Origin of the sequence: Kordiimonas sp. (assembly GCF_048264555.1) — a bacterium.
Taxonomy (GTDB): domain Bacteria; phylum Pseudomonadota; class Alphaproteobacteria; order Sphingomonadales; family Kordiimonadaceae; genus Kordiimonas.
On record NZ_JBLXCX010000005.1, the window covers coordinates 1 to 57,671 of the forward strand.

Consider the following 57,671-nt stretch of genomic DNA (forward strand, 5'->3'; position numbering starts at 1 on the left):
CTGACGCTACATCTCTCGATGTAGCTGGATACATAAGAGGCCGTAAAACCTCCGGAGTATCCTTGAGATCCAAACAATGGTCACCAGACCACCGTCCACATCTCCCTTCCATATCAACTATGTCAAAGAACAAAAACCTGCCCGACCGGAAAATCCAGTCACCTGAAACATTCATCTGTCAGGCAGTTTGTCGGACCGGACGTTTCGTCAGCGTGCGACAGGGCGATCTGTATATGGTGACCAGGGCCACCGTGTCAAGGCCGTTTTTAAGGCCTTCAGATCGTGATGACGTTGCGGCATTCCTTCCGAACCTTCGAGCCAGTTTGGCTCGTGTCCGGTAGAGCAGCGCGCCCCGTCGGTGGAGCGGTTTCTAGGGGGATCGGCTCTCGAACGCAAGGGCTTTTTTGCTTCTTTTGCACTTTTTTTACAGCTTCTCGCTATAAGGCGCAGAAACATGCGCTTTTCAACAGAAGTGGCCTCTGATAGGTATCTGGAAAGCGCTTGGGGTACGACAGGCATGTTGCCCTATATATATAAAGACTGTATTTTACTTCGAACAGGTCCGGCCACGGGGAATCGCATACCACTCCCTCGCCGGACCGAGTTGAATCAGAAGGGAAAGAAATGTTTCGCTTTCACGAGATTCGTGACCGTATTTTGGCAGCTCGACTGCCCGCTGACAGCAAAGCCCGTATCGGGCAGTTAATCCGGGCGAGCGAGTCGCCGCTTGGCTTCACTCTGATTGCCGGTTTTGGATTGGCATTGCTGATGATGGGACATCTTCTTTTAAGTGGCCCTGAAACAGGTCCGGAAACCGAAGCTGCGTCGCAAAGCATCACCTCGGCGATTCCTCCGCAGCTTGATGAGCAGATAAGCGTAGAGAAAGACGCACCACCACCTGCCCCAGCCGAAAAACAATATAGCCTGAAGCGCAACGAAACATTGATCGGGCTACTACAACGCGCGGACATCCCATCGGTTACAGCACACCGTATGGTGGCAAGCCTGCGCGAGGTCACGAATCTAAGAAAGCTGCAACGCGGGCAAGAAGTACGCATCACGTCTGACACGGACGGCAATGTGCAGGAACTGCGCATGCGCGACAGCTTTGATGCGGAAGCTGTTGTGTTCGCGGCCGGAGACGGCTTCAAAGCAGAGCGTCAGGACATTGGAACTATCTCCCTTACTCACCTAGTGGAAGGCGAGATAACAGACAGCCTTTATCTATCAGCGCAGCGTGCGGGTCTACCGACCAAGGTAATCGTCGACCTGATTCGGCTAATGAGCTTCGACGTCGACTTTGAACGTGAAATTCGAACAGGCGACACTTTTCAGGTTTACTTTGAGCGGCAATATGCTCCCGATTTTGGTGACATGCAGGACGGCCAGCTTCTTCAGGTCAAACTGGGTCTGCGCAAACGTGACCTTGAGGCCAATTATTTTATCGATGCCGCGGGTGACGCTGACTATTTTGACGGTGACGGCAAAAGCACTCGCAAAGCCCTGATGAAAACACCGCTGGATGTTACCGTGGTGACGTCCAACTACGGCCGCCGCAAACACCCTGTTCTCGGGTACACGCGCATGCACAAGGGCGTGGACTTCCGGGCACGGACCGGCACCCCCATCATGGCAGCAGGTGACGGTGTTGTGGAGCGCGCCAGCCGCTATGGCTCATATGGCAATTACATTCGCATTCGCCACAATGGCACCTATAAGACGGCTTATGCACACTTGAGCAAGTACGGCAAAGGTATCAAGGCTGGTGCTCGTGTAAAACAGGGACAGGTCATCGGCTATGCCGGGGCTACCGGCCGGGTGAGCGCCGCTCACCTGCATTATGAAGTGATGATGAATGATAAACAGGTCAACCCGCTCACACTCGACCTTCCAACCGGGCGTGAACTGAAGGGCGCGGATCTCGAAACATTCGCTGCACAACGAACGCAGTTGTTGGCCGACATTCAGCAAATACAGACACAGCGCTCTTATATAATGCAAGCTGGCGCAACCGGTCCGGCAGTACCAACGCTGGACGAGGTATCCGCGCAAGTGCAGGGGACGGACCGCTAGGGGAGTGCCCGACGGTTCATCCCGCAGTCATTTTCAACCATAATACTGGCATCCTATCTGAGACACCTCAGAGGGTTTAAGATCAGGGGACATGAGACAAATGAAAACAATTATTAAAGCGCTGCTTTTGCTAGGCGCGGGCTTGGCATACACGATGCCTGCCGTATCCGCACAGGGCGAAAAAGCTGACCTCAATCAATTTAAGGCCTGTGCACAAATAGAAAATGACAGCAAGCGGCTGACTTGTTTTGACGAAGCCGCCGCAGTGTTTGATTTTGCCAAAGCGAAAGAAAACCTCAAAGAAGCGGCGACATTGAAAGCCGAAGCCGCAAAACTCCGCGAAGAAAACAAGCAGCGGCGGCTTGCAGAAGAAGCACGGATTGAAGCGGAAAAACAGCGCGAGGCGGACCTTGCCGCACTCGCGCTTGAAGAGTTCGGGCAGCGCGGCGCCACCGAGGGTGATTTTAAAGAGTTCAAGAGCACCGTTGTCGCAACCAAGAAACCGCAGTTTGGCGGCGTTTATATCAAGCTGGACAATGGGCATATCTGGCAGAATATAGACAAAACCTCTGCGGGCAGTCTTCCACCGGGCTCCGCCGTGACGATCAAGGAAACCAACTTCGGCGGCTTTTTTATGATTGTTGAAAGTTCTGGAAAATCTGTTCGGATCAAACGAGTAAACTGACACTTTCAGTCAGGTTGAGTACAGCAAAAGGCGCTCGGGTTTCCAGGCGCCTTTTCTTATGCGCAGTAAAAGTATTAAACTAAAGAATGTTAAGCATAATACTTCAAACCAAAAATATATATAAGTTCATGATTTTATAACTTTTACATGAAGTTTATTAAGCACACACAAATAAATGTTATGATTAATTCACAATTAAAACTGTAATCGCCTGTTTATTTCCCTGACTTGATCAGCATTCATTGTCCTCTCTTTTTGACTAACAACTCTCTTTGGGAGGAGAACAGAATGACCCAAAAACAGGGTAGAACAATAAAAGCTGGCCTGCTGGCAGGCACAGCGACATTTGCAACCATGATGGCAATGGCCCTCAGCACCAGTGCCTATGCTCAGGAAAGCATGGAGACAGACGGTGAACTGGAAGAAGTTGTCGTAACCGGCTCCCGCATTCCGCGGAAAGACCTCGTTGCCAACAGCCCGGTGAACGTTATCTCTGCAGAAGAAATCAGCATCGGCGCTGTTGTGGAGATTGACCGCGTGCTTGATGGCATGCCGCAAACAGCGTCCTCAAACGGTCCCACCACAAACAACCCAGGCAACGGCCAGGCAAACGTAAACCTGCGTAACCTTGGCACAGCTCGCACGCTCGTGCTGATGAACGGTCGTCGGTTTGTGGGTTCAGCCGCCAACGGCGTGGTTGACCTCAACAACATCCCGCCTGCCCTTATCAAGCAGGTTGAGGTAGTAACCGGTGGTGCCTCAGCGGTTTACGGCTCTGACGCCATGGCCGGTGTGGTGAACTTCATCCTCAAGGATGACTTCGAAGGCGTTCAGGTGAATGGCCAGTATGGTCTCAGCCAGGAAGGCGATTCGGAGCGGTACAACGTTGACTTCACCCTTGGCGGCAACTTCGCCGATGGTCGCGGTAACGTGGTAATTTATGGTAACTACCTGAAGCGTAACCAAACCCTTGCTGGTGATCGGGACTTTGCAGCTGTACAGCTCGGCGAATCAACAGATGACCAAGGCAATCCGATCTTTATCCCAGGTGGTAGCGCAGGTGTTCCACAAGGTCGCTTTACTGGTAGCGGGCTCGGTCACATCATCCTGGATGACGGTACACCCGTTCGCTATGACAGCACCAAACACGCCTATAACTTCGCGCCGGTAAACAACCTTCAGCTGCCGCTTGTACGTCACGCCATCACCGGTATCGGTAATTATCAGCTGACAGATGACATCAACCTGTTCGCTGAAATGACCTATGCGCATAACCGGATCGAAAGCCAGCTTGCACCAACACCATTTGGTGAAACAATGGATATTGACCTGCGCAACCCCTACATGCCCGAAGCAACCCGAGCTCTGTTCTCAACCATTGATACAGACGGCGACAACCTTGTCAGGCTCAATATCTCGCGCCGCATGCTGGAAGCTGGCCCTCGCCTGCAGGACGATGACAACAAACTGTTCCGCTATGTCATTGGCTTGAATGGTGAAGTTGGCAATGGCCTGAACTGGGAAGTCTTCTATAACTACGGCAAGACAAACCAGGCTCAACGCCAGGACGGTAACATCGTTGTTTCCCGCTTCATTCAGGGCATGCTGGTTAACCCAGACAACCCGAATGAATGTCTGAATCCATCAAATGGCTGCGTGGTTCTGAACCCATTTGGTGAAGGCAAAATGACCGAGGAAATGATCAATTACCTCAAAATTGCCGCAACCAACCTGACAGCCGTTACACAACAACAGGTAGGTGCCAATATTGCGGGCAACCTGTTCGAGCTGCCTGGCGGTGAAGTAGGTTTCGCAGCCGGTGTTGAATACCGCAAAGACAAGGCGGAAACCAACCCTGACACCTTCCTTGCGACGGGCGATATCGATGGCTTTAACGCAGGCGCCCCAACAAAAGGTGACTTCGATGTCAAGGAAATGTACCTGGAAACGATCGTACCACTGCTCTCAGGTGTTACTGGCGCCCAGTATCTCGGCCTTGAAGCTGGTATTCGTTTCTCCGACTACTCCACAGTTGGCGGGGTGACGAGCTACAAGATCGGTGGTGAATGGCGTCCGGTAGATGACGTTAAGTTCCGTGGTCTTTACCAGCAGGCCGTACGCGCACCAAACGTGAACGAGCTGTTCCTCGGTTTCTCAAACGGCTTCCCTGGTGCGCAGGACTTCTGTAACGACACACCAAGCCGCACAGCGGCTGAACGGGCATTCTGTCTTGAGCTTGGTGTACCCGAGTCTCTGATCGATGGCTTCAACCAAGAGAATACCCAAATCCAAGGCTTGTTCGGCGGAAACGCCGGTCTCGGTGAAGAGACATCAACAACTTGGTCGATTGGCGCTGTTTATACACCAGCTATGGTTCCGGGTCTCACACTCACCGCAGACCTCTATAGCATCACCGTGGACAATGCCATCTCATCTCTTGGTGGTGGCCTTCAGAGCATGATAGATGCCTGTGCTCAGGTGCTCGACCTTGGCAACCAATATTGTCAGGCACTTACCGCACGGCGCGAAGACGGCCAACTGGAGAACGTTCCACAATATAACGAGAACATCGCCAAGTTTACCGCCAAGGGCGTGGACTTCTCGGTTGCATATAACTTCGATGCTTTCGGTGGCAACTTTGACCTCAAGCTTCTTGGCACTCGTCTTCTGGAAGCTGAAACTCAAGCCAGCCCGATCTCTGAGGTCAACGACTGTACTGGTTTGATTGGTGTTCGTGGCATCTGTGGTCGCGCCAACCCGAAATGGGCAACAACCACACGCCTGACCTACTCGGTTGAGGACTTCTCGGCATCGCTGCGTCACCGCTATATCGGCGGCGTAACAGATGAGCGTGTAGCGTTCGGCACCCGTCGTCGTGAGGACACGCTGGTTCCAGATATTCCAGCAGTTCACTACTTCGACCTCGGCCTTCGTTATACCGTGAACGAGAACCTGTCTGTCTTCACCAACGTGGACAACCTGTTCAACAAAAAGGCGCCGATCATGGGTGCTGGTGTAGCTGGTCAGCTCAACACAGACGCAGGCACATACGACGTGGTGGGCCGCCGGTTCACCTTCGGTTTCCGCGCTACATTCTAGGTAACGCTGAAATACCAACTACTGTACGCCGGGCTCCTGCCCGGCGTATTTCATGATGCCACATTGAAGTGATTGCGCGCTATGTACACTACCCCTCAGCATCTACTCTCCCTCACCATCCGCGCAGAAGCCGGAGACCCCGCTGCCATGCTGGAACTGGCGCAGGCGCTAGACCTTCAGAACGACACAAAAGCTTGGGATTGGGCACAAAAAGCTACGTCACTGGACTACACCCCTGCTCAAACACAAGTGGCTGCGTGGCAAATCGCCGGTCGGCATACAGACAGGGAAACCGAACAGGGCTTCAAATTGATGTTGAGTGCCGCAAAAGCAGGCGACTTAGCCGCACAGCAACTTGTGTCTGTGCTTTATTCTTCTAGCTATATTGGTGAGGCTGACTGGGACGCCGCTCTCACTTGGCTTATCCGCGCCGCCAAATCAGGCTGCATTTCTGCCCTCAGGCAAATTGCCTTCCTGATGCGGCCGCTGCCTCACCTTCGTCCGCTTCGTCATACACTCTATTATGCAGCAGCATCCGCCGGAGATTCTCTCGCGGCCTATTTGCTCGGCGAAGATCTATGCACGAGCGGTGATTCAACTGAGAATGCGTTAGGCGTCGGATGGATACTTCACGCTGCTGAGAACGGTAATGCGGCAGCCAACCTGCATGCGAGCACGCTGGTGGGACGAAAGATGCGTCAGCCAGCTGCGCCACCCCAAGTTAAGCGTATTCCGTGGGGCGATATAAAGCGTCTCATTGCCCTTCCTCACACTCAAAAACTGGCTAAAGCAGAGACCTTGAGCGAAAGCCCCAACATTGCGGTAAGGCGAGGCATGCTAGGCTCCACACTATGCGACTATATGATCAGCGTTGGCGCGGGACATCTAAGCGGCGCCACCGTGCACGATGCAGCGGCGGGTGAGATTGCGGACGATAGCCGCACAAACAGTTTCGCCAACTTCCGCCTGCTTGAAAGCGATGTGGTGGTCCAGTCTATCAACACCCTCATCATGAAGGCTATGGATCACCCGGTCAGCCATGCCGACCCGCTCTCGCTGCTGCATTACAGGCCAGGCCAGAGTTACAGGCCCCACTATGATTTTTTTGATCCCGACTTCCCGGCCCACCAACAACATCTTGCATGCAGCGGCCAAAGAACGAAGACCGGTCTTGTTTATCTGAATGAAAACTATAGCGGCGGAGCAACCCGCTTCTGCAACCTTAACATCGACTTCAAAGGCGGATTGGGGGACCTTCTGTGCTTTTACAATCTGTTACCGGACGGATCACCCAACCGCAAAACTTTGCACTCTGGAGAGCCCCCAATCGTTAACGAAAAGTGGCTCTTATCCAAGTGGGCACGTGCGTCACATGTGCCACTCTGACACTAAACCTTCCGCCTCCAACTAAACTAATCGCCAATCACTAAAAGTATGGTTTTGCACCATAAATAGGCAATATATCGCCTAAATAATCTATCGTTTATATCTGTGGCTCAAATAACACACCATTCGTTTAATGCATAAGCAAAACCATGCCGAACGTTAAACTTTTGTGTCGCCCCGGGACAGAATCTGGCTAGACCTTATGTGCGGTTAAAATTTTCCGCGAATTCCGAGTGCTTGGAAAGTAATAAAAGAGAAGAGGAAACGCAGAGTGTCTAAGGAACTCAAGAAAATGCGTCGTACTGCCCTTCTGGGTAGCGCCGCAACCCTCCTCGCCAGCTTCGCGCTGGGTGCAGGTGTAACAGGTGCTTCCGCTCAAGAGGCGGACACCATGGAAGACTTCGACCTTGAAGAGGTTGTGGTTACCGGTTCACGTATTATCCGCCGTGATGTGGAAAGCGTGAGCCCGCTGTCAGTAACGTCAGCACAAGATATCAAGCTCAGCGGCTTCACCCGCATCGAGGACCTGATGAACAGCCTGCCACAAATCGAGGCTGGCCAAACTTCGTTCATCGCTAACGGTGCTTCCGGTACTGCTAACCTTGACCTTCGCGGCATGGGCGCAACCCGTACTCTCGTACTGGTAAACGGTCGTCGTCTGCAGCCAGGTGGTATCTACTCACAATCACCTGACATCAACCAGATCCCGCCTGCTCTTGTTAAGCGCGCTGAAGTGATGACCGGTGGTGGTGCTTCCACATATGGTGCTGACGCTGTTGCTGGTGTTGTTAACTTCGTGATGGACAATGACTTTGAAGGTCTTGAAATCACTGCAGGTATCTCTGGTTACCAGCACAATAACGACAACGAATACATGCAAGGCCTGATGGATGCTCGCGGCTTTGACTACCCAACAGGTAGCAGCGGCATCGGCGGTAAGACATACAATGTCGACATCGCGTTCGGTTCAGACTTCGCTGACGACAAAGGTCACGTAACTGTTTACGCTACATGGCGTAAAAACGAAGAGATGCGCCAAGGTGAGCGTGACTACTCTTCATGTGCCCTCAACAACGCAGGTACATCATGCGGTGGTTCGGCTAACGCTGTTATCCCGAACTTCGACATGTATCCAATCGACCCTGCGACCGGCAACACCATCTACAGCTACCACACTTCTGGTGGCGAGCTGGTTCTTAGCGACAACGGTTACGTTCAGGCGCTTGATGACGATGGCAACCCATACGAACTGCCATGGGCGAATGCTGATGCGATCAACAACTCGATCGGCGACGTATACGGCGGCGGCGCAAACAAATTCTGGTCTCTTGACCCGAATGGCGGCTTCACTGGCGCAAGCGGCAACCTCTACAACTACGCACCTGTAAACCACTTCATGCGCCCTGATGAGCGCTGGACTGGTGGCGCGTTCGTTAACTACGAAATCAACGAACACGTTCGTCCTTACATGGAAATCTCCTTCATGCGTGACCGCACCGAAGCTCAGATCGCTGAGTCCGGTACTTTCTTCGCTGAAGAATACACGATTTCTTGTGGTGCTGACTTCCTTACAGCCCAGCAAATTGCACAAGCTTGTACAGACTGGGGTCTTGGCCCAGATGACAGCTTCGCTGCATATGTTGGTAAGCGTAACGTAGAAGGTGGTCCACGTATCGATAAGCTGGAGCACAACTCCTTCCGCATCGTATTTGGTACTGAAGGCGCTATCACTGACAACTGGCACTATGATGCATCGGTACAGTATGGCTCAACGTCATCTTCAACCGCATACATCAACGACTTCTTCTCAACGGCTCTGCGCCCTGCAGTTGAAGGCGGCTCATACCCAGTATTTGGCTATCAGGCAATTACGCCTGAAATCGCTGCTGGCATGACTGGCGTTGGTGTCATGAACGGTATCACCAAACAGTATATCGCTAACGCATACGTAACTGGTGACCTTGGCTTCTCAATGCCAACGGCTGAATCACCTGTTGCTGTGGTTCTCGGTACTGAATACCGTAAAGAAGTATTTGCTCGTGATGCTGACGAAGTATTCGCGCAAGGCCTTCTCCTCGGTCAAGGTGGTACAACAGAATCCATCAAAGGTTCATACGCAGTGAAAGAACTCTTTGCTGAGGCAAGCATTCCACTTGTGGAAGACGCTTCCTTCGCAAAAGACCTGACACTCGAGCTTGGTGGTCGTCTGTCTGACTACAACACATCCGGCACCAACGAGACCTACAAAGTAGGCCTGAACTGGACCGTGATGGACGAAGTGAAGCTCCGTGCTTCCTACAACCGTGCAGTACGTGCTCCTAACGTAGCTGAGCTCTTCGCTCCACAGTCAACCGGTCTCTGGAACGGTACTGACCCATGTGGTGGTGACAACCCATCGCTGACACAAGCACAGTGTGCGAACACTGGCCTGTCTGCTGGCGCTTACGGTTCACCTAGCTTGATCTCACCTGCGTCACAGTACAATGGTCTGTTTGGTGGTAACCCAGATCTCGATCCTGAGATTGCTGACACATGGTCATTCGGTATCGTTGCGAACCCACTTGAGGGCTTCCGCTTCAGCGTTGACTACTGGGATATCCAGCTTGACCAGGTTATCGGTACTGTACCTGCTGAACTGACTGTTGAGCAGTGTGGTCTGACAGGTCTTGACGTATTCTGTGACAACGTAAACCGTGCGCCTAACGGCTCACTGTGGCTCGGTCAGGGTAACTACGTACAAGCTACCAACATCAACCTTGCTAGCCGTCACTTCCGTGGTATCGACGTAACCGCCGACTACGAGATGGAGCTGTTCACTGGTACGCTGACAACCAAGCTGACCGGTACATACATGCTGAAGAAAGAGTTTACTCCTCTTCCAGGTGTTGACAGCGCGACGTATGACTGCGTAGGCGTGACAAGCACTGACTGTTTCGCACAGCCAGAATGGCGTCACACTCTGCGGACGACCTATACGTCTGACAGCTTCTGGTCTGCGTCTGTTCACTGGCGTTACTTCGGTAAAGTTGGTTACGACGGCACAGTTGACGCGCTCGCTGCTGATGGCATCAGCGCTGTTAGCTACTTCGACCTGAAAGGTACATTCGAGATCAACGAAAACGTTGGCCTGCTCGTTGGTGTGAACAACATCTTCGACAAAGAGCCACCACTCGTTGGCGGTACGCTTTCAACCAACGCTAACACCGTTGCTGGTTTCTACGACACACTTGGTCGTTACCTGCACGCTAGCGTGACAGTATCCTTCTAATTCCGCTTAGGAATTAGAGTGAATGCCGGAAGCGGCGGGGAAACCCGCCGCTTCTTTTTTATTTCAGTCAAGAAAATGACGCACACATGGCTAAGCCGCCGCCAGAACATCCGGCGCATGAAAGCCTGTGGGTAGGGAAGACGCTAAACCTCGCGCGCAGGTACCACGTCAAAGGCGACGGTCATGCGGGGGTGAGAGGATGAAAACGGCACCGTCCCGTGCCACATATAGGACGGAAAAAGTGCCAGCTTGCCAACCTCAGGCCTGATCGTGCGTTTGGCAGTTAGATCGAGCCCGAGCTCTGCCACCGGCTCCCCAAACTGGATATGGCCCGCTGTTGTTGCGCTGTCCACCTCAGGCGGCAGGCTGATATAAAGCGCTGAACTGAGCCACCCCTCCGGATGGAAATGGTTGGTATGATATCCTTGGCTCTTGAGCTTGACGGACCAAGCCCCCTTAAACGCCACACGCTCAGACTTTCTACCCCAGAAAGGATGATCAGGTATATCAGGGTACCCCTGCACCGTACGCTCAATCGCCTCCCGGATCGCTTGTTCAAGCTGCCTGAGAACCGGGTTTTTCATGCGGAACAAGAAGCCGTTCGTCTGCGTGCCGCCCCGCAAGGTCTGATCAATGGGATGCGCTTGCGTGCGGTGAAGAAGGTCAAGCTCATGCGCAACCTCTGCAAAAAACTCTTCAGAACTACTGTATCCTTGGGGTGATTGCACCTCAACCGTGCGGACCATATTCTCAAAATCAAAGATCCAGTCTGCACGGTCATCACCCATCAATTGCCATGCCGTGCCCCTGTAAGCCCAAGCCTGCTGGTCATGGAAGTTTCTGGCGATAGCTTCCGCGCATAAGGCTTCCGCACGCTCGGGATCACCTGACTTCAGAAGATGTTCAGCAAAACTGATCTTCGGCGGAATACCAACGGGGTCTTCCTCAAGAAGGCGTTCATATATCTTGGTCGCATCCACCGCATCTCCGGTAACCGAGGTTGCTGCCGCTTCCGCGAGCGTAAGCCTCGGAGCACGCACACCCACCCGGTAAGCCTCACTGAGACCTTTCAGAATATCCTCATGCCGCCCCTGATGCGCGAGCAAGTCAAAATAACTGCCCCAAAGGCCCATATTGTTTGGCTGTGTGGGAATGGTAGCTTTCAGCGCCTTCAGGTGGTCCTCCTCGGGCTTCACCTGCCACAGAAACTTGGCGTGCGCCGTATGCAGCACCGCGTCACCAGGGAAACGAGCCAATCCGCGCCCATATGTTTCAAGCGCCCTGTCTGGCGCCTGATCTTCGTAATACACTTCCGCGAGATTGAGGAACAGCTCCGGCGTTGCCACACCAAACTGGAGCGCTTTTTCATATGCCGCAGCAGATTCGGAAAATGCCGCCTGTGCCCGCAATAGATTAGCCAGCACATAGTGATGGTTGCCAACCTTCGGCTCTCGCGCAACCAAAGCTTCAATCAGCGCCCGCGCACCCTCTTCATCCCCCGCCTTTTGCTTGATAGACGCTGCGGCCTCAACGCTACGGGCCTTCCCTGGCGTGAGGCTCATCAGTTTATCGGACGCTTTCAACGCGTCATCAAACTGCCCTGCTTTCGCGAGCGTCAACGCCAGATTATACCAGCCATTTACAAACCCTGGCTCAATCTCCACTGCTTGCCTGTAGTGTTTGATCGCCTCCGATATTTTGCTCCTGCCCACCAACAGGTTCGCGAAATTCGCGTGCACAGCAGCCTGCCTCGGCGCAGCCTTGAGGCTGGCCTTAAAGTATTGCTCGGCCGCGTCAATCGACCCCTTCTGTTTCGCTGCCATAGCAAGGAGATGCAGCACGTCCGGATGGTTTGGATGTCGCATATTCAGAGGGACAAGCACACTTTCCGCCGCCACAACATTGCCCTGTTGTAGCTGGGCCATCGCCTGCTGCAATGATGATGAAATAGATGCGTTCACGCCCAAACCACTCCCCTTTTCACAGCCATGAGTTTTAGCCCAGAAGCAAGAATGGGTCCAGCATCACGCGAGGCTCGTTAGGGTGTGCCACCTTCTTCATAAAAGCGATCTTTCTGGCGGGCATGCACATAGTCACCCGCGTCATCAATTGCCTTCCGAAGCGCAAAATCCCCCAAGGGTTTTACCAGGAGGTGCACAAGCCCATTTTCGGTTTTGATGGTGGTATCTTCCGCCCCTTCGCGAGGGCTAAGCATCAAAACGCACGCGGGTGCCTCTTCCTGGTCTTGCGTAACCTGAATGAGATCAAGACCAACACCGCCTTCTATGCGTTCATCCACAATCAACACGTCCACCCTATCCTTCTTGAGGATCTCGAGCGCTTGGCCAAATGTTTCCACCTGATGAAAATTATAGAGCTTACCCAGCTTACTGGCCTGCCCCGCAAATTCTGCAGGATTTGCTACAGCCAATACTTTTGCCAACGATGCCTTGCGCGCCGCATAGGCCGCGTCACCCCCCATAGCTGTCGTGCTGCGGGGGACCGAGACACCGTCCACACTCATGCTGGCGCCCATGGCGTCAAGCACTGCCCAGCTTTGGCGGCTCAGCTGGTCAAACTGCACCCCTTTGCCGAGCGAAAGATAGTCCTGTGCAATGATACGCTCCACAAGGTCAGACCCTGTCGCCAGCGCATCCATCGCGTCATGCTCTACAAAAGTCGCAGACATGCCCACAAGCACGACCCGGTCACCGATCGCATCGCGTGCGGGCAGCAAAAGCCACTCAATGTCCTTATGTCTGTGACCGAACGAGAAACGAGAGAAACGGTCCAGCCCCACCTGTTGATCAAAACAGATGTTTGCGCTTTCAAGCTGCAGGGCTTTAAACTTTTCCGGGTAGCAGAAGGTCATGGATTGGCCGAGAATGTCGGCACCAAGTGCCGCCATCACCTCATCGCCACAAAAATCATAGAAGATATCGCCAGCCTCGCGCACGATAATCACACCGGCTTTACGGAAGTTCAAATCAGCTTCGTCGAAAAATTCTCTGAGCTCCGGCAGCTTGCCTTCAGCGGCGCGTTGCCGCCAAAACTTGAACAGTCGCTTACAGAGCTTATGACGCATATCGAACCTTCAGCACACGAGGGGTCGGTCCAATATGCGCCCCGGTCAGGTTTTGTGTCAATTCTTGATAGAGCATTAAAACCATACAGAGAAAAGGCCGCCAATGGCGGCCTTTTGAGTGAGCTTTATGTCTGTGCTCTAGGCGGCAACTGAAGCGTTTGCCCGCGCTTCAAAACTTAGCTGACCGTCCATTACGGAAACCGAAACTGTATCACCGGGCTTCACATCACCACGCAGTATTTTTTCAGCCAGCGGGTCCTGCACATTTTTCTGCACAGCGCGCTTCAGCGGCCGCGCCCCATACACGGGGTCATAGCCTGCATCCGCGAGCCAGTTGCGTGCGTCATCATCCAGCTCCAGCGCGATCTTACGGTCCGTAAGCAGCTTGCGAAGCCGCCCAAGCTGGATATCCACAATGCCTGCCATATGCGCCCGCGCCAAACGGTGGAAGAGGATTATCTCATCCAACCGGTTGATGAACTCCGGCCGGAACGAACTTTTCACCACGTCCATCACACCATCACGCACCTTCTCGACCGGATCATCTTCACCGAGCTCGGCAATCAGGTGCGAGCCAAGATTGGAGGTCAGGATGATCATGGTGTTGGTGAAATCTACTGTGCGTCCTTGGCCATCAGTCAGCCGACCATCGTCAAGCACCTGCAACAGCACGTTGAAGACATCTGGGTGTGCCTTCTCGATCTCGTCAAACAAGACCACTTGATAAGGCCGCCTGCGAACCGCTTCGGTCAGCACACCACCTTCCTCATAACCCACATAACCGGGAGGAGCGCCAATAAGCCGCGCCACCGAATGTTTCTCCATGAACTCTGACATATCGATACGCACAAGCGCGGTGTCATCATTAAAGAGAAACGCAGCCAGCGCTTTGGTCAGCTCTGTTTTGCCCACACCGGTTGGCCCGAGGAAAAGGAAACTGCCAAGTGGCCGGTTCGGGTCCTGGAGGCCCGCACGAGCACGCCGCACGGACGAAGATACAGCCTCAAGCGCTTCCGCCTGGCCGATGACCCGCTTGCCGAGCTCCTCTTCCATACGCAGAAGTTTCTCGCGCTCACCTTCCAGCATCTTTTCAACCGGCACACCGGTCCAGCGCGCCACCACACCCGCGATATCTTGATCCGTTACCTCTTCCCGCAGCAGGTTGCTTTCGCTTGCGTTCGCGGCGCTTTCGATGCGGCGTTCAAGTCCTGGGATTGTGCTGTGCTGCAGTTGGCCCGCGCGCTCATAATCGCCGCGACGCTGAGCCTGCTCCAACTCTACACGTGCCTGATCAAGATGTTCCTTAAGCTGCTTCTCACCCGCAATCTTGTCCTTCTCCGCCTGCCAGCGCGCGGTAAGTTCCGCGGAACGCTCTTCTAGCGCGGCAAGCTCCTTCGCAAGCTCTTTGAGGCGTGCTTTGGCACCATCATCCTTTTCTTTTTTCATCGCTTCCCGTTCGATCTTGAGCTGGATGATCTTGCGGTCCAGTTCGTCAATCTCTTCGGGTTTGGATTCGGTTTCCATGCGCAGGCGAGACGCCGCCTCGTCCATCAAATCGATGGCTTTGTCGGGCAGGAAACGGTCTGTGATATAACGATTGGACAGCGTTGCGGCAGCAACAAGCGCGCCGTCAGTGATCCGCACGCCGTGGTGAAGCTCATATTTTTCCTTGAGCCCGCGCAGGATGGAAATCGTGTCTTCCACCGTAGGTTCAAGCACCATTACAGGCTGGAACCGGCGCTCAAGCGCGGCATCCTTCTCCACATATTTTTTATATTCATTCAGGGTCGTTGCGCCAATGCAGTGCAACTCACCACGTGCAAGCGCTGGTTTCAACAAGTTGGAAGCATCCATGGCACCATCGGTTTTACCGGCACCCACAAGCGTGTGCATCTCGTCAATGAACAAGATAATGTCGCCTTCACCGGCGGAAACCTCCTGCAGCACACCTTTGAGCCGTTCTTCAAACTCACCACGGTATTTGGCGCCTGCAATCAACGCGCCCATATCGAGCGCCATGATGCGCTTGTTTTTAAGGCTGTCAGGCACGTCACCATTGGCGATCCTGAGGGCAAGACCCTCCGCAATCGCCGTTTTACCAACACCAGGTTCACCAATGAGGACGGGGTTGTTTTTGGTGCGCCGCGCCAGCACCTGCACTGTACGGCGTATTTCTTCGTCTCGCCCAATCACGGGGTCAAGCTTGCCCGCGCGGGCGCGTTCAGTCAGGTCTTGCGCAAAACGCTTGAGCGCATCATAGGCATCCTCAGCCGAAGCGGTGTCGGCTGTGCGGCCTTTCCGGATATCATTGATGGCTTTATTGAGCCCTTCAGGCGTTACACCCGCCTGCATCAAGACCTTCCCGCCCTCACATTTGGGCGTCAGCAAGAAAGCAAGCAACAGCCGTTCAGCAGTGACATACTTGTCGCTTGCTTTATTGGCTACCTCTTCAGCTTTGGCAAAAAGTTGTGCGGTAAGAGGGTCCAGATGCAGTTGCCCGGCGCCAGCACCTTCCACCTTGGGGAGTTTGCCAAGCAGCCCTTCAACGCCTTCTTTGGCTTGGGTCGGACGACCACCGGCGGCGCGAATAAGGTTCGCGGCCAGGCCTTCAGGATCGTCCAGAAGGACCTTGAGAATATGTTCTGGTGTAAAACGCTGATGCCCTTCACGGAGCGCGAGGCCCTGGGCACTTTGGATGAAACCGCGGGTACGGTCGGTATAGTTTTCAATATTCATGTGTCTTCAACCCCATGATTAGTATCGCCCTTCTTTGAAGCAGCGACTGTTACACTGATTACAAGCCCGTGCCTCTCATGAGCGCACCGGACATTATACATGTGGGGATGATATCAAATTCAGGCAAGATGCAGAGTTATAAAAAGCCTTCCACTGATAGCCACCACCTGCACCTCTGGTCTCATTTCCATTGAACCCCACCATGGTCACCGAGATAGGAAGGATTATTCAAGACTACAAAACCTTGGTGTTTATGGCGATCTGCCTCGCGTTCTCATCGGAGCCTGTATGAAAGAAATTCACCTCAATAGCAGCCTGGACGCCTCCGCGTTCGCACAAACCTACAAGCAAAAGAACCGACTGCAGATACCCAACATTTTCAACGATGACGTGGCGCGAGATATATTTACGTGCCTTACTCAGGAAGTGCCGTGGGGTTATGCCTATCATGACCATGAGGGCAAGTTTATACCCGCGCGCCAGTTCGCGGAGATGGGCATGGCGGAACGCCAGACCATGATGGCCAAGATTTTTGGCGAAGCCCAGAGGGGCTTTCAGTATTCTTATCTCTGTTATCCCATGCTTGATGCCTATATGCAGCAATGGAACCCGGACCTGCTTCTCGACCGGGTGCTCGAGTTTCTCAATAGCGAAGAGATGCTTACATTCATGCGCGAGGTAACGGGCATTTCTACCCTCCTGAAAGCGGATGCCCAGGCCACCTGTTATGGCCCCAACAATTTTCTCAACCTGCACACGGATTCTAACATGGGGGAAGCCTGGCGAGTAGCTTATGTGTTGAACTTCACCCCCAATTGGGCGCCGGATTGGGGCGGGTATTTGCAGTTTTTCGCGGATAATAACGATATCGAGGATGCCTTCATCCCACGTTTCAATGCCCTTAATCTGTTTACCATCCCACAGCGCCACGCCGTAAGCTATGTGCCAAGCTTTGTGTCTGCTTACCGTTATTCAATCACCGGCTGGTTTCGCGACAAATAAAAGATACTCGCGATTGCCAGCCACAAAAAAGGCCGCCCACGGGCAGCCTTTTCTTTAAACCTGATATCACCCAGCTTTACGCTGCAGCGTTATCTTCGGGCGCTTTAGGTGCATCAGCACTTTCCCCGCCCTCAGCTTCAGCCGCCTTGCGGGGTGCGCGTTTACGCTGTACCGGCGCGCGGCGGCGCTTGGGTTTTTCTTCTGCGTCCCCTGTTGCGTCCCCTGTAGCGGGCGCTGCGAGAGACCCATCAAGGTCAAGTTCCGGATGCACTTCAACCGGCTGTTCCTGCTGTGAAGGGTCCGCCGGGCGACCTGCGTCCCCTGCGGCACCATTCTCATGCTGGCCTTCACCGCGTGGCCTACGACCGCCACGACCACGGCGCTGCTGACGACCTTCCCCGTCGTCACCGCGCTCGCCTCTATCGTTGCGGTTACCCCGGTTGTTACCCCGACCGCCCTCGCGGTTGCCGCCACTTGTGTCACGGTTGCCAATATCATCGCCATCCGTTTCACCGGTCTCGTCAGTGGTATCAACATGCGCACCGGGCCCACGCATATCATTCAGAACCCGCTGATAGTGATCTGCGAACTGATAATAATATTCTGCCATCACACGGTCGCCCGACTGACGAGCCTCTCGTGCCTGGTTTTTGTATTTTTCCAAAAGCTGCTTTGGATTACCGCGAACCTTAGGTTCTGAACGTGTATTCCCCGGGCCGCTCGACTTCCCCCCGCCCTTACGAGACGGAGAGCGACCGCGCTGTTTGTTGCGCGCGTTTTGTGCTTGTTTCATTCGAAATCAATACCAACAGTGATCAGAAATCATGAATTAAAGACAGGCTGGGCCTGTCGCTTTTCCGACATCGACATTCGACCTTTTTCGGAATTAGTCCCGGAAAACCGGCCATCGCCGTACATCTATCGCCAAGGACTGAAATCACCCTAGCGGCCTTTTTGGCCTATTCCAAGGATAAATCGGGCCGATATTAACTTTTTTTGCCGATTATCACGCGGTTTATGCCCGCGAGGTCCTTGCGGGCTGTTACATCTTCGAAGCCCGCCGCCACAAAAAGCCGGGAAACGTCCTCTGACTGGGCAATACCGATCTCAACCGCCAGATACCCGCCTGGTTCCATAAAGCCCTGTGCTGATTCTGTGATCAGGCGATAGGCGGTAAGGCCGTCATCGCCACCATCAAGCGCCGACATGGGCTCATAATCCCGCACATCCTGCATGAGCCCCTCGATATCCGCCGCCGGTATATAGGGTGGGTTTGAGGTGATAAGATCGAACTGGCCAGTCGGCACATGCTCGAACCAGTTGCTTTCAATAACCTGCGCACGGCCTGACAAGCCAAGCTTCTGGGCATTGTTTTGCGCGAGTGTAACCGCACCAGCATTCACGTCCACGCCCACACCGGAGGCATCAGCCCGTTCATGGAGCAGGCTCAGCAGGATACAGCCGGTGCCTGTTCCCAAGTCCAGAATTCTGGGGCTGCTTTTTTCCTTAAGCGCCGTGAGAGAAACCTCAACCAGCGTTTCCGTATCCGCCCGCGGGATAAGCGTCTCGGAGCTCACATCAAACTCAAGGCTCCAGAACTCCTGAACACCAAGAATATACGCCACAGGTTCGCCGCACATACGCCGCATATACGCCTCAGAAAGCGCCACACTTTCGCGGTATGGGAGTATAAATTCCCGCTCCGCGTACACACGCATGCGCGGCCATCCGAGAGTATGCGAGAGCAAAAGCTCCGCATCAATCAAGGCGCAATCACCGCTGATATCTTTCAGTCCTGCCTCCATAAAACGCAGGCAGGCGTATGCCGTCGTGGGCAGTTCAACCGTCAAAAGCCAGCTTCCATGGCGGAAAGTTTTGCGGCCTGATCTTCCGAGATCAGCGCATCAATCACCTCAACAAGGCCATCACCAGCCAGAATCTGGTCGAGTTTATGGAGAGTTAGCCCAATGCGGTGATCTGTCACCCGCCCTTGCGGGAAGTTATAGGTGCGGATGCGCTCAGACCTGTCGCCCGAACCTACCTGTGCTTTTCGGTCCGAGGCACGTTCATTCGCAGCCTTCTCACGCTCAAGGTCATAAAGCCGGGCCCGCAGGATCTTCATCGCCTTGTCCCGGTTCTTGTGCTGGGACTTTTCAGACTGCACAACCATGATACCCGTAGGCAGATGGGTAATACGAACCGCGGAATCCGTGGTGTTCACGTGCTGGCCGCCCGAACCGGACGACCGCATGGTATCGATGCGGATATCTTCAGCGCGGATCTCGATATCCACCTCTTCCGCTTCCGGCAGCACCGCAACCGTCGCAGCACTTGTATGGATACGTCCGCCAGATTCGGTTGCAGGCACACGCTGCACCCGGTGTACGCCAGATTCGAACTTCAGTTTCGCGAACACGCCTTTACCCGCGATATTGGCCATCACTTCCTTGAAGCCGCCAACCTCCGCCGGTGACGCGGAAATCATCTCGATCTTCCAGCCCTGACTGTCAGCATAGCGCTCGTACATGCGGTACAGGTCGCCCGCAAACAGTGCCGCCTCATCGCCGCCGGTGCCTGCCCTGATCTCAAGGATAGCGGAGCGTTCATCCGCCGCGTCCTTGGGCAGAAGCTGGATTGAGAGAGCGTGTTCCATCTCGGGCAGACGTTCCTTGAGCTCATAAAGCTCTTCCTGCGCCAGCTCTCGCATTTCCGCGTCATCGCCGCTCGCTGCCATTTCCTTAAGGTCAGCCATTTCGTCACGGGCAGCTTTAACAGCATTCACTGCTTCAATCACAGGCCCCAAGTCCGCATACTCGCGGCTCAGCTTCACAAACTCTTCGTTCGAAAACTGATCGGGTGTGCCGAGGGCGTGACCCAGATAATCATACCGGTCAAGGAGTTGCTCAAGGCGCTCTTCAGAAATTTGTGCCATACTCTTTACCCCGCAACTGCGCGAGCGATGTCAGCAAACGCAACTTCAGACTGCTCGCCGCTTTCAAGGTTTTTCACCATAACAACGCCAGCTTCCAACTCGTTATCGCCCACGATAACAGCGAAACGTGCGCCCGCCTTGCTCGCGCGCGTCAGGCGCTTCTTGAGGTTGCCGCTGCGGTCCGCCATTACTGTTGCGCCAGCTTTGCGCATATCTTCTGCCAGCGTATAGGCCTTCAGCGTCGCCGCATCGCCCATCGGCATGATGAAAACCGGCTGTTTTTCCTCAAGCTCGATGTTTGAGAGCATGGCAAGGCGCTCAATACCACCGGCCCAACCCACACCCGCAACTTTGGGGCCGCCCAGTTTTTCGATCAAACCGTCATAACGCCCACCCGCAAGCACAGTGCCCTGGGCGCCTAACTCGGTGGTGACAAACTCAAAAGCAGTGTGGGTGTAATAGTCAAGCCCGCGAACCAGCCGCTCATCATGCTTATAGGGAACACCAACCGCTTCCAACCCGGCTTTGACAGCTTCAAAAAACGCGCGGGATGGTTCATTCAAGTGGTCAGACAAGAGAGGCGCATCTGCCACAATCACCTTATCGCCCTCATCCTTGCTATCGAGAATACGTAGCGGGTTGGTCTCAAGACGGCGAACGCTGTCTTCTGATAGCTTGCTTTTGTGCTGCTCAAGGTAGGCCACAAGCGCATCCCGATATGCCACACGGCTTTCCGCGTCTCCCAGCGTATTCAGGTGCAGGATCACCTTGTCCCCTTGCCCCAGCTCACACAGAAGCCGCCACGCCATGGCAATCATATCTACATCAAACTCAGGCGTATCCGGGCCCAGAAGCTCGGCGTTGATCTGGTGGAACTGGCGGTAACGACCCTTCTGTGGCCGTTCATACCGAAACGCGGGGCCGTGGCTCATCAACCTGCAGGGCAGGTTCTGCTGCATGCCGTTTGAGATAAACGCCCGGCAAACACCTGCCGTAAACTCAGGCCGAAGCGTTACCTCTTCACCGCCACGATCTTCAAATGTGTACATTTCTTTCGAGACCACATCCGAGGCCTCGCCAAGCGGGCGCTTGAACACTTCAGTAAACTCAAAAATGGGGGTGGAAAGGTCTTCAAAACCATAAGACCCCGCAACACGGCGGAAGGTTTCAACCACCACGCTCATCCGGCGAGCTTCATCCCCATAGATATCGCGCGTGCCCCGCGCTGGTTGCAGTTTGGACACGGGAAATTCCTTTTATTTTAGCTAATGAGACGCGGCTGCGGCGTCAATTTCCGCGGCTTTTTCTTCAACCAGCGTCACAATATGATCAACGAGTTTATCGTCGGTAATTTTATGGTCGGTCACACCGGAGAGATACACCATGTGATTACCTTGGCCACCACCAGTGAGGCCAATATCTGTCTCCCGCGCTTCGCCGGGACCGTTGACCACACAACCGATGATCGAGAGGCTCAAGGGCGTATGAATATGCGCCAAACGTTCTTCAAGCACCTCAACGGTTTTGATCACGGGGAAGGCTTGCCGCGCACAAGACGGGCATGAAACGATACGCACGCCCCGGTGACGAAGGCCGAGTGATTTGAGAATTTCAAATCCGGCTTTCACTTCTTCAACCGGGTCAGCAGAGAGGGAAACCCGCACCGTATCCCCAATGCCAGCCCAGAGGAGCGAGCCGATACCGATGGATGATTTTACCGTTCCACCCCGCAAGGCACCAGCTTCGGTAATACCGAGATGAAGCGGATAATCACACGCATCCGCAAGGCCGTGATAGGCCGCGACCGCGAGGAAAAGGTCAGACGCCTTCACGCTGATCTTGAAATTGGTGAAGTCATTGTCTTCAAGAATACGGGCGTGCTCAAGTGCGCTTTCAACCAGCGCTTCGGGGCACGGCTCACCATATTTCTCAAGAAGATGCTTCTCAAGTGACCCGGCATTCACACCAATGCGCATAGAACAGCCATTTGCTTTTGCGGCCCGCACCACTTCACGCACGCGCTCAGCCGAGCCGATATTGCCCGGGTTAATGCGCAAGCAAGCGGCGCCAGCGTCCGCAGCCTCAAGCGCGCGTTTATAGTGGAAGTGAATGTCAGCGATGATTGGCACACCTGCTTCACGGCAGATCTCAGGCATCGCCGCCGTTGAAGCTTCGTCAGGGCAAGAAACACGCACGATATCCGCACCCGCGTCTTTCGCGGCGTGAATTTGAGCGATAGTGGCCTTAGCATCAGACGTGAGAGTATTGGTCATGGTCTGCACAGAAATTGGTGCATCGCCACCCACAGGCACATTGCCCACCATTATCTGGCGGGACTTACGTCTGATCACATCTCTCCAGGGGCGGATACTCATCGCGCGCTCACACCTTCAATACCACGGTCATTTCGTGGCGTTATACATGATGAAGCGCCTCACCAAAAGCAAGGATTTTCAAGAAATTCCAGATAACGAGAAGAACGCTTACCGGGAGCCTGTCACAAAGGCTGCATGAGCCGCGACATTTGCGCGCAAGCTGTCACCATCAAGTGCCAACTCATTCACAACTTCCCCACGCTCACCAAGGGCAGTCAATGTCTTCTCGCCAATCGTGAGCGAAACACCGCCCGCATTGCTGGTGGAAAGCAGAACTGAGCCCTCAAGAAACGGTCGATAGCTTTGCCCTTCGCGCAACACGCCAGACCAGATCTCGGTCCCGTCACGCCTTGAAAGACGAACCCACGCGTCTTCATTGGCGGAAAGCACGATATCGCTATGCACGTCTCCTTGAGGCGCATTCGACATAGCGTTCGCTGCCGGCAAGAACAGGGATGGGGCAGAAAGCTGTTTTTTGGGTGCAGAAGTTTGCTGTTTGGCCTCAGTGGCGTCAGACCCCAGCTCTGTGCTCTGGGGAACATCTGCTCCGATATTGGCAACAAGTGTCTGCACGACTTCGCTTGATGGCGCTTTGTCCGTTTCAAGCGTTGCCTGAACGGCCATCAACTGGGCAGTATCGGTTGCCGCGTCCACGAGAGTATCGTCAGAGACAAGCGAGAATGGCGCAATGCTGCTGCCAAGGAAAGCCCAGCACAGTGCTACGCCAACGATGCCGCTCAGGGGCGACAACCACGCAGGCAACCGGCGCACTTTCACAGGTGCGGCGGGTTGGTGCATTGGGTTTTGCGCAACCCTTACTGGCTCTGGGATGCCAAGTTCTTTCTTAAACGCTTGCGCGATACTGTCACTATCTAACGACAGGTGGGCTGCGTACGCACGAACAAAGCCGACTGCAAAAGTTTTTCCTGGCAGCTCATCAAAGGCGCCATTCTCAATTGCTGTCAGATAGCTGGTTCTAATACAGATGTCTTTTGCGATAGAGTCGATGCTGGCACCGCGGCTCAAACGTGCCGCCTTCAACAGTTCACCGACTGTTTCCGTTTGGTCTTTCATTTTTTAACCGTCCCCTGCTACTCAACATTCGGGCAGCCCCTCGCCCAAGTAGCTATATACCGTTCCTCTGGGTCGGTGAGTTCATAACCCCCAACCTCTCAAGCACCACATTCAGGCTGCGTCAACCGCCCCGCATCTCGCGGCAGCCAGTGGTTGCGGCCCAAACTTATTTTTCAACGGTTCTATTGGACCACACATTAGTCAAAAAACATTTAATAGCGCGTGTCAAATAGAATCAAATTTTAAAGGTAAATTTTTAGCCCATTCAGGCAACAGACTGCAAATACAAGGGAATTTACAGTTTTATGTTGTGGTCTCGAGCGAAGTGAATCAGCTTGTCCCGAATCGAATGTTCGGCCGATGAAATGTTGGACGCAACAAAACCTTCAAGCGCTTTCAGATTGAGTGACCGGATCATGCGTTTCACTGGTCCGACTGAGGTTGGCGATATAGAGAGACGCCGCAGCCCAAGCGCCACAAGCGCCATCGCCTCAATAGGACGTCCGCCCATTTCACCACACAGGGTAACCGGCACACCCGCCTGATGGCATTTCTGTACAATACCATGCAGGAATGACAGCACCGGTGGGGCCAACAGGTCATAACGGTTTGCAAGCCTAGGGTTCGAGCGATCACACGCGAAGAAGAACTGCATCAGGTCATTGGTGCCGATGGACAGGAAATCCACTTCCTTCACCAGCAGGTCCATCTGCCAGGCAAGGGACGGCACCTCAAGCATGCAACCAACCTTTACGTCTGCAGGCGGTTCCTTGTCATACTTCTTCAGGCGTACCAGTTCCTTATTAAGGATAGATTTACAGCGCCTAAGCTCCGCCACCTCAGCAATCATCGGGAACATCACATGAAGCGTACGACCCGACGCCGCATAGAGCAGCGCCCGCAACTGGTAACGAAGAAGCGCCGGACGATCGAGCGCGATACGGATCGCACGCCAACCCATCGCTGGGTTTTCTTCTTCATCACGCGGCAAAAACGGCACCGGCTTGTCACCGCCAATATCAAGCGTGCGAAACACCACCGGCCTGTCGCCAGCGGCTTCAATCGCCGCCGCATATACTTTTGTCTGCTCATCCACACGAGGGAGAGCCGGTGCCACCATAAACTGAAACTCTGTTCTGAAAAGGCCGATACCTTCAGCGCCGGTACCATCAAGGCTTGGCAAGTCAACCAAAAGGCCAGCGTTCATCAAGAGGGTGACTTTCTCACCGTCCAGCGTCTCTGCCGCAAGGTCGCGTTCTGCCGCATATTCTGCCAGCAGCTGTTCCTGCAGTTTGAGGTTAGCTTTATAACTCTCAAGCACATCTTCCGCGGGCCGCACATAGGCATGGCCCGAAGCTGAATCGACTACAACAGGCTCGCCTGGCTCAACGTGTGTTAAAAGCCCCGTAACACGACCGATCATCGCGATGCCCATGGCACGGGCGATGATAGTAACGTGCGAAGTACTGGACCCTTCTTCAAGCACAATGGCCTTCAGATACTTGCGGTCATAATCCATAAGCTCAGCAGGGCCGAGCGTGCGGGCGATCAGTACTGAGTCTTCAGTAAGCTTGGCACGGTGGCTACTGGTATCGCCCTGAATGATACGAATGAGGCGCACGGCAAGATCGTCAAAATCCGAGATGCGCTCCCGCAGGTACGGGTCGCGGATTTTGGCCATCCGCATGCGGTTTTCCTGCTGCACCCTGTCAACAGCGGCTTCCGCTGTCAGACCAGACATCACAGCGTCACGCATCTTTTCCTGCCAGCCCTGGTCATAGGCGAACATGCGGTAGGTCTCTAACACCTCACGGTGTTCACCACCGTGCGCTAGGTCGGGGTGTTCAAGCATCTGCTCAAGCTGAAGGCGCATCTCCGCGATAGCATCTTCCAAGCGGGTGCGCTCTTCATCAATATCGTCAGCAACCGTGCGGGTGATACGCACCTGAGGCTGGTGAAACACGGCAACGCCCGCACCAACACCGCCCGCAAGCGCAAGACCATCAAGCGTGATCGGCTCGCCCGTGGCGCCGCTGTCTTCCGTCAGTTCTTTTTTGTCAACCAGCTCACCAGAGGCCACAAGCTCGGCAATAACCATGGAGATGGTCTGAAGCGCCTCAACTTCTTCGGGTTTGTAGCGGCGGGAGGCTACGTTCTGTACCACCAGCACACCAACAACCCGGCCTGTGCGCAAGATCGGCACGCCTAGGAAGCTGTGATAAATATCCTCGCCCGTTTCAGGACGGTAGGCGAAACGCGGATGCTGCGGCGCTTCTGAGAGATTGAGCGGTAGACCGCGCTCCGCCACAAGGCCAACGAGACCCTCCCCCACACTCAGGCGTGTGAGGTGAACAGCCTCTTCCTTCAGGCCTTCTGTTGCAAAAAGTTCAAGCACGCTGCCAGCGCGAGCGAGGTAGATGGAGCAAACTTCAGCGACCATGTTTTGTGCGATGACCCGCACGACACGGTCAAGCCGGTCCTGTGGTTTGCCGCTGCCGGCCATCACACTGTGAAGCCGCCTCAGTAGCAATCTTGGCTGACTAACATGGTCAGGCAAGGTATCCCCCTTCGCTGTTTCGCGCTTTCCAAAAAGCCCCGTAAGGCTTCATGAAAACCGCGGCTCCCGAACTTTTCAACTAGTCTGCAAGGTAGGTGCAGGCTTGCCCGACAAGCTCGTCAATTATCATGGCCGTCGGCTCGATCTTCTTGACCATGCCAACGCTTTGGCCTGCCATAACAGACCCGGTTTCCACGTCACCGTCAACCACTGCACGGCGAAGCGCGCCCCCCCAGAAGTGCTCGATCTGCATCTGCCCTTCTTCCTGGCTTACTTCACCGTTCTGGAAACGCGTCACAATTGCTTGCTGTGTTTCCATGAATTTTTCTGTGCCTTCGTTCCTAAGCGCCCGCACCGGGATCACCGGAAAACGCTGGTCGATCTGCACGCTTGCGATCGCGTCACGCGCGTTCGCCCGTATGAACGCCTTTTTGAAATTCTCGTGCGCAATACATTCCTCGGCCACCACAAAGCGTGTGCCGAGCTGTGCGCCTGAGGCACCCATCTCAAGATAACTTGCTATAGCTTCGCCTCGGCCAATGCCGCCTGCCACAAACACCGGCACATCACGAACGACCGGCAAAATTTCCTGCGCGAGAACGCTGGTGGATACAGGGCCAATATGGCCTCCGGCTTCCATACCTTCGATGATGATCGCGTCAGCACCGGAACGGACCAGCTTTTTGGCAAGTGTTGCGGTCGGTGCGAAACACATCAACTTAGCGCCAAAACCTTTGATTTTGGCAATTGCTGCCCCCGAAGGCAGCCCGCCCGCCAGCACCACATGGCTTACGCCGTGCGCGCCGCACACATCAATGAGTGCATCGAGCTCAGGATGCAGGGTGATCAGGTTCACGCCGAAAGGTTTGTCCGTCAGCGCGCGGGTAGCGTCGATTTCCGTCGCCAGAAGGTCAGGCCCCATGCCGCCACATGCAATAACCCCAAAGCCGCCCGCATTGGAAATGGCAGCCACAAGGTGACGCTCGGAAACCCACGTCATGGCGCCGCCCAGAATGGCATATTTGCTGCCGAGGAAATCCGTGCCGCGCTTCCACAGCGCGTCAAGTCGCGCAAGTCCTTGTTCAGACATTGCAGTCCCTTCAAACATTAAGTTCAGGCTTTCGCGGGCGCATCTAGGCCGTAAGCACTGTGAAGCGCACGCACAGCAAGCTCGGTATACTCGGCGTCGATTATCACGCTCACCTTGATTTCGGAAGTTGAGATTACCTGAATGTTGATGCCTTTTTCCGCAAGCGTATCAAACATGGTCCGCGCCACACCCGCGTGGCTGCGCATACCCACACCCACAACAGAAACTTTTACAACGTTGCCTGTATAAACGAGATCCCGGAACTTGAGCGCTTCCTTATTACTCTCAAGCACTTTCACGGCTTTCAGAAGGTCATCCTCGGGGACCGTGAAGGTCACATCGGTCGACGTGCCATCTTCAGACGCGCTTTGTACGATCATATCAACGTTGATATTGGCATCGGCAAGGGGTGCAAACAGGTGAGATACCTGGCCTGGCCGGTCTTCAAGACCAACAACGGTTACTTTAGCTTCAGCGCGGGAATAAGCGATCCCGCTAACAACTTCCTGTTCCATGATTTCATCCTCACCGACAACAAGCGTTCCGGGTTTATCTTCAAACGATGACAACACCTGCGTGCGCACGCCATGTTTCATGGCGAGGGCAACGGAACGTGTTTGCAATACTTTGGCTCCAAGCGATGCCATTTCAAGCATCTCTTCATAGGTAATTTTATCCAGCTTGCGCGCCCGCGGCACAATGCGGGGGTCGGTGGTATAAACACCGTCCACATCCGTATAGATATCGCAGCGTTCTGCTTTCAGGGCAGCGGCAAGTGCCACGGCTGACGTGTCCGATCCGCCCCGGCCGAGCGTTGTGATCCGACCATCATCCGCGATGCCCTGAAAGCCCGCAACAACAGCTACACGCCCACCCTTGAGGCATTCATCCAGCGCTTTGGTATCAATCTCTTCAATTCTGGCCGCGCCGTGCACATCATTGGTGCGGATCGGCACCTGCCACCCGAGGAAGGAGCGCGCAGGCACACCCATCTCTTGCAGACAAATGGAGAGGAGGCCAACCGTGATCTGCTCACCAGCGGCTACGACGGTATCATACTCGCGCGCATCATGCAGAGGTGCGGCCGCACGGCAATATTCTACAAGCTGGTTGGTGGTGCCTGACATGGCAGAAACCACAACAACAATCTCATGGCCATCGGCCACCGCTTTTGACACCCGTGTTGCAACATTGCGGATGCGGTCGATATCGCCAACCGACGTACCGCCAAACTTTTTTACTATCCGTGCCATTTAATGTTTCCGGCCCTCGCTTTAGAAGAGGTCTGTCATTTTGACGCAACAACTTGACCCGATTAGGCTTCGCGTGCGTATTGAAGTGCAGCGCGATATTGTTTAATGGCTGGTCAGCGCTCGTGCAAGCGCTCAAACAGGTGAACAGCTTCGAAAAGCTTGTGGGAAGCAAAAGATATGCTGAATGACGGCAATAAAATGGCAGAAGGTGCAACAGTCAATGAAGACGAGGTTGCTTTCTTTGCGCGCATCGCCGACAGCTGGTGGGACCCAAAAGGCCCATTTAAGCCCCTGCACCTCCTGAACCCCACACGCCTTGCTTATATTCGGCAGGAAGTTGAAGCTCATTTTGACATTAAACCCGGCCTCAAGCACCCGCTTGAAGGGTTGCGGCTTCTTGATATTGGCTGCGGCGGCGGTTTGATCTCTGAACCGATGGCGCGTTTGGGCGCCGATGTGGTTGCGGTTGATGCCGCCGAGAAAAATATTAAAACCGCCAGCCTGCACGCCTCACAAAACGGGCTTGAGATTGATTTCCGAAACACGACGGCCGAGGCACTCGCTGATGCAGGCGAGCAGTTCGATATCATCGTCAACATGGAAGTGGTGGAGCATGTTGCGGATGTCAGTGCCTACCTGGATGCCTGCCATGCACTGCTGAAGCCGGGTGGTATTATGCTCTTGTCCACCATCAACCGCACCGCAAAAGCCTATCTGTTTGCCATTGTTGGTGCGGAACATGTCCTCAGGTGGCTGCCAGTTGGCGCACACGACTGGAATAAATTCCTCACCCCAAGCGAGCTTAAAAACGCCTGCGAACGCGCCGGCATGCAGGCAGGGCAAGCCACGGGGTTTGTGATGAACCCTCTGAGCCAGAAATGGCGGCTATCAGATACGGGCATCAGCGTCAATTACGCGATGACAGCCACGAAAGCCTGAAAAATATCCTAGGCGTCTTCGCGCCCGCTTGGTGTACCGGGAAGCGGCAACACGTCAATGCCCTCATCAAGAAGAGCCTGGGTTTCTTCAAGCGTGCTTTCGCCGTAGATGCCACGCTCTGTTGCTTCACCGTAGTGAATTTTTCGGGCTTCTTCGGCAAACTGGTTACCTACATAATCGCAGTTTTTCTCGACATGGTTTTTAAGCTTGGCGAAAACCTTTTTCGCCTCTGTGGCAAGCTCGTTCAGACGAGCATCATCTTTGTGCTGCACCATCGGTGCGGCCTCTGCACGCTGGTTTCCTTTGACACCTACATTCGGAGCCATCGGCGCCTTGGAAATCTCAGTCGAGCCACAATAAGGGCATTCAACAATGCCGGCCTTCTGTTGCTCTTCAAAAGCACTGGAGGACTTGAACCACGCTTCAAAACGGTGGCTATCCGGGCATTTAAGGTCAAAAACGATCATGAATGTTCACTATAAACAGTTTCGAAGCTACGGCCATGGTTAAGCGATGGCACTTTCTGCCGTGCTTCATCAACTTTTGCAAGATCCAGATCAACAAAGGTCACGCCTGGGCTTTCACCCGCATCTGCTAGCACTTCGCCCCATGGGCTAACGGCGAGGCTATGGCCATAAGTATCGCGGCCTGTGGCATGATGCCCCGTCTGCGCAGCCGCCAGCACAAAACACCCGGTTTCAATCGCCCGCGTGCGCAGAAGCGTATGCCAGTGCGCCTGCCCGGTTGGCCGGGTGAATGCCGCTGGAATCAGCAGTATCTTTGCACCCGCCTCAGCCATCGCGCGGTACAGGTAAGGGAAACGGAGGTCATAACACACGGACAGCCCAAACGTGGTGAGCGGCGTTTTGGCAACAACAGCCTTATCACCCGCATCATAAAGCGCGCTCTCCCGGTAGGCTTCACCACCACCGAGGTCAACGTCAAAAAGGTGCATCTTGTTGTAAGCAGCGGCGATTTTCCCTTTCGGGGAGATCAGGTATGAACGGTTTGCCAGTCTGTCATCCGCGACCTTGGTGATAAGGGAACCAATGTGCAGCCAGATGCCCAGTTCCGCCGCCAACGTGCAAAAACGGGCAAGGCCCGGATCGTCCTCCTGAAAGAAAGCTTTCCCAAGCACCACCTGACGGTTCATTTCCATCAAATGGGTGGTTTCAGGTGTGCTGACAAACTGCGCGCCACCGTTGGCTGCTTCACGAATATAAGCCTCCGCAACATCTGTCGCCGGACCAACTTCATTACCTGTATTCAATTGCACGAGGGCCGCGCGCAGCATCATTCTATCCCGCCAACAGGGGGTCTAGGCCACCACGCGCATCAAGGGCATAGAGGTCATCACATCCGCCCACATGGGTATCACCGACCCAGATCTGAGGTACTGTGTTTACACCGCCCGCTTTTTCCCGCATTTCGCGCCGCGCCTGCGGGTTCATATCTACGCTTATTTCCCGGAACGCTACCCCTTTCTGCTGCAACAATGCCTTCGCACGGTAGCAGTAAGGGCACATCCCTGAACTATACATCACAACATTTGCCACTTTTGGCACTCCTATAGGCTTTCGGCTCTTATGTAGTGCAAAACCCGCAAGAATTAAAGGGAAAGCAAGCTAACCTGCGGACGGATGCTTCACGCGCGCAAACACAACCAACCCAACCCGGCTGGCACCGGCCTTCTTGAGTGCCTTCGCGCAGGCTGATGCGGTCGCTCCGGTCGTGAGCACATCGTCAACCAGCAACACTGTTTTACCTTCTATTGCCTTTTTACCCATCTCAGACACGCGAAACGCACCAGCAACATTCCGCTTCCGGCCCTTCCTGTTCAGTGTACCTTGGCTTGGTGTCGCTTTACGTCGCTCAAGCGCAAACGCATCAAGCGGCAGCGACATGATGTCAGCCAAGGTTTTGGCAAGTAGCTGGGACTGATTAAAACGACGCATCAGCAGCCGTCGTGAATGTAACGGCACCGGAACGATAATATCCGGCCGAGGTTCTCGTGCAATCGAGCCCGCCATCATCCGGCCAAGGGCAGGCACGCCGGAGCCAACACCCCCGTATTTCAGGCCCAGAATCAAAGATTTGGCACGATCGTCATAAACGACGGCTGCGCGGGCCCAATCAAACTCAGGTCGTTCCCGCATGCAGGCGCCGCACTCGGCACCGTCTAGGTCACCAGCCGCAAAGGGCAAACCGCATATGCCGCATTTCGGCGCGGTAATCATGGCCATCTCGCCCCAGCACGTGCCACATAGATGCCCATCGTCCGCAATACGGGTGCCGCATGAAGGGCAGCGCGGTGGCAAGAGGAAGTTCAACACACCCCGGCCCACTTGTTTTGCACTATGCATCGCCATTCTCATCATTTGAACCTAGCAGGCGATTAAGGCCCACACCATATAGCAAATCGTTGCGCAAAAGAGTTGCACACGCCCTTCCGCTCACTTAATGAAACCCCATGGCAAATGATATGCAGTCCCCCAGACTTTTTGATATGCAGGCTGTTGCGCGAAACACCCTGCGTGGTTTGCGCATGGGCTCATCTTATGACTTTCTGCGCCGGGAAGTCGCCGACCGAATGGAAGACCGGCTGCTTGATATCAACCGCCAGTTTGATGTGGTTCTGGATATCGGCGCGCGCTTCGGCAAACGATCCGCCAAAGAAGTTGCTTTGCCGCACGATGACGATGTGCTGGATGCTGAGCGAAACAGCTTTGATCTGGTTGTTTCAAACTTATCCATGCACTGGGTAAACGACCTGCCCGGATTGATGGTGCAGGCTCGTCACGCGTTGAAACCTGACGGACTTTTTATGGCTTCCCTTCTGGGTGGCGATACGCTGTATGAGCTTAGGCACGCCCTGATAGCCGCCGAATCAGAGTTGCTCGGTGGTGCCAATGCCCGTGTTATCCCCTTCGCAGATGTCCGTGACCTTGGCAGCCTACTGCAGCGCGCCGGATTTGCCCTTCCGGTTACCGACATGGATGCCATCACGGTTACCTATGAGCACCCGCTCAAGCTGATGAACGAACTGCGCGGCATGGGAGAAGCCAACGCGCTTGTGAGCCGCAGCCGCCAGTTCCTGAGGCGCGATGTGCTTATGCGGGCCTGTGAAATATACACGGAAAAATATGCGTTCGAAGACGGCCGCATACCAGCAACCTTTCAGGTTATGTATATGACCGGTTGGCACCCACACGAGAGCCAACAAAAGCCCCTGAAACCCGGCAGCGGCAAGGTTAATCTGGCTGATGCCCTAAAAGCAGGCGTACCGCCTAAACCCGAGTAAGGTTCGGCCAGCGTTCGAACCAACCCTTCGATACAACTCTGTGCTCAAAGATGCTCGGATCACGCTTCAGGATCGCGGGTGTCGGCCTCAGCCGATGGGCAAATAAATCATCAAGACCAAAAGGGGCAACCACATCAAGACCACCATGAACGTTTAGACGAACCGCGACCGCTGTTGCGGTTTCCGGCCAATGAGCCAATGCGTCGCTGAGTGATGCATATGGTGCATCGCCCGCCCTCATGTGCATGCGCGCCTGATTACGCACCTGCCACTGCTGCTCAGGGCACAAACCTATCAATGCGCGTTCATGCTGCTGTTCCATCGCGGGGGAGAGATCGTCGCAGTCGAAGTACACCACATCCGTGTCTGTGGAATCTGCGGTTGGTCGCGGTATGTAAAAACTATCCCACACCCTGTTGCGGACAAAACCAGCAGCAATATAGGCACCGCCAGGCCCTGCATCTCGCACCGTCTCAAGCGCACGGCAAGCATTCACGTCTGCCAATAGAAGGGAAGCTAACGCTTTCGCGCTCAAAAGAAGTCCCGCAACATAGCAACAAGGGGAATGTCCGCCGGCGGCATCTCATAGGTACCCAAATCCCGGATCTTCACCCATTTGGTGCGCTGCCCCTCAAGCCCCTGAACAAGCCCCTGCCATTTGCGGCATACAAAAAGCGGCATCAGGAGATGAAATTTCTCGTAAGAATGGGATGCAAAAGCGAATGGCGCGAGGCACGCAGCGGTGATATCGATACCAAGCTCTTCCTTGCATTCACGGATAAGCGCGGCTTCCGGTATTTCACCAGCTTCCACCTTGCCGCCCGGGAATTCCCACATACCTGCCATAGACTTACCTTCGGGTCGTTCCGCTATCAGCACGCGACCGTCGATGTCAATGAGGGCAATAGCAGCCACCAGCACGGTTGGCAGGGCTGCATCAACTCTTACGTTCGGTTCAGGGCAATCATCCATAAGCCAACGCGTAGCGCCAGTTTTAGTCAAATTCAAGCTTTAACCGATTGTTTATTTTTGAAGCGGAGGGTGGGCGTGGTGGCATCAGGTATCGAGGCGGAATAACCGAATGTTTACATATATCACGCTCGCGGCGCAGTTCATCTCACCCATGCGTTTGGGCTCACTTCTGGCTGAGCTAAAAGCTGATCTTCAAGGGGCAACCGCTGTGGAGTACTGCCTTATCGCGGCACTGATTGCAGCGGGCATCGCAGGAGGAATCGGCGTGCTGGCAGACCTTGTCAACGCACTCTTTGACATGCTGTCCACTCGCACCAATGAAGTACCTGTTGGCGAAGAATAACAATCAGCTAAAAGCAGCTTCTTGAAACAGGCCAGCGCTACGGCTTTTGCGCACAGCTGGCGCTTCCCTGTCAGCGTTAACCTTCAGCCGATCATTGATCACGCGGCGCGCCCGTGTCACTTCACGCTGCATATATTCAAGTTCCGCAAGCTTATCTGCGCTTTCATCCGAATAACGTCCAAGCGCATCAGCAAGCGCTGTATCCAATTCATTCAAGAACTTCAGCTGCAGTTCCAAATTTACAGTTGGCATCTTTCTTCTCCGGCAACTCTTTAGTCAGTTTGACCCCGAACCAACTAATTCAAATCTCGTGCCAGAAAAAATCTCTTTATAATCAATTATTTATGTAAAAAATAAACCCAACCCGGCAGGAAAAGCCGGGTTGGGTTGATCTCGATGGCAGATATCGCCTAGCTACGATAGTCAGCGTTGATGCGGATATAATCGTAGGTCAGATCACAGGTCCAAACAGTGGCAACGCCACTACCAACCCCAACATCAATGCGGATATCAATCTCCTGCCCTTTCATATGGGCTGTCGCTTCTTCTTCATTGTAGCGTGGGTGCACAGCGCCCTTATGCGCCACATGCTGGCCGCCGATCCAGATTTGAAGCTTATCGCGCTCTGCCGCCTCGCCTGATTTACCCACAGCGGCCACAAGGCGCCCCCAGTTCGCATCTTCACCCGCAATCGCTGTTTTCACGAGCGGGCTGTTCGCGGCAGATTTGGCAATTGTCCGCGCCGCTTCATTGCTTTCTGCGCCTTCCACGGTGATGGATACAAATTTGGTCGCGCCTTCACCGTCTTTCACAATCTGTTGTGCGAGGTCGATCATCAGCTCATCAAACTTCGCCCGGAAATCCGCGAGGCGAGGGTCATCGGGGTCGTCAATAGGCTCATAGCCTGCACCAACGCCGGTTGCCACGGCAATGCAGGTATCGTTGGTGGATGTATCGCTATCAACCGTGATGCTGTTGAAACTACGGTCCGTGGCGCTTGAAAGCAGTTTCTGCAAACAATTGTGCGTGAGCGCAGCATTGGTGAAAACAAACCCGAGCATTGTCGCCATATCTGGTGCGATCATGCCCGAGCCCTTGGTGATGCCGGATATCACCACAGGTCGCCCCTCAAGCGTTGCCACACGACAGCAGCCTTTGGGGTAGGTGTCAGTGGTCATGATAGCGCCCGCCGCCTCACGCCACATAGCGCCAGACATGCCCGCGTGAATGCGTGTGAGCGGCTTCTCGAACAGGTCACCATTGAGCGGTACGCCAATCACACCGGTAGAGCAGAGCAAAACCTCTTCAGGATCGCAGCCGACAATCCCGGACGCTACGTCAGCCGATTTGATCGCAGCTTTCATCCCCTTCTCGCCCGTAAAGGCATTCGCATTCCCAGCATTCACAACCAAAGCACGGATTTTGCCGCCTGTTTTTTTTAGAGCTGCACGACACCAGTCAACAGGCGCAGCGGGGGCCTTTGAGCGCGTAAACACACCGGCTGCAACAGACCCCTCTGAGAAGACAGCAAAAAGCAGGTCGGGTCGTTCCCGTTTTCGGAAACCAGCATGCATGGCGCCCATTTCGACACCAGGCACGGGTAAAAGGTTCGGGAAGCCTGCAGGAGCAAGCGGTGAGATTTTAGACTCGGCCATACGATCCATCCATCATCAGGAACAAAGAGACCGCATAATGCCCCGAGATGACACAGACAGCAAGAATTGCACGTACATCAGTATCAATTGGGCACCATATGCCGCAGGCCAGTTGACAGACGCCGGACAGATACTTATCTGTGCCTGCAATCCTGTAGTGACAAACTGCATATATTAATAAAGTCACCCTTTTGCTGTTTTGCAGATCATTTCTAGTTTGTGTCTGCCAGCGCGCGACCGCCGTAACGATGAAGGGCAGACCAGGGAAACATTATGCTGGGACTAAGCACACTCGCTAAAAAGATCTTCGGTTCATCGAACGATCGCTATCTCAATAAACTCAAGCCGAAGGTTGAAGCCATCAACGCGCTTGAAAGCGAGATGGAGGCGCTGTCTGACGACGCGCTGAAAGCGAAAACCACAGAGTTCCGTGAGCGGCTGGAAGCTGGCGCCACAACAGACGACCTGCTCGTAGAAGCTTTCGCTGTTGTACGTGAGGCGTCCAAACGGGTCCTCGGTCTTCGGCACTATGACGTTCAGCTCATCGGCGGCATGGTTCTTCACGACAATAGCATAGCAGAAATGAAAACCGGTGAGGGTAAAACGCTTGTGGCGACCCTTGCGGCCTACCTGAACGCCCTGCCCGGCAAAGGCGTGCATGTTGTGACGGTAAACGACTATCTAGCCGAGCGTGACGCCACATGGATGGGTAAGCTCTATGGCTTCCTGGGCCTTTCAACCGGCATTATTGTACCGGGCCGCTATGACGCAGACCGCCGCGAGGCCTACGCCTGTGACATCACCTATGGCACCAACAACGAGCTCGGGTTCGACTATCTGCGCGACAATATGAAAGCGCACAAGGATGAGATGGTGCAGCGCGCGTTCCATTTTGCCATCGTCGACGAAGTTGATTCGATTTTGGTGGATGAAGCAAGAACACCGCTGATCATCTCCGGCCCGACCGAAGATAAGTCAGACCTCTACATCTCGATCAATAAGGTGATCGCACAGCTCAGCGAAGAAGATTATGAGAAGGACGAGAAGTCCAAACATGTATCCCTCACTGAGGAAGGCACAGAAAAGGTTGAAGGCATCCTGAAAGAGCAGGGTCTTCTGGCCTCTGACGACCTTTACGACTATGAAAACACCCAGATCGTGCACCATGTTGATCAGGCCCTTAAGGCCCGCACCATGTTTGAGCGCGACACGGACTATATCGTCAACGGCGGCAAGGTTGTCATCATTGATGAGTTCACCGGTCGCATGATGGAAGGGCGCCGTTATTCTGGCGGTCTGCATCAGGCGCTTGAGGCCAAAGAGGGTGTTGAAATCCAGCCAGAGAACCAGACACTGGCGTCCATCACCTTCCAAAACTATTTCCGCATGTATCCCAAACTTTCCGGCATGACCGGCACGGCCTCTACTGAAGCAGAGGAATTTGGTGATATTTACGGCTTGGGCGTTGTGGAAATCCCGACCAATGTTCCTGTCCAGCGGGTAGATGAACACGACGAATTCTACCGCACCGCCAAGGAAAAATTCGACGCCATCGTGAAAGACATCGTCGAAGCGCAGGAAAAGGGCCAACCCGTTCTTGTGGGTACCGTCTCGATCGAGAAGTCCGAGGTGCTGGCTGCTTTCCTTAAGGAAAAGAAGATCAAGCATCAGGTGCTGAACGCGCGTTTCCATGAACAGGAAGCCCAGATTGTAGCACAAGCGGGCCGTTTGAGTGCGGTAACCATCGCCACCAACATGGCCGGCCGGGGTACTGACATCCAGCTTGGCGGCAACGCCGAAATGCGGATCGAGGAAGAGACCGCTAGCATCGAAGACGAAGCCAAGATCAAGGAAATTTCTGACCGGATCAAAGCCGAAGTTGCAGAAGAGAAAAAGAAGGTTATCGAAGCCGGTGGGCTATATATCATGGCAACAGAGCGCCATGAAAGCCGCCGTATTGACAACCAGCTTCGTGGACGTTCCGGCCGTCAGGGTGATCCAGGCCGCTCAAAATTCTACCTCTCTCTCCAAGATGACCTGATGCGTATCTTCGGGCCTGAGCGTATGGACAGCATGCTAGTGCGCCTTGGTATTGAAGAGGGCGAGGCTATCATCCACCCCTGGATCAACAAGGCCATTGAAAAGGCCCAGCAGAAGGTGGAAGCCCGCAACTACGATATCCGTAAGAACCTCGTTAAATTCGACGATGTGATGAACGATCAGCGCCGCGTGATATACGAACAGCGCCGCGAAATCATGGATGCGGAAGACGTACAGGAAACCATCAAGGACATGCGTGCCGATGTTGTGCACCATATTGTTGAGAAAGCTATTCCGCCCAAATCCTACCCTGAGCAGTGGGACATTGCCGGCCTGCAGGAAGATGTCCATAACGTCCTCGGCCTTGATGTGGATGTAAAAGCCTGGGCCGATGAGGAAGGTGTGGATGACGCCGCCATCATCGAACGGCTAGAGAATGCTGCCGACCGCCATATGGCAGCAAAAGCGACCAAATACGGTGCAGAGTTCTGGCGCGGCATTGAGAAAAGCCTGCTTTTGCAGGTGGTCGATCAGGAATGGAAAGATCACCTCCAAAACCTCGATCATCTCCGCCAGGGCGTTTCCTTGCGTGCCTATGGTCAACGCGACCCACTGAACGAATATAAAACCGAAGCGTTTGGGCTGTTTGAGGCAATGCTCTATCACATGCGTGAACATGTAACCCAGCTTCTGGGTCGCATTGAACTCGCACCACAGGTAGACCCCGCTCAGTTTGAGCCAAAGAGCCCAAGCATTGTTCAGGAAAGTCACCCTGAGCCTGATGCGGCAATTGGCGGTGCGCCGTCCGGCCGCTTCGATGCAAATGACACCAGCACATGGGGCGAGGTACCGCGCAACGCACCATGTCCCTGTGGCTCTGGCGAGAAGTTCAAGCATTGCCACGGTGATGTACGGTCAACCGGTATGCCTGTTTCCGCGCCGCAGCCCGCAAACAACCCGTTTCAGGGCATAGGGCGGAACGACGCCTGCCCTTGTGGGTCTGGTAAAAAGTTCAAGCATTGCCACGGGCAGATATAGACCGTTGGCACTTAGATAAATGAAGGAGCGTTTCAGATAACTGAGGCGCTCTTTTCTTTTAGGCCACGCGAATCACCGATATTTCCGGTGCTTCTAGTAACGACGACGCCCGTTACCCAAAAGCCTGCCCCTCTTCTCATCCAAAATTAAGTCTTTAATATCATTGAAAAATTTTCTTCCCATTCATGAACAGTAGCTGAACGCAGACCTCAGCTTTCGCTAAGGCATGTGTTGATACCTTCACATCAACAACAGCGAAGGAAACTGACATGAAAAACGCCCACACATTTCGTAAAGCCGCCCTTGGCGCAGGCTTGGTTCTGTTATCTAGCACCGGTGCTTTTGCAGACTATATCCAGACCGGTCCGAAGGTTATGCCTGTATCGTTTGACCGTGCAGCTTATGCCCGGCGTGACCACAATCCGGTGTATGTCTATATTGACATCGACAGTGAAGGCCGTCGCCGCGCGGAGGAGCGCTTTGAAGCAGAGACCCTGCGCGCTGTACGCCACAACGTACCCGACTATGTGCGGATCATCGATGATCGCCGCCGTGCAGATATCGTCGTAGGTGTGCGTGAACGGGATTACGATCTTGATTTCAGGGTTGTTGATCGCGACCACGAACAGGAACGCTACGGCCGCGTGAACCCACGCACCGCAAATGGCTGCGGCCCACTATACATGGCCTCCTACACGGTTGTGAAAACAAAGGCGGAGGCCCGCGGGAGCTATAGCGTGCGAGTACACACAGACGGTGTTGGCCGCGACCGGGAACACATCCGGGTGAAGGCGGACGAAAGCTTCAAATCGGGCCAAAACCTCCGTGCGCACACTCGCTGCAGCTCAGAGCCGACCAATCGTTTCCCCAATAACGGCGTGGTAGCACTTTTCGAGAAATCCACACCAGCCTTCCAGAACCGGGTTGCTGCGAGCCTGCGCCGTCAGACAGCAGAAGAACTTGGGGAGAAGCTGGCGCACGAGATCAATGAGAACGTAGACGACTATTACGCTTCGCTGTCACACCGCTATGCCCACCGCGGGAATGGGCATGCATACGGGCACTACAAAAAATCCCATGACAAATGGGACTAAGGAACGACGCTAGCACCTGTCATTAGCCCCCTTAACCCCTGTTGGGCAGGTGCTGGTGCGGGGCCGGTTACACTCCTCGCTGTTAGCGGTCCCTTGCGTTCCACCTGGTGCACCTGAGCCTCCCTCAGGTGCACTTTTTTATTGAATGAAAAACACCCCCGGCCATGTAGCAGGGGGTGTTAAATTCTGTCTGTCTTAGGACTTCAGTCTACTCAAAAGCCTCTTCCCAGGAACCTTGTGTCGCCGCCTTGGAATACTCCGTCGCACGGTTCTCAAAGAAGTTGGTATGCTCAACAGCGTTCAGCATGCTGTCAAGCCAAGGAAGCGGGTTGATCTCGATGTCATAGATCCCGTCGAGGTCAAGCTGGTCAAGGCGCCGGTTCGCAATATACCGAATGTATTGTTTCACTTCCTCAGCCGTCAGGCCTTCGATTGGCCCCATGCCGAAGGCGAGATCGATAAAGGCATCCTCATGTTCCACAATTGTGCGGCAGGCCTCCGTAATCTGCGACTTCAGGTCTTCGTCCCATATTTCTGGGTTCTCGCTTACCAGGGTTCTGAAAAGCTTGATAATGCTTTCGCAGTGCAGGCTCTCATCGCGCACGGACCAACTGATAATCTGCCCCATGCCTTTCATCTTGTTGAAGCGGGGGAAGTTCAGCAACATCGCAAAACTTGCAAAAAGCTGAAGGCCTTCCGTGAAGGCACCAAACACAGCAACGGTCAGCGCGGTTGACTTCAGGTCATCCACATTGAACTGCTGCATGTAATCATATTTGTCCTTCATCTCTTTATAGTGCAGGAAGGCTGAATATTCGGCCTCCGGCATGCCAAGTGTATCGAGCAGGTGGCTATAAGCCGCAATATGCACTGTCTCGATATTCGAGAAGGCTGCCAGCATCATCTGCACCTCAGTGGGCTTAAACACCTTGGTATAATGCTTCATGTAGCAGTTATTCACCTCAATATCGCTTTGGGTGAAGAAACGGAAAATCTGTGTGAGAAGATTCTTTTCAGAATCGCTCAGTTTGCGGGCCCAGTCGCGCACATCCTCTGCGAGCGGCACCTCTTCCGGCAACCAGTGAATTTGCTGCTGCGTCAACCAGGCTTCATACGCCCATGGATAGCGAAACGGCTTATACACATGCCGTTCTTCTAGAAGCCCCGAAAGCTGTTGATCGCCCGTATCAGCCATTTACCCCTGTCTCCACTCTCTCGAATTATTGATTATCCGGCGCCCTAGCCCGCCAGCGAAGCGGCAGTATAGCCCCTCAATTTGTGCAAAGAAACGCTCAATACACCATATTTGGTATAAAAATGACTTGCCAAACCCGTCCGCCCTGCCTGCCCTTACCTAGAATCATGCAAAGCCATGGAGTTAGAGGCAATCACGGCTTGTAGGAAAGACAAAATTTTTAAGGTATCAAAGAGCAGGCAGATTTTTATGAGCTTCATATGCGATGCTCACAATCAACCATTGGGGGAACACATGATAACACGGCGCGCGTTTAGCATGCAGGCAGGCAGCATGGCTCTTCTGCCTTTGATGAGCTTTGAGAAACCCAGCACCATACTCCATGGCGGCAACATCATGACGATGGACCCCGCCAGGCCACGAGCGAGCGCTATCGCGATCAGTGGTGGGCATATCACCGCCGTGGGCAGTGACGAAGATGTGCTGGCGCTCGCGTCCCCCATCACTAAGAAAATTGACCTTGGGGGCAAAACTGTCCTGCCCGGATTCATCGACGCACACAGTCATCCCGCCTATTCAGGTGTCATGCACCTCTTCCAGGTTGACTGTGACCTGCGCTCTATCGCGGCGATCAAAGACGCCATTCATGCCGCAGCGCAGAAGAAAGCACCGGGTGAATGGGTGCTTGGGTTCAAGTATGACGACACGAAAACCAGCGAAGGCCGATTTCTAACTCGTGAAGACCTCGACGAAGCCGCACCAGACCACCCGGTCTTTATCTCCCACAGGGGTGGCCACACAGGTTTCGTGAACTCGCTCGCGCTTCAGATGGCCGGTATTGATGGTGACACACCGGACCCGGACGGCGGCAGACTGGACCGCACAGATGGCCGCCTGAACGGACGCCTGCTTGAGACCGGCGCCAGTATGGTTGAGCGAGTAATCCCCAAAGGGGAAACCCGCGAGCAACGACGGGACGGTGTGGCGCTTATCTCAAAGATGCTGGCAAAATCAGGGATCACATCTGTCACGGACGCCTATGGCAGCCGGGATGATTTTGTCGCCTATAACGACGCATACAAAGCGGGCATGCTCGGTACGCGTATCTACTGCATGATCGGCTATTTCGATATTGATAAAATGATCGCAGCTGGCCTTCAAACCGGTTTTGGGGATGAGTGGGTGCGACTGGGCGGCATGAAGGCCACCTGTGACGGCTCCATATCAGAACGAACCGCGCGGCTATCGAAGCCCTATATCGGTCGGCCTGACGATTACGGCATTATCGTTACCGAAGAAGCAGAACTTTATGAGCTCGCACGCAAAGCACACAGCGCCGGTTGGCAACTGGGTATCCATGCAAATGGGGATGTCGCGGTTGATATCACCCTCGGCATATACGAGCGCCTGCAAAAAGAACTACCAAAAGCCGACCCGAGGTACCGCCTTGAGCATTGCACTGTTATTAACGACGACCTGATACGCCGCATGGCAGCGCTTCGCGCCATCCCCACTCCCTTCTCCACCTATGTGTATTTCCACGGTGAGAAAATGGTCGAGTATGGCGATGAGCGCCTGAGCAACATGTTCGCCCTCAGGAGCTTTCTTGACGCCGGTATAATGGCGACCCAGGCTTCGGACTATCCGCCCGGCCCTTATGAGCCCATGATGGCGCTACAATCAAGCGTGACACGTACGGATATGAAGGGAACCTTGTGGGGCGGCAATCAACGCATCACCGTTGAAGAAGCGATAAAGATCGGCACAGTTCATGGTGCATATGCTTCGTTTGAAGAGGACATCAAAGGGTCGCTTGAGGTAGGAAAGCTGGCTGACCTCGTAGTGCTGGGCGCAGACCCAACACAAGTTGACCCCTTTGCCCTTATCGATATACCGGTTGAGCGCACCATGGTAGGTGGCAATTGGGTCTTCGAGGCCTAGGTCGCACACAAACTAGGTTCTCATTAAGCAGGAATTATCGATGACATTTTCTATCGTTGTGATGGGGGTTAGCGGATGCGGCAAATCCACACTCGGGCGGCTGATCGCTGAAGGCCTGAGCCTTCCATTCGTTGAAGGTGACGATTTACACCCCCCGGCCAATATTCAAAAGATGGCCGCAGGGCAAGCGCTTAACGACGACGACAGAGTTGAGTTTCTCAGGAATATCGGGGAAGCCCTCGCATCTCATGCCACATCGGGGGTTGTGGTGTCATGCTCTGCGCTTAAGCGGCAGTATAGGGATACGCTACGCTCATACAGCAGTGCGATATCGTTCGTTTTGGCAGACGTTTCACGTGAAGTTCTGATGGCCCGGCTTGCTGCGCGAAAGGGGCACTTCATGCCAGCCAGCCTGCTTGAAAGCCAACTCGCGATACTGGAACGTCCGGGTGAGGACGAACGCGCCTTTTTTGTGGATGGCCTTCTGCCGCCAGCCGAACAAGCGGCACACATCCTGGACCAAATCCGCACGACCTAGCTTAGCGGTTCAGGAGTTGCAGGATATAGGCGCGTAACCTGCGTGCTGTCAGGGCATCCATCTCACCGAGAGGACCATGAGTGTGCGCAGGCAGATGAGCCCGCACGTTTTCAGCGTCCCCAAAAACATAGTAATTGAATATCTGCTGCCACGCTTTTCTCTCTTGCTCCGGCCTGTCCCTGATAGCAAGCATACCATGCAGGAGCACCGCGCGCGGGTCATCGATATGAGCAGGCACATCATTCCACCAATAGTTCATCATAATGTTGAAGGGGTCTAACGCCTCAACCTGATGCCACCAAAGGGCCGGGAAATAAAGCACGTCACCCGGCTCAAGCTCGGCGATTTGCGCTTTAGCCATTACTTCCTCAAAATGCGGAAACCTCTCCAGGTCGGGCTCATGCTGATCAACCATTGACAGGACCTGCCCGCCCGGTGTCGGCTCCAGCGGCCCCGGGTACAGGCCTGAGATGGCTTCTGGCGGAAAAAGCGTAAAACACCGTCTTCCCACCATGCAGCAGGCCAGGTTGTTAGAAGCGTCATAATGTGCCGCGATCCGCGTTTTGCTACCGGTCCACACGCTCACAAGCAAGTTTCCATGCGCAAACATCGGATGGTCAAGCTTGAGGTCGTTCTCTTGCCTAAGCCCCGGGAAGTAGGTATCGGCATCACGAGAGCCTATATAGTGCGCATCCGGATCAGGGGCGGATATGTGCGCCCTGATCGCACCCAAAAACTCAGGAAAGCTGACCTTTTCAGCTTTATAGTTTGGTGCGGTCAGGCCTTCATTATAGAAAATGCGCCCCTTAAACTCAGCAGGCACAGCATACATTATATATTGTCGTCCGGCCTCAAAGCGCTCGATATAGGCCATGGCCGCTTCTGACGACCGTCTCCCGGCTTCAACAAGCGGCCAATCCTTTGCAACGCCTTTCAGAATGGCAGGCTGCTGTGCGGCAATCAATTCCTCATAAGGAATATCGTCACACCGAATACCTGTGATCTCGTGTACCTTCTGCGCCGCCATCGTCAGCTAACCTTTCCTTCCCGCCAGCCTAACCTTCGGGAGCAGTACGAAACATGTCAAGAAGAGCCCTGTTGGAGGGCAACATACCTTTAAGCCGCTCGGTGTTGCGCGCGACAGCCTCGAACTCTTGAGCACATGCTGCTTTGAGTTGGTTCTGCATACCACGTGGGTTGGCTTTGGTGTTGAAGCCCATGCCGTACAGGACATATTGATAGCTCGCAGCAGGAAATACTTCGTCCTGGCCACCAAATTCACCCGATCTCGGTACCTGTTCGGCCCACAGCGTCAGGTCTTCCAACAGGTCATGTGGCAGGCTTTCCGGGCGGCGATTATCAATCCAGAAAGGTTCCGTGCGCTCGCTGAGGTAATAATGCAGCTTCAAGAAATGCAGAATGTGCTGCCACAGCCTGCTAAGCCGCTCATTGAAGTGCTTTGAGACAATATCCATAGCCCGCCGCGTGGTCGGCATATTATCAGCAATCAGGTTTGCCGATTTTTCTATGAGCATCAGAGCCGACGCTTCCAAGGGTTCAAGGAAGCCTGCCGACAGGCCAACCGCGACACAATTTTTGGCCCAGAATATTTCGCGGTAACCAGACCCAATCGAAAGCTTCCTGACGTTCAGGCCCGCAAACGCTTTTTCATCTTTTCCGAGATAATTCTGGAGGCATTTGATCGCCGCCTCCTCGCTCATATGGGCGCTACTGTATACATGCCCGATACCTCGCCGCGCCTCAAGGCTAACATCCCAAATCCAACCCGCAGGTTGCGCCGTTGACACAGTCGCGGATTGAACCGGATCACCGTCATCATAAGACACCTGCACCGCAAGTGCCGTATCCGGGAAAAGTACGTGTGACATGGATTTCATGCCAACACCAAAATGCTCCCCGATGAGAAGCGCACGAAAGCCCGTACAGTCGATAAACAAGTCGCCAGCTACTGCGCCATGCTCTCTGGTCTCGACCGCTTCTATGTCACCGTCTGACGCAGACTTTATGCCGGTCATTGTATCAGCAACATGCCTGACCCCAAGTTTCTCCACACAGTGATCACGCAAGAAAATGGAAAACGCACCTGCATCCAGATGATACCCATAGTTCGCAAAGCCTGCATAATCAGGGCTGGTGGGCAGCTTAGGCGCCAAATGGCTCTCACACAGTTGTTCCTGCGGGCACACCGTTAACGAAAACGACGCATTGCCAGCCGACGCGAGCCAATGTTCCGCAATATTCACCGTGCCGAAACCCTGAGGGGGATCGAAAGGATGGTAATAAAAATCAAGCGAATCATCCCTGCGCCACCGGCAGAACTTGGAACCCTGCTTGAACGAAACACCGCACTTTTTAACAAAGTCCAGCTCACGAATACCCATAGAACGCAGCGTCGTACGCATCGTCGGCCAGGTGCCTTCACCGACACCTACCGTCGGGATATCCGGAGATTCGATAACCACAACATTGAGACCCGTGTTGCCCTCGTGCCGGTGTTTAGATGCCAATAATCCGGCGGTGATCCAGCCCGCAGAGCCACCACCAACAATCACCACGGTTTTGATAGGACGTGTCATGCTGCCACTCCGCCACACTATACTTCCGGTGCGGCGCAATACCGGGCGATAAAATCGTCATGGCTTGGAAGCTTCTGAACCGCGGCGCGTATCTGGGCTGCATAGCCCTCCATATTCGCTTTCAGCCGCTCCGTACCCATGAGCTTACCAACATGATGATAGTTTTCACTGGCAAGGCCTTGCCCGCGCATGACCTGAAGCCAGGAATCGATACGGAAAAGATCACTCTCACCCTGATAGACGAAGGAGTTTTGCCTATAAAGTTCAATCCGGTGTTTCAACGAATCCGGGAGATCAAGCGCCTGACGATCACGCCAAAAGGCCGTGTCATCCCGTTTGGTCAGGATATAGTGGAGGATGATAAAATCCCGAACACTCAGGAACTCATCTTCGGAAATTTTGTTGTAGAAACTGGCCTGCGCCTCGCTAATACCAGCAAACGGGAACATCTGGATCAGGCGCGTTGCTGCAATCTGGAAAAGGTGGATGCTGGTAGATTCAAGGGGCTCCAGAAAGCCGCTTGAAAGCCCGAGCGCGATGCAATTTTTCTCCCATACTTTTTTTCTTCGGCCAGTACGGAAACGTATCACCCGTGGTTCAAAAAGCATCTCGCCTTCCACGGTCTCCTCAAGAACCTTGCGCGCTTCATCGTCGCTCATATAGTCCGAGCAGTATACATGCCCGTTGCCAACACGGTGCTGCAGCGGGATGCGCCATTGCCAACCTGCACCGCGCGCCATGGACCGCGTGTACGGGGGAATTTTGCCCGCGCCCTCAGTTTGAACTACAGCCGCGCTGTTCATCGGCAACCAGTGCGACCAGTCTTCAAACTCAACGCCCAGTGCCTTCTCGATCAACGTCGCGCGGAAACCAGTGCAGTCTACAAAAAGATCACCGGCAACCTCGTCGCCGGATTCCATGATCAGGCTTTCAATGAAGCCGGTTTCTCCGTTCTGGCGGACATCAACAAATTTGCCTTCAATTCGCTTAACCCCGCGCGCCTCTGAATGCTTGCGCAGAAACCGTGCATAGAGACCAGCATCGAGGTGATAGGCGTAATTCAGCGCTGGCTTCTCTGTAATCGCGAACTTGCCAGCCTCCGCCGCGCGCAGTTCCAGGCAATAGTCACCGAGGTCGCCGCCAAAACCGTCCGCTTTCGCCTGCATCCAGAGGTGATGGAAATCTGCCATCCATGTGGAGATGCCAATCTTGCCGAATGAGTGGATATATCTGTCACCCAGCGCGCCCCAGTCCTCAAACGAGATACCAAGCTTGAACGTCGCTTGCGTGGCGCGCATGAAGTCAGCTTCCTTCACGCCAATGATATCGTGGAAACTACGATGTGTTGGAATGGTAGCTTCACCAACGCCGATGGTGCCCAACTCCTCGGATTCGACGAGTGTAATATCTATCAACTTGCCAATCTGGCTCGACAGGGCCGCCGCTGTCACCCACCCCGCGGTGCCGCCACCTGCAATAACAACCCTCTGTTTGCTCTGACCAGTTGCCATAAGAGTTACACCCTGATTTTCCGGTCGACAAGCGGCCGGATGTTATCAAGCGAGGCCAGCACGGAATAACAATAAGACAACATGCCGTTTTGATGCAGCTGGGTTAATGCTTCGCCCGAGAGGTTCCTAAATCTGTCTTCGCTGATCGAATATACCTGCGGCACGGTATATTGGCGTGTGTCATCTATTTTAACCTCCAGAGTAATCGGCTCAATGAGATCATGCTCTTTCATGGCACTGAAAAAGTCTTTCGAGATCGCCAGGCCGTCATGGAGCGTTCTGAGCACACCGATAATGTGGTTGAGATAAGGCGACTGACCGCCGTGAGGTAAAAACAGCGAGTAACCGCTCTCTTTGTTCACTGCCGGGTTATCAAGGTCGATATGCACCTTCACCTCCGGTTCAGCGCCGTCACCGCCGCCCGTTTGGTTGAAACCAATCAGGAATGGCCCTCTAGCGTGCACCGCAGGCATATACCTGGCTTCCCAGTTCGTGCCCTTCAGGTATAGGTTTTCATCTCGATCAAACCCCAACAGGACCACCGATTGAAAAGCACCTTCCTTATCCTTGCGGAACAGGATGGGATACTCGCGTTGCAGATCACGAAACTCATTCGGGAAAACGATGGCTTGGTTGACGTTGTCACCGAGGGCTGCGCCCCGGTCTGCTGCTATCTTGAGATCGTGGTGCTCAACATTATCGAGTGTTACAACGTTTGCCATATGGAAACCCTACCTATACCCACAGTTACGTCAACTGGTTCCTGCTCTATGCCCACATCAATCGGCTCAAGAAGGCGACCAGTAAAAAACAGGGATCGCTCCTTGGAGCGACCCCTTTGCCATAGGTGACTTTTGGTCAACTTTTCACAAGCCTAGAACTTGTACCGAACACCAAGGAAATAGCGTGGCGCATTCTCCCTCGCGAACCACAGCTGGTTCACAGCGCGGTTGTACTGGCGCGTGTTTTCACCGGTGATGTTAATCGCCTCAAGGGAAACCGTGATTTGATCGGTCACATCGTAGCTTACGCTAGCGTCGATAGTAGCGAACGCTTCGGTGAAGGTTGGGTTGTTGTAGCTGTCTCCACGGTTTGCGTCTGACAAGAAGCCATCACGCCAGTTATACGAAGCGCGCGCCGAAATCCGGTTCTTCTCGTAAATCAGCGTAACGTTTGCCGTATCACTAAGGCCGACGAGTGCAAACTGATCCTCTGTTGGATCGGCTGTCACATCATACCCGATGTCGCCATCAACCATGGTGTAGCTTGCGGCAATACCAAAACCTGTGTCACCGAAGAAGTGCTGGCCAGCAATTTCAAGACCACGAATGGACGCAGAATCGATATTGAGAGGGCGGCTTACGTCGATCTCCCACAGCGGGTCGGTTGAGTCCGACAACACGTCATAGTCTGTCTCCAGACTGGTATAGTATGCCGGATCCAGCGAACCATTGGTAACGTTGGCCTGGAATGTCGCGATTGCGTCATTTACAGACCCAAGCTGATCAATAAGGGCTGTCATTGCGAACAGGTGCTGGTTGGTTGCATCAATGCCAATGCTCGCAAGAGCATCAGATGCCTGACCAGACCGGGTGCCCGGCGCACCTGATGTTACATCGCGAATACCAAACAGGTTTTCAGAGACTGTTCTGGTACCCACAAAGTTTTTCACCTTCTTATGGAAGGCACCGACCGAGAACCAGTCATCATCGCCATAGTACCACTCAAACGACACATCAAAGTTCTCAGACACAAGTGGCAGAAGACCCGGCGTACCCGTACTTGCCGTCAGTGTACCGCCTACTGCTGTTGGCCCCGAAGGCGAGGACAGTGATGTACTGGCTTTCAGGTTATCATAGCCCGTGCGAGACAGTGTCTTGCTATAGGAGAAACGGGAAACCAGCTTGTCGGTCAGCTCGATCGCGATATCCAGGTTTGGCAGGAAGTTATCGTAAGATTCATCGATAGAAAAACCATCCTGACCACTGCTTGCAACCCGCGCAAAGTCCTGATCACCCTGCCATATAATGTCGGTTGTAGGCGCGGATTGAGAGAACGCCGTCACGTCGGTCTGCTCATAGCGCAGGCCTGCACTGATACGTACTGGACGATCTGCCAGTTCAAACTCACCATCAAACTGCGCATAGACAGCCAGCACATCCTCTTCGACAATGTCGAAGTTCTCCTGAATGAGATTGACCGTGTTCCCTTGGCTTAGATAGTAAGCGGAGGTCGCTTCGAAGATATCAAGCGCGTTGCCCCGTACACCAACAAGGCCAGATGGAATCTGGAAGTCATTGAAGGCGCCATCCCACTCAAACAGCTCGAGCGCGCCGGGTGCCAGTTGCTCCACATCACCAGGATTGTTTGCACCCCAGTTCCCCATGGTTTGCTGATAGAGCGCCTCATAGGTTTCGTTCTTCTGCGTGCGGTAGTTGGCACCAAAGGTAAACTTGGTAGTGTTATCCAGTTGCCATTCACCCCGGAAGTCTACCTGATCAATCTCGTTGATCTGATAGATATTGCGGTTGTCGTTGGATATTTGCGTAGACACGTCACCAAGGTCAAACACACCGTCATTGTTACTGCGAACGGAATCATCGCGACTAACAGATATCTGCGGGAAGCCCGTTGAATAGTCCACGGTGTGGGCAAGAACCACTGGCATTGCCATACCTACGTTGGTTTCCGCGTATCCTGTCCGTGCATCGGGGCGCACAGACGCTTTGGATGTATGTGCATCCAGCTTGAAGGTCAGGCTATCATTCGCGTCATACTCTACATTAAGACCGAACGATTCCAGCTTGTCTTTCGTCGCACTGTGAGACTGCTGAAGCGCAAAGTCTTTCACGCCGCCGCCTTTGTTTTCCGATAGGAAAATCGAGGTGGAAACCGGGCTATCGTCGAACGAAATCTGGTCAAACGGACGGTCGAACCAGTTGCTGAGGTCTGTGCGGTCTTCCTTTGCACTTGTTTCAGCAAGCAACGCGTCAGCGGTGATCCGGATATTCTCTGTCGGGTTGAACTGTATCACGGCTTGACCATTGATACGTTCGCGACTCATCTCGGTAAACTGATAGCGGCTGTCACGCGCAATCGCGACATTGCGACCATCAGTTGGCAAGCCGGTTACAACCGTATTGGCGGTAATCAAGCCATTCGCGGGGTCGAGAACAGCATCCGCTGGCAATATATCCCAACCCGCGTTCCGAATAGCCCCGGCGGCCGCATCACGCTTCGAATAGCTACCAAAAAGCGCTACACCGAACTTCTTCTCGTCATCACTCCAGCTGACAAGACCCGTCACCTCTGGTGTGACCTCATTGCCTTGGTCAACGTTGGTGTCGTGCGCTGCTTTGGCAACGATAGTGCCTGTAAACCCTTCGGTATCGAGAGGTTTGCGTGTCTCGACGTTAATCGTCGCACCAACACCGCCGGACGCGATATCCGCGCGGCCAGACTTATACACCTGCATGGCAGCAACGCTCTCAGATGCGAGCGTTGAGAAGTCGAACGCGCGGTCGCTTGCCTGGCCCAGAAGCCCTTGGCCATCGCCGCCGATAACCGGGATATCCGCCGTAGGCATCGAACGGCCATTGATAGTGACGTGGTTAAACCCTGCACCAAAGCCGCGCACGGTCACCTGAGAACCTTCGCCCGCCTGGCGGTTGATCGCAACACCGGCGATCCGCTGCAAAGATTCAGCAATATTTGAATCCGGGAACTTACCAATGTCCTCGGCGACAACGCCGTCAACAACGCCATTCGCCCGACGTTTGATATCTGCACTTGCGCGCAGGGACTGGCGAATACCGGTGACAACGATCTCTTCAAGTTCAGCGGGTTCTGCTTCTTCCGCAACCGCAGTTGCAGATAAACCCACAGCGAATACGGCAGCTACCGAAGTGCTACCCAGCAACAAAGATACAAGGCGTGTTGACCTTCTCTGCCCCTCACTACCTCTATCGGTAAAATGAGATGTCATATTTCCTCTCCCAAAGATCTTCCCCTTCCCAGGGCCTTCCTCGCCCGCAAAGCGTCCCATTAAATGGTGTGAAGACGCAACATGCAGACATCGTAGTAAATCTGATAACGTTATCAAGAGTAGTTTGACGCAATCTTGACAGCGCTGTCAAAACGACGCTATCGCAGGTGAACAAATGTTGTAAACACTAATTTTCCCCTCAAATGTGACCGGTACCATTTTTCTCAGCTTTCCAATCAGCCCCTAGATCCGCAGAATTCTTAATAACCCACTGATTAATATAACACTTCTTTCAACGCCTCTTCCGAGATCATGTTCAATTCGTTTACATTTTTTTGCCTTTCGGAATTCTTTTTTTTGCCCTTTTTGGCCCGAACCGTTGCAAAGATGTGTCAGTTTTCACACTTTTATATGGAACCGTTACCATATTTTACCATGACATGCCACGCGAGTCTTTCCTGTTTATGTCAAATGAAGCTTCTACTTTATCGGCAGGACGACATTGAAAAGGCTGAGCGGACCACCCCACCAGAAGACTCATCCTTGACGCCATCAGAATTGGGATACCAAGGATGCAGATATTTTTGAGCAGCCTCAGCCAAGAAGGTGTGCGCCACTATGCTCTGGTATGAACCACCGCCGTGCTTTCGCGCTCAACAAACCGGTATGGCAAAACAATATCCGCATCGGCTTTGCCCACCCTGCCTTCCAGCATATCAACGAGCAAGGCCGCGCTCCGCCGCCCCATGTCATAGGCTGGCTGCTCAACGGTTGTCAGCGCAGGGCTCGCAAAAGCGGAGAAGTCGAGATTGTCAAACCCGATGATCGAGATATCGTCCGGAACCCGAAGATTGAACGTCTTCAGGCTGCGCATCGCACCGAGCGCCATTTCATCATTCATACAGAATATTGCCGTCGGCCTGATCGGGTTGCTATCGAGCATAAAGTCGGCCATAGCGCTGAACCCTGAAACCAGACGGAAATCACCTTCCCGCACCAACTCAGGCAGGTAAGGCAAACCTGCCTCATAAAGACCCTCCCTGAAACCTTTGAGCCTCACGATCGTATTGCTGTTGCTTGCAGGCCCTGTAATCGCCCCGATATGCATGTGACCAAGGCTAGCCAAATACTGGATACACTCCTTGACGGCCGCCACATTATCGATACGAACACCCGGATATGGCGTACCCGGCACACCCGCCACACTCACAGCAGGCACATGTTCCCTCGGCAACAGCGAAACCCCACCTTCCGTGAAAGGCGCCATCTGGATAATGCCGTCAGCAAGGCGCGTCTCGACCATCTTGATATAGTCTGCCTCGCGCTTGGTGGAATTGTTGGTGCTGCCCACCAATATTTTATACCCAAGCTCGTCTGACGCATCGACAATACCGGCAATGACCTGGGCAAAAAACGGGTTGGCAAGGTTGGGAGCCAATACAACGATGGTGCGGGCACTACTGCTTCTGAAGGTTTGTGAGAGCATGTTAGGGCGGTAGCCCAATTTTTTGATCGCAGCCTGCACCTTAGCCAATTTCGCGGGCGAAACTTTATCAGGCTCATGCAATACGCGCGTGACAGTAGCACGTGAAACACCGGCCTCAGCTGCAACGTCCCGAATTGTAGCCACAAAATTCTCCCCAAGCGGTCAAGGCACCAATGTCAGCTTGCCGAATACATCCGCCGTGATATAGCCAAGGTTCTTGTCACCGTCCACGGGCTCAATGGCATGTGAGCCCATGAAATGCTCGCGGGTTTCACTGCCGTCATTATCGCAGTAGGCCAGCATAAACCCGATTTTTTTACCGACCTCCAGCTTGAGCGGCTCATTTGTATCCAGCGCAGGATCAAAGGTATCACCGTAAAGCCGCACGGCAACTTCCCAGACGATAACGCCCGGGTTCTCCGCGCTGCGCCTCCACCGGCTGATAGCATGATCATCCAGAAGCAAAATCTCCGCGTCGCCGTCTGGCTTCTTCGCACCCATGTCAGCCACATGCCCATCAAGGGCAACGTGATAAGCAAAGGCATTGTGGGTATAGAGGTGATTACCGCCCGACGCATCTGCATCGATGAATATCTCAAGGCAATCATCATCCCAGTAAGCCTCACGGGGGTCAGGATGCCGGTCATACAACACGTCATCGGTGATCTCAGCCATCACATAGAGATGGTCCTGATCCCACAGAAGCTTGTAGCGTCCGGAGAAGTCCGTCGGCTCCGGCACAGTTCCGGTGATATGATGGCTCATATCCCGCCATTCAGCTTGCCCCCACACCGCTTCAATCTTGCCGTCAATAATCGGTGCCACAGCACTGTGGCGCACCTCCTCGGCTATTACTGTGTGGGACGCCAGGGCCCAGCCGAACACTCCTGCAAAAATCACTGTTGGTTTCATCGCTGGCTCCCTTCCCCATTCGGCAACTTAACATCAACAATATAATGTCGGCCCTTCTCCACGTCCCTGATCATCTTCTCAGGGTTGCATACACCGTCCACCCAGACCTCAGCCTCAGTCGCATCATCTGATCGTTTATAGCGGACATCAAAAACAGCGCCCCGGAAATAACGCGTAACACGCGCTTCATCCCATGCAGACGGCAAGGAAGGGCAAATCTTGAGGCCATGCCTGCACCCCCGAAGTCCAAACAGCCGCTCAGTCACAACACGGCCAAACCATGCCACTGTGCCCGTGTTAAAAAGCTGGCTGGAACGGCCCGCCGTTCTGGGGAATTGATGGTAGGCCCCGCGATAATAGTTTGGAATATAGGCTGGCAACTGCCCACGGACGAGACAGTCTTCCTCGTCTGGCAACATTTTACGCAGGGTTGCATAGGCACGGTCACTCTCGCCAATCTCATATAGGCTGTAGGCATAGAATGCAGCTGCGTGATTATAGACCGAGCCATTCTCTGCAGACCCGGGGAATTTCTGCGTCAGTCTGCCAACATCTTCCCGCATACCGGTATAGGCGGGGGCAAGCATCGCGACCCCATATGGCGTCATTAGTTGCTTATCAATTTCATCAAGCATCGTGGTCCGCATTTCCGCGTTCGCCGCACCGCTGAGAATAGCCCAGCTTTGGGGGTTTAGGTAAATCCTGCCCTCGATGTCTTTCTGCACACCAAAGGGCACGTCCGCGTCCGTAATGCCACGCGCATACCACTTGCCGTCCCACGTATGTTTGTTTGCGGCTTGATTGCAGGCCTCGGCCAGGTTTTCCATCTCGGCTCTTACCGTCTCGGCACCGATCACCTCACAGATACTTGCCCATTCCTGAAAGGCATATGCGGAAGCCAGCGTCAACCAAGCGGAAACTCCGCGCCCCTTGTAGCCAACCATATTCATGGGGTCACACCAGTCACCCTCCGCTATCAAGCTCAAACCACGTTCATCACGATTGGCGGCAATCCAGCGCATAGCACGAGTGATATGAAGCGCGACCGTTTCGTATTTTTCATGGTCCGCATAGGGCACCGTCTCTTCAAGCAGCGCATAGTCTCCGGTCTCGTTCAAATAAGCGCTCAGGCATATCGGCAACCAGACACAGTGATCAGTATGCGGAACTTGATTGATATATTTAAGGGTCGCGTCAGGGTGGAGAAGAATACCATCCGGCATCTCACCGCTCGCTTTCTGCTGCGATAGCGCGAGCAAAACCGCACGCTTCATGCTCACAGCATCCACCAGGCACATGCCCATATGATCTTGCAGCAGGTTTCGGGTTTGCGGATCTGTGGAAAGGCGGTTAGTCGCGCCGTGATACTGTATCTGCCGCGTCATCCAGTGATTGACGAAATGATCAAACGCAGGGTCCGGCGTTGATACACTCAGCGCACTCTTGGCTTTTTCAACATAATCCTGGCCTGAGGCGCATGCACGATCGAAGTTCTCCCTGCTGCCCAGAAACCGCTCTCGAATGGCCGCGAGCTCAGCCCTGTCTTTCGCAGGGCCAAAAACAAAGCATGTTTCAAAGCTCTCTGCTTCTGCGAGCGATATATCATACTGCATCGCGGCAACCGGTGTTTCATAGTCCGCTGTTTCACCGCCAAGGGCGGAGGCAACAACACCGTCAGGGTGGTGTAGCCCCCCCTCCCCCTCAAAAGCGGAAAGGCGCGCGCACCATGCGTCTGGCCTCTTCTCCGCCATCAGGAAGCTTTTCTCCCGGAAGCTCTGATTTTTGAAGTAATCCGCCACCTTCTGGTACGGCGTGACATAACTCGCGACAATTGCCTGCAGCTCATCATCATATTGAGCACCCTGGTTCATCCAGGAAAGGAAGCCGAAGCTGAATAGGGGATAGACTGAAAGGTCGCGCCTGTTAGTGCTCAAATTCTTCACACGCAAGCGCCATAGCTCAGCAACTCCAACCTCAGGCAAAGTCACTTCCAACGAAACCTCAATACCGCCACATACTATTCTCCAGTGCATCGCGTGGGGCAACGCCCTGAACTCAAAGGTATCAACCTCCGCCCGTACAGGCTCATAGGGCGCCGAAAAACAGTGACCACTTTCCCGATCTTTCACATAAAAAAAGCGGCCGCTATGGTGTGAATAATAGGGGTGCTCAGGCTGCATGAAGGTTGTTGCCTCAAGCGCTGGCCCGCGAGAATATTTGCTCGGCTCAGGCTGCATGAACTGCGCTGTTGCATAGCCTCTGCATGTTATCTGCAGCATCATGTCTGTGTTCCACAGGAAACTACCGGCGTGAGGCATAACCTTCGGGCTATGCAACACCAAATCCGGGCCTTGCCGGGAGAAAATCTTACTCGAAACCTTCATCACCACTTACACTCCAAACTCGTTCTTTACTGCGCGCTGCTCCAGATCACTGTTCACCGCCTCGATCGTTGCCTCATCAAGCCCATAGAAACGGATAAGCACCACGGAAAGGGCCGCAAAAAAAGCCGGGATAAGGGTCATGAGAAGGATGATCCCCATCGCGGACGCATCTGATTGTGCTTCATTGGCGGCATACCCAAGCGCGCCCAGAAGCCAGCCAATAAGCGCCCCTGCCAAGGCACCGCCCAGCTTCTGGGAAAAGGCGGCGGCAGAGAAAACCATGGCTGTCGCCCGCCGACCGGTTTTCCATTCTGAGTAGTCAGCGGTGTCTGCATACATGGAGAATACGAGCGGAGACTTTGGCCCAAGGCAAAGGCCTATCGCCGCCTGCAATACATACATGAGAACAATCTGATCGCTGGGTACGAAGAAGAACACAGCAGACAAAACACTCACCAATGACATCAGAACGAGTAGCAACTGCTTTTTGCCCATGAACTTAGTCAGCAACGGTGTGATCGCCGCCCCCGCCATCAGGGCCAGCATATAGGTCATGCTGAAGCTCCCGATTAGATCAGGGCGTTCAACATAATATTTGAAGTAGAAAGTCCCTGTGCTCGCCCGCAGCGAGATCGTCATCATGATCACCAGCGCGAGGGAGAAGAGAATCAACCACGGTTTATTGTCCGACAGGTCGCGAATATCGCGCCACACTGATGTGCGCTCCTGAGAGACGGGCACCACGCGTTCGCGAGTGGAAAGAAACGTCAGCACGAACAAGGCGGCTGCCACCAGGCCATATAGCCCCATGGCCATTTGCCATCCCGCCGCCTCGTTACCCTGCCCAAACCAATCAACCAGCTTTGGCGTGAAATAGGCGACCAGACTGCCGCCAGTAAACGCACCAATAAACCGAAAGCTTGTGAGGGCGGTACGGTCCTCACTATCCCGCGTGACAACACCGATGAGGGCGCCATATGGCACATTGATGAAGGTGTAGGCGAGCATCATGAAAATATAGGTGGCATAGGCCCATACGGTTTTGCCCCCTGTGCCGATGTCCGGTACCGTGAAAGTTAAAACTCCAGCCGCTATGAGCGGCAGGATACCCCACAGAAGATAGGG

Annotated in this window: 43 protein-coding genes (1 of these 43 running past the window's edge); 13 read left to right on the top strand and 30 right to left on the bottom strand. The window is 54.0% G+C overall.

Annotation, left to right across the window (positions count from 1 at the left end):
• Positions 1-624: 624 nt before the first annotated feature.
• From ACN0XZ_RS13895 to ACN0XZ_RS13915, 5 genes are all read left to right on the top strand, one after another.
• Positions 625-2,073: a peptidoglycan DD-metalloendopeptidase family protein gene (locus ACN0XZ_RS13895; RefSeq protein ID WP_417458390.1), complete on the top strand. Its 1,449-nt coding sequence runs from the start codon at positions 625-627 to the stop codon at positions 2,071-2,073.
• Between the two features lie 100 nt (positions 2,074-2,173).
• Complete coding sequence (locus tag ACN0XZ_RS13900; protein ID WP_417458391.1) at positions 2,174-2,758, top strand: hypothetical protein; 585 nt, start codon at positions 2,174-2,176, stop codon at positions 2,756-2,758.
• 288 nt (positions 2,759-3,046) lie between these two features.
• Positions 3,047-5,857 (top strand): TonB-dependent receptor domain-containing protein, encoded by a 2,811-nt coding sequence (locus ACN0XZ_RS13905; protein WP_417458392.1) that lies wholly within the window; start codon positions 3,047-3,049, stop codon positions 5,855-5,857.
• Positions 5,858-5,938: 81 nt separating this feature from the next.
• Complete coding sequence (locus ACN0XZ_RS13910) at positions 5,939-7,243, top strand: 2OG-Fe(II) oxygenase (protein WP_417458393.1); 1,305 nt, start codon at positions 5,939-5,941, stop codon at positions 7,241-7,243.
• Positions 7,244-7,514: 271 nt separating this feature from the next.
• The gene (locus ACN0XZ_RS13915; RefSeq protein WP_417458394.1) at positions 7,515-10,511 is read left to right on the top strand and encodes a TonB-dependent receptor domain-containing protein; all 2,997 of its coding nucleotides are present in this window, start codon (positions 7,515-7,517) and stop codon (positions 10,509-10,511) included.
• Between the two features lie 143 nt (positions 10,512-10,654).
• Here ACN0XZ_RS13915 and ACN0XZ_RS13920 read toward each other — a convergent pair whose 3' ends face one another.
• The 3 genes from ACN0XZ_RS13920 to clpB all read right to left on the bottom strand — a co-directional run bounded on the left by ACN0XZ_RS13920 (position 10,655) and on the right by clpB (position 16,332).
• The gene (locus ACN0XZ_RS13920; protein ID WP_417458395.1) at positions 10,655-12,472 is read right to left on the bottom strand and encodes a tetratricopeptide repeat protein; all 1,818 of its coding nucleotides are present in this window, start codon (positions 12,470-12,472) and stop codon (positions 10,655-10,657) included.
• 77 nt (positions 12,473-12,549) lie between these two features.
• Positions 12,550-13,596: a response regulator gene (locus ACN0XZ_RS13925; protein ID WP_417458396.1), complete on the bottom strand. Its 1,047-nt coding sequence runs from the start codon at positions 13,594-13,596 to the stop codon at positions 12,550-12,552.
• Between the two features lie 138 nt (positions 13,597-13,734).
• On the bottom strand, positions 13,735-16,332 hold the full coding sequence (gene clpB / locus ACN0XZ_RS13930) for an ATP-dependent chaperone ClpB (protein ID WP_417458397.1): 2,598 nt from the start codon (positions 16,330-16,332) through the stop codon (positions 13,735-13,737).
• 288 nt (positions 16,333-16,620) lie between these two features.
• Here clpB and ACN0XZ_RS13935 point away from each other — a divergent pair, with 288 nt between their 5' ends.
• Positions 16,621-17,334 (top strand): 2OG-Fe(II) oxygenase, encoded by a 714-nt coding sequence (locus tag ACN0XZ_RS13935; RefSeq protein WP_417458398.1) that lies wholly within the window; start codon positions 16,621-16,623, stop codon positions 17,332-17,334.
• A gap of 76 nt (positions 17,335-17,410) precedes the next feature.
• On the opposite strand, the gene ACN0XZ_RS13940 is transcribed toward ACN0XZ_RS13935, so the two are convergent.
• The 9 genes from ACN0XZ_RS13940 to ACN0XZ_RS13980 form a co-directional block, all read right to left on the bottom strand.
• Positions 17,411-18,127, bottom strand: coding sequence for a DUF4167 domain-containing protein (locus ACN0XZ_RS13940; protein WP_417458399.1), 717 nt, complete (start codon positions 18,125-18,127; stop codon positions 17,411-17,413).
• Positions 18,128-18,320: 193 nt separating this feature from the next.
• Positions 18,321-19,184, bottom strand: a complete 864-nt coding sequence (gene prmC / locus ACN0XZ_RS13945; RefSeq protein WP_417458400.1) for a peptide chain release factor N(5)-glutamine methyltransferase — start codon at positions 19,182-19,184, stop codon at positions 18,321-18,323.
• Complete coding sequence (prfA, locus tag ACN0XZ_RS13950) at positions 19,181-20,266, bottom strand: peptide chain release factor 1 (RefSeq protein ID WP_417458401.1); 1,086 nt, start codon at positions 20,264-20,266, stop codon at positions 19,181-19,183. The genes prmC and prfA overlap by 4 nt, the downstream gene beginning before the upstream one ends.
• Positions 20,267-20,271: 5 nt before the next feature.
• Positions 20,272-21,510, bottom strand: coding sequence for a histidine--tRNA ligase (gene hisS, locus ACN0XZ_RS13955; protein ID WP_417458402.1), 1,239 nt, complete (start codon positions 21,508-21,510; stop codon positions 20,272-20,274).
• Positions 21,511-21,531: 21 nt separating this feature from the next.
• On the bottom strand, positions 21,532-22,641 hold the full coding sequence (ispG, locus tag ACN0XZ_RS13960; protein ID WP_417458403.1) for a flavodoxin-dependent (E)-4-hydroxy-3-methylbut-2-enyl-diphosphate synthase: 1,110 nt from the start codon (positions 22,639-22,641) through the stop codon (positions 21,532-21,534).
• A 108-nt stretch (positions 22,642-22,749) separates the two neighbouring features.
• On the bottom strand, positions 22,750-23,715 hold the full coding sequence (locus ACN0XZ_RS13965; protein WP_417458404.1) for a helix-turn-helix domain-containing protein: 966 nt from the start codon (positions 23,713-23,715) through the stop codon (positions 22,750-22,752).
• 295 nt (positions 23,716-24,010) lie between these two features.
• Positions 24,011-26,272 (bottom strand): phosphoenolpyruvate--protein phosphotransferase, encoded by a 2,262-nt coding sequence (gene ptsP / locus ACN0XZ_RS13970; RefSeq protein ID WP_417458405.1) that lies wholly within the window; start codon positions 26,270-26,272, stop codon positions 24,011-24,013.
• A gap of 79 nt (positions 26,273-26,351) precedes the next feature.
• The gene (locus ACN0XZ_RS13975; protein ID WP_417458406.1) at positions 26,352-27,362 is read right to left on the bottom strand and encodes an NAD(P)H-dependent flavin oxidoreductase; all 1,011 of its coding nucleotides are present in this window, start codon (positions 27,360-27,362) and stop codon (positions 26,352-26,354) included.
• A 23-nt stretch (positions 27,363-27,385) separates the two neighbouring features.
• On the bottom strand, positions 27,386-28,615 hold the full coding sequence (locus ACN0XZ_RS13980) for an aspartate kinase (protein WP_417458407.1): 1,230 nt from the start codon (positions 28,613-28,615) through the stop codon (positions 27,386-27,388).
• Between the two features lie 177 nt (positions 28,616-28,792).
• On the opposite strand from ACN0XZ_RS13980, the gene ubiG reads away from it, so the two are divergent.
• Positions 28,793-29,554, top strand: a complete 762-nt coding sequence (gene ubiG / locus ACN0XZ_RS13985; protein ID WP_417458408.1) for a bifunctional 2-polyprenyl-6-hydroxyphenol methylase/3-demethylubiquinol 3-O-methyltransferase UbiG — start codon at positions 28,793-28,795, stop codon at positions 29,552-29,554.
• An 8-nt stretch (positions 29,555-29,562) separates the two neighbouring features.
• Here ubiG and ACN0XZ_RS13990 read toward each other — a convergent pair whose 3' ends face one another.
• The 4 genes from ACN0XZ_RS13990 to ACN0XZ_RS14005 form a co-directional block, all read right to left on the bottom strand.
• A complete protein-coding gene (locus tag ACN0XZ_RS13990; RefSeq protein ID WP_417458409.1) occupies positions 29,563-30,021 on the bottom strand; it encodes a DUF1178 family protein in 459 nt (152 codons plus the stop codon).
• Positions 30,018-30,848: a carbon-nitrogen hydrolase family protein gene (locus ACN0XZ_RS13995; protein ID WP_417458410.1), complete on the bottom strand. Its 831-nt coding sequence runs from the start codon at positions 30,846-30,848 to the stop codon at positions 30,018-30,020. Before ACN0XZ_RS13995 ends, ACN0XZ_RS13990 begins: the two co-directional genes overlap by 4 nt.
• 4 nt (positions 30,849-30,852) lie before the next feature.
• Positions 30,853-31,095 (bottom strand): glutaredoxin 3, encoded by a 243-nt coding sequence (gene grxC, locus ACN0XZ_RS14000; RefSeq protein WP_417458601.1) that lies wholly within the window; start codon positions 31,093-31,095, stop codon positions 30,853-30,855.
• Positions 31,096-31,179: 84 nt separating this feature from the next.
• A complete protein-coding gene (locus tag ACN0XZ_RS14005; protein WP_417458411.1) occupies positions 31,180-31,917 on the bottom strand; it encodes a double zinc ribbon domain-containing protein in 738 nt (245 codons plus the stop codon).
• A gap of 107 nt (positions 31,918-32,024) precedes the next feature.
• Here ACN0XZ_RS14005 and ACN0XZ_RS14010 point away from each other — a divergent pair, with 107 nt between their 5' ends.
• Positions 32,025-32,855 carry a methyltransferase domain-containing protein gene (locus ACN0XZ_RS14010; protein ID WP_417458412.1) on the top strand — a complete coding sequence of 277 codons (831 nt, stop codon included), beginning with the start codon at positions 32,025-32,027 and terminating at the stop codon, positions 32,853-32,855.
• Here the strand turns inward: ACN0XZ_RS14010 and ACN0XZ_RS14015 are convergent.
• Both ACN0XZ_RS14015 and mutT read right to left on the bottom strand, forming a co-directional pair.
• Entirely contained in the window at positions 32,842-33,390 is a 549-nt protein-coding gene (locus ACN0XZ_RS14015; RefSeq protein ID WP_417458413.1) for a nucleotidyltransferase family protein, read from the bottom strand. The genes ACN0XZ_RS14010 and ACN0XZ_RS14015 overlap by 14 nt on opposite strands.
• Positions 33,387-33,827 carry an 8-oxo-dGTP diphosphatase MutT gene (gene mutT, locus ACN0XZ_RS14020; protein WP_417458602.1) on the bottom strand — a complete coding sequence of 147 codons (441 nt, stop codon included), beginning with the start codon at positions 33,825-33,827 and terminating at the stop codon, positions 33,387-33,389. The genes ACN0XZ_RS14015 and mutT overlap by 4 nt, the downstream gene beginning before the upstream one ends.
• 109 nt (positions 33,828-33,936) lie before the next feature.
• On the opposite strand from mutT, the gene ACN0XZ_RS14025 reads away from it, so the two are divergent.
• Complete coding sequence (locus ACN0XZ_RS14025; RefSeq protein WP_417458414.1) at positions 33,937-34,170, top strand: Flp family type IVb pilin; 234 nt, start codon at positions 33,937-33,939, stop codon at positions 34,168-34,170.
• 3 nt (positions 34,171-34,173) lie between these two features.
• Here the strand turns inward: ACN0XZ_RS14025 and ACN0XZ_RS14030 are convergent, their stop codons facing one another.
• Positions 34,174-34,422: a hypothetical protein gene (locus ACN0XZ_RS14030; RefSeq protein WP_417458415.1), complete on the bottom strand. Its 249-nt coding sequence runs from the start codon at positions 34,420-34,422 to the stop codon at positions 34,174-34,176.
• 158 nt (positions 34,423-34,580) lie between these two features.
• A complete protein-coding gene (argJ, locus tag ACN0XZ_RS14035) occupies positions 34,581-35,825 on the bottom strand; it encodes a bifunctional glutamate N-acetyltransferase/amino-acid acetyltransferase ArgJ (RefSeq protein WP_417458416.1) in 1,245 nt (414 codons plus the stop codon).
• A gap of 273 nt (positions 35,826-36,098) precedes the next feature.
• Between argJ and secA the strand changes: the two genes are divergently transcribed.
• Positions 36,099-38,903, top strand: a complete 2,805-nt coding sequence (gene secA / locus ACN0XZ_RS14040) for a preprotein translocase subunit SecA (RefSeq protein WP_417458417.1) — start codon at positions 36,099-36,101, stop codon at positions 38,901-38,903.
• A 269-nt stretch (positions 38,904-39,172) separates the two neighbouring features.
• The gene (locus tag ACN0XZ_RS14045; protein ID WP_417458418.1) at positions 39,173-39,997 is read left to right on the top strand and encodes a hypothetical protein; all 825 of its coding nucleotides are present in this window, start codon (positions 39,173-39,175) and stop codon (positions 39,995-39,997) included.
• Between the two features lie 208 nt (positions 39,998-40,205).
• Here ACN0XZ_RS14045 and ACN0XZ_RS14050 read toward each other — a convergent pair whose 3' ends face one another.
• The gene (locus ACN0XZ_RS14050; RefSeq protein ID WP_417458419.1) at positions 40,206-41,192 is read right to left on the bottom strand and encodes a ribonucleotide-diphosphate reductase subunit beta; all 987 of its coding nucleotides are present in this window, start codon (positions 41,190-41,192) and stop codon (positions 40,206-40,208) included.
• Between the two features lie 294 nt (positions 41,193-41,486).
• On the opposite strand from ACN0XZ_RS14050, the gene ACN0XZ_RS14055 reads away from it, so the two are divergent.
• Positions 41,487-43,133, top strand: coding sequence for an amidohydrolase (locus ACN0XZ_RS14055; RefSeq protein ID WP_417458420.1), 1,647 nt, complete (start codon positions 41,487-41,489; stop codon positions 43,131-43,133).
• Between the two features lie 40 nt (positions 43,134-43,173).
• The gene (locus tag ACN0XZ_RS14060; RefSeq protein ID WP_417458421.1) at positions 43,174-43,671 is read left to right on the top strand and encodes a gluconokinase; all 498 of its coding nucleotides are present in this window, start codon (positions 43,174-43,176) and stop codon (positions 43,669-43,671) included.
• Position 43,672: 1 nt separating this feature from the next.
• Here the strand turns inward: ACN0XZ_RS14060 and ACN0XZ_RS14065 are convergent, their stop codons facing one another.
• From ACN0XZ_RS14065 to ACN0XZ_RS14105, 9 genes are all read right to left on the bottom strand, one after another.
• On the bottom strand, positions 43,673-44,698 hold the full coding sequence (locus ACN0XZ_RS14065; protein WP_417458422.1) for a cupin-like domain-containing protein: 1,026 nt from the start codon (positions 44,696-44,698) through the stop codon (positions 43,673-43,675).
• 28 nt (positions 44,699-44,726) lie between these two features.
• Positions 44,727-46,268 (bottom strand): tryptophan halogenase family protein, encoded by a 1,542-nt coding sequence (locus tag ACN0XZ_RS14070; RefSeq protein ID WP_417458423.1) that lies wholly within the window; start codon positions 46,266-46,268, stop codon positions 44,727-44,729.
• Between the two features lie 17 nt (positions 46,269-46,285).
• Positions 46,286-47,779: a tryptophan halogenase family protein gene (locus ACN0XZ_RS14075; protein WP_417458424.1), complete on the bottom strand. Its 1,494-nt coding sequence runs from the start codon at positions 47,777-47,779 to the stop codon at positions 46,286-46,288.
• Positions 47,780-47,784: 5 nt separating this feature from the next.
• The gene (locus ACN0XZ_RS14080; RefSeq protein WP_417458425.1) at positions 47,785-48,501 is read right to left on the bottom strand and encodes a SapC family protein; all 717 of its coding nucleotides are present in this window, start codon (positions 48,499-48,501) and stop codon (positions 47,785-47,787) included.
• A gap of 152 nt (positions 48,502-48,653) precedes the next feature.
• A complete protein-coding gene (locus tag ACN0XZ_RS14085) occupies positions 48,654-51,764 on the bottom strand; it encodes a TonB-dependent receptor (RefSeq protein WP_417458426.1) in 3,111 nt (1,036 codons plus the stop codon).
• Positions 51,765-52,380: 616 nt separating this feature from the next.
• Positions 52,381-53,394, bottom strand: a complete 1,014-nt coding sequence (locus tag ACN0XZ_RS14090) for a LacI family DNA-binding transcriptional regulator (protein WP_417458427.1) — start codon at positions 53,392-53,394, stop codon at positions 52,381-52,383.
• Positions 53,395-53,412: 18 nt separating this feature from the next.
• Positions 53,413-54,162: a sugar-binding protein gene (locus tag ACN0XZ_RS14095; protein ID WP_417458428.1), complete on the bottom strand. Its 750-nt coding sequence runs from the start codon at positions 54,160-54,162 to the stop codon at positions 53,413-53,415.
• On the bottom strand, positions 54,159-56,546 hold the full coding sequence (locus tag ACN0XZ_RS14100; RefSeq protein WP_417458429.1) for a GH36-type glycosyl hydrolase domain-containing protein: 2,388 nt from the start codon (positions 56,544-56,546) through the stop codon (positions 54,159-54,161). The genes ACN0XZ_RS14095 and ACN0XZ_RS14100 overlap by 4 nt, the downstream gene beginning before the upstream one ends.
• Positions 56,547-56,552: 6 nt before the next feature.
• A protein-coding gene (locus ACN0XZ_RS14105; protein WP_417458430.1) for an MFS transporter crosses the window boundary here: on the bottom strand, positions 56,553-57,671 show its 3' portion. It continues 234 nt past the right edge of the window; only the last 1,119 of its 1,353 coding nucleotides appear in the window; its start codon lies beyond the right edge, outside the window; its stop codon occupies positions 56,553-56,555.

Excerpts from the sequence above, each read along its gene's own strand:
- ispG (WP_417458403.1), bottom strand. The coding sequence starts at position 22,641 with ATGAGTATCCGCCCCTGGAGAGATGTGATCAGACGTAAGTCCCGCCAG.
- ACN0XZ_RS14095 (WP_417458428.1), bottom strand. The coding sequence starts at position 54,162 with ATGAAACCAACAGTGATTTTTGCAGGAGTGTTCGGCTGGGCCCTGGCG.
- prfA (WP_417458401.1), bottom strand. The coding sequence starts at position 20,266 with ATGGCACAAATTTCTGAAGAGCGCCTTGAGCAACTCCTTGACCGGTAT.
- mutT (WP_417458602.1), bottom strand. The coding sequence starts at position 33,827 with ATGGATGATTGCCCTGAACCGAACGTAAGAGTTGATGCAGCCCTGCCA.
- secA (WP_417458417.1), top strand. The coding sequence starts at position 36,099 with ATGCTGGGACTAAGCACACTCGCTAAAAAGATCTTCGGTTCATCGAAC.
- ACN0XZ_RS14050 (WP_417458419.1), bottom strand. The coding sequence starts at position 41,192 with ATGGCTGATACGGGCGATCAACAGCTTTCGGGGCTTCTAGAAGAACGG.
- ACN0XZ_RS14080 (WP_417458425.1), bottom strand. The coding sequence starts at position 48,501 with ATGGCAAACGTTGTAACACTCGATAATGTTGAGCACCACGATCTCAAG.
- ACN0XZ_RS13975 (WP_417458406.1), bottom strand. The coding sequence starts at position 27,362 with ATGTCTGAACAAGGACTTGCGCGACTTGACGCGCTGTGGAAGCGCGGC.
- clpB (WP_417458397.1), bottom strand. The coding sequence starts at position 16,332 with ATGAATATTGAAAACTATACCGACCGTACCCGCGGTTTCATCCAAAGT.
- ACN0XZ_RS14070 (WP_417458423.1), bottom strand. The coding sequence starts at position 46,268 with ATGACACGTCCTATCAAAACCGTGGTGATTGTTGGTGGTGGCTCTGCG.
- ACN0XZ_RS13995 (WP_417458410.1), bottom strand. The coding sequence starts at position 30,848 with ATGCTGCGCGCGGCCCTCGTGCAATTGAATACAGGTAATGAAGTTGGT.
- grxC (WP_417458601.1), bottom strand. The coding sequence starts at position 31,095 with ATGTATAGTTCAGGGATGTGCCCTTACTGCTACCGTGCGAAGGCATTG.
- ACN0XZ_RS13895 (WP_417458390.1), top strand. The coding sequence starts at position 625 with ATGTTTCGCTTTCACGAGATTCGTGACCGTATTTTGGCAGCTCGACTG.
- ACN0XZ_RS14010 (WP_417458412.1), top strand. The coding sequence starts at position 32,025 with ATGGCAAATGATATGCAGTCCCCCAGACTTTTTGATATGCAGGCTGTT.
- ACN0XZ_RS14100 (WP_417458429.1), bottom strand. The coding sequence starts at position 56,546 with ATGAAGGTTTCGAGTAAGATTTTCTCCCGGCAAGGCCCGGATTTGGTG.
- ACN0XZ_RS13965 (WP_417458404.1), bottom strand. The coding sequence starts at position 23,715 with ATGAAAGACCAAACGGAAACAGTCGGTGAACTGTTGAAGGCGGCACGT.
- ACN0XZ_RS13905 (WP_417458392.1), top strand. The coding sequence starts at position 3,047 with ATGACCCAAAAACAGGGTAGAACAATAAAAGCTGGCCTGCTGGCAGGC.
- ACN0XZ_RS14025 (WP_417458414.1), top strand. The coding sequence starts at position 33,937 with ATGTTTACATATATCACGCTCGCGGCGCAGTTCATCTCACCCATGCGT.
- ACN0XZ_RS14055 (WP_417458420.1), top strand. The coding sequence starts at position 41,487 with ATGATAACACGGCGCGCGTTTAGCATGCAGGCAGGCAGCATGGCTCTT.
- ACN0XZ_RS14005 (WP_417458411.1), bottom strand. The coding sequence starts at position 31,917 with ATGCATAGTGCAAAACAAGTGGGCCGGGGTGTGTTGAACTTCCTCTTG.
- ACN0XZ_RS14030 (WP_417458415.1), bottom strand. The coding sequence starts at position 34,422 with ATGCCAACTGTAAATTTGGAACTGCAGCTGAAGTTCTTGAATGAATTG.
- ACN0XZ_RS14075 (WP_417458424.1), bottom strand. The coding sequence starts at position 47,779 with ATGGCAACTGGTCAGAGCAAACAGAGGGTTGTTATTGCAGGTGGCGGC.
- ACN0XZ_RS13935 (WP_417458398.1), top strand. The coding sequence starts at position 16,621 with ATGAAAGAAATTCACCTCAATAGCAGCCTGGACGCCTCCGCGTTCGCA.
- ACN0XZ_RS14060 (WP_417458421.1), top strand. The coding sequence starts at position 43,174 with ATGACATTTTCTATCGTTGTGATGGGGGTTAGCGGATGCGGCAAATCC.
- ACN0XZ_RS13990 (WP_417458409.1), bottom strand. The coding sequence starts at position 30,021 with ATGATCGTTTTTGACCTTAAATGCCCGGATAGCCACCGTTTTGAAGCG.
- argJ (WP_417458416.1), bottom strand. The coding sequence starts at position 35,825 with ATGGCCGAGTCTAAAATCTCACCGCTTGCTCCTGCAGGCTTCCCGAAC.
- ACN0XZ_RS14045 (WP_417458418.1), top strand. The coding sequence starts at position 39,173 with ATGAAAAACGCCCACACATTTCGTAAAGCCGCCCTTGGCGCAGGCTTG.
- ACN0XZ_RS13925 (WP_417458396.1), bottom strand. The coding sequence starts at position 13,596 with ATGCGTCATAAGCTCTGTAAGCGACTGTTCAAGTTTTGGCGGCAACGC.
- ACN0XZ_RS13940 (WP_417458399.1), bottom strand. The coding sequence starts at position 18,127 with ATGAAACAAGCACAAAACGCGCGCAACAAACAGCGCGGTCGCTCTCCG.
- ACN0XZ_RS14065 (WP_417458422.1), bottom strand. The coding sequence starts at position 44,698 with ATGGCGGCGCAGAAGGTACACGAGATCACAGGTATTCGGTGTGACGAT.
- ACN0XZ_RS13980 (WP_417458407.1), bottom strand. The coding sequence starts at position 28,615 with ATGGCACGGATAGTAAAAAAGTTTGGCGGTACGTCGGTTGGCGATATC.
- ACN0XZ_RS14085 (WP_417458426.1), bottom strand. The coding sequence starts at position 51,764 with ATGACATCTCATTTTACCGATAGAGGTAGTGAGGGGCAGAGAAGGTCA.
- ACN0XZ_RS13900 (WP_417458391.1), top strand. The coding sequence starts at position 2,174 with ATGAAAACAATTATTAAAGCGCTGCTTTTGCTAGGCGCGGGCTTGGCA.
- ACN0XZ_RS13910 (WP_417458393.1), top strand. The coding sequence starts at position 5,939 with ATGTACACTACCCCTCAGCATCTACTCTCCCTCACCATCCGCGCAGAA.
- ubiG (WP_417458408.1), top strand. The coding sequence starts at position 28,793 with ATGCTGAATGACGGCAATAAAATGGCAGAAGGTGCAACAGTCAATGAA.